Here is a 57,671-nt window from a genome sequence, read left to right on the forward strand (position 1 = left end):
CGGAATTGCCCCACCCACAAAAACAATCACATCGTATTTCGATTTTAAATTTCCAGCGTCAATATCCTGTGGATAAATCACCGTAGCGCTATAATGATATTGTTCCATTAAAAAGCGAAGCCAGCCCGAGGCCATAGAACCTCCATAAGTATCCCAAAGGGCAATTCTGGCTGTTGAAACTTTAATTTTGTTTTTCGGGGCAGATGCACTTTTCAGTTTGATGTTTGCTTTTTCCAATATTGATTTCCCTGCTGACGAAACATAAAAATCACCATTTTCAGTAGAGCGATAAACCTCAATTTTATGCTTTAACAAATCATTAACCGCAGTATATGAATCGTTTTGTGCGGCACTTAATGCATAGCCCGATCCATTTGGCAATTTATTTTCCGGTTTTAACAATTGTCCATAAGGATTTTTCTCAAATGGACCAGAAAAGTCATCTAAAATTCGATCGAACTTCACATCCATTAAATAAGCCAAAGTCCAGCCTGCGGCATCGTACGGTGGAATTGGTGCCCCACCTTCGTATTTAAAATCATTTGGGTGATCCTGTGGTTCAAACATATCCAAAACGTGGGGGCGGAAAGCCTGATCGGTTTTGACCACATAACTTCCGGCAGGGTAATTTTTTCCGGCAATGGTAAACGGAGCAGTTCCTTTTTGCACCACGATACCCGTTCTGATTAATGCATTTAAAAATTTTATGGCCGAGTTAAAATCAGGCTGATCGGCACTTAAAATATAGCCTCGCGGATCCCGGTTTACAGGCGCTTTCATCACCGTATCAAAAGCTTTAATACTGATCTGTCGTCTTGGTCCAAAATCGGCATCACCGCCCGCTATAGCCATGCTCTTTTCTCCTTTAGCTGCATTATTAATGGCTTCAATTTTCTTTGGAGAGAAAGACCAGGTATCTTTTTTACCACGTTCAATCGAATTTCTACCCATTTGGTAAATGTTGTACAACAACTCATCGCGGTAACGCTGTGCATAACCTAAAACCGCATAGTTTAAAGAAACGGAGTAATCAATCGAGTTTTTAAAATACCATTTCCTTGGGGTAATCGGGTTTGGAGAATCGCCACTTGGCAATAAACGCGAAGGAACCAAAGGAATTTCAGATGGGGTAGGATTACCGATAATCTCAGTCAATAAACCAATCATATTATGAAAATAGGTTGTGGTTCTTAACCCGCCGTTGTACCAGGTAGAATAAACCGATCCGCCACGCTGGGTATAACCTGGTTTATTTTCTACATTCATCCTGTTATGCATGGCCGCACCAACAGCGTCTAAACTGGTTAATATGGTGGGGTCGAACACATAATTAAATGGATCACGATAGGGCGGGCCAGCTACCACAGTTCCTGCCGGGCCGGCCTGATGGTGATTATACATAATCTGCGGAATCCACTCTACAAAAAGCTGTCGACCAATATTCTGTGTTTCTTTAAGATTTAACATAAAAAAATCGCGGTTATTATCATGCCCGGCATATTTTTCGTACAAAACGGGTAAACCAGAGGTTGATCTTTTTTTAGGGTCTTTTTCCCTCATGTACCAATTACTCACCAGCTCCTGTCCATCAGGATTGGCATGTGTAAACAAAATGATTACATTATCTAAAATGCGTAAGGTTTCAGCATCCGTTCTGGAAGCAAACTCATAAATGGTCTCGATCAACTGATGGGCACCAACCACTTCATTTGCGTGCAGACCTCCATCAATCCATACTACCGCTTTGCCTTCCTGTGCAAGCGCTTTTGCTTGTTCAGGCGTAATTTCAGCATGAGCAAGTTGTTGAGAAATTTCTTTATATCGGTCTAGTTTTTTCAGGTTCTCTGGTGAAGAAACAATCAGCATGTACTGACTTTTGCTTTCTTCAGTTTTACCGATATCAACTAGTTTAACACGGTTAGAACTTGCTGCCAGTTTTTTAAAATACGCTTCTGTTTGGGTGTAATTGGCCAGTTGGTAATCATCACCGATATCAAAACCGAAGTGAGATTTTGGTGTTGGTACCTCTTGTGCCAGCAAGCCATAACTATTTACCATTAAAAAAGCAAAGCAAAGCCCTTTAAAGTAATTTTTTATCATAATAAGGAGTTTAGTTGGTAATCAAATATAATAGACTACCGGCTTCAAAAACGGCATGCTGTAAATTTGTTACAAGTAATCGATGAGCTTGATACATAAACCACAGATAAAAATATTATTAACGGAAATTTGTCAGTACTTTTTACAGCACCTATATTTAGCCCATGACCTTAGACGAAAGAATAGAAAACTCTAAAACCAGTATTTTTAAAGCTGTTTTCCCAAATACAACCAACCATTACGATACCCTTTTTGGTGGTACTGCCATGCATTTAATGGACGAAGTTGCCTTTATTACCGCCACGCGTTTTAGCCGCCAAATTATGGTAACCGTAAGTAGCGACAGAATAGATTTTAAAAAACCAATCCCCGCAGGGACCATTGTAGAGCTGATCGGCAAAGTAAATCACGTTGGTAATACCAGTTTAAAGGTTAATGTAGAAATTTATATTGAGCAGATGTATGCCGAAGGAAGAGAATTGGCCGTACATGGCGATTTTACCTTTGTGGCCATCGATGAAAATAAAAAGCCGGTGCAGGTAATCAAATAATCTTATAAGATTTAGCCAAAAAGACATAAAAATCATCAACTTTGAATCTTTAAATTTGATTATGGAACATCAACATTCTGCAGAAGATTTAAAAAATATTGCAAGGCAATTGAGCTGCCCTGAAGGTGAACACGGCATTAAAACAGGGGAGATGATGCATGCTAGTAACATTGGGATGACCCGCTCGGCCATTGATGCCCTAAACCTTCAAAATCATGATAAGGTTTTAGAAATCGGCCATGGAAATGGTGCTCATATTGCCCAATTATTATCAAAAGCAGAAAACCTCATGTATTACGGCGCTGATATTTCGGAAACGATTATTGCCGAAGCCGAAAAAATCAATCAGTATTTTATTGATAAAGGCATTGTTCATTTCAAACTCACAGATGGCAATAACCTCCCATTTGATAACAACCGCTTCGATAAAATTTTTACGGTGAATACGATCTATTTTTGGACGGATCCAAGCGGATACCTTCAAGAAATCAGGCGTGCTTTAAAGCTGAATGGAACCCTTGTCCTATGTTTTGCAGATAAAACCTTTATGCAAAATCTCCCCTTTACGCCATATGGCTTTACCCTTTACGAGGTAGAAAAAGTAAAAGGCTTGTTAGCAGATGCAGGCTTTACGATTAAAAACATCATTAAAAAGCTAGAACAGGTACAAAGCAAAACAGGCGAACAAATGGAAAGGGAATATTATGTTGCGGTTGCTTCTATTTAATTTCTGTTATAAAACACTAAAATTCTTTGTGCCTTCGTGTCTTTGTGGTCAATATTTAATAAACTTCTAATACAAAATCAAATACAAGTACGCATAAACTACTGGTGCAGCCAATAACAAGCCATCAAAACGATCCAGTAAACCGCCGTGGCCGGGTAATAATCCACCGCTATCTTTTGTATCTAAACTGCGTTTAAGCATCGATTCTACCAGATCGCCCAGGGTACCGAAACTTGCAATTAACACTGCCATACCGGCCCAAACCCAAGCCGGGCTTTCGGTAAACAGAAAGGATAAACCAAAAGCCACCAAAACGCTGGTAAACATACCTCCGAAAAAGCCTTCCCAGCTTTTCTTTGGCGAATGGCGTTCAAACAATTTGCTTTTGCCATACTTTACACCAAAAAGATAAGCGCCGGTATCATTTGCCCAAAGCATCAACAAAAATGCCAGCGGAAAATGAAAATTATATTCATTCCAGTTTTTTAAAAATCCCAGGGCATGAAAAAAGCAAAAAGGAATGGTTACATAAACAAAGCCAACAAATGTGTAAGAGATATTGGCAAATGGAATTTTGTTTTTCTTATACAGTTCGGTAATAAAAACCGAAAAAATCAACGGGATACAAAGCAACAGGTATTTAACATCATATTTTAGGTAATGTAAACCTGCAGCCATCAAAAATATCAGAAAACCAGCTGCCAAGCCAATATTTCGGTGTGGCCTGATGCCTGAGTTTTTAATCAGTTTATAAAATTCGAATAAGGATAAAACACTTAGAATAAGATAGAAAATTGTAAAGGTATAACTCCCTAAAAAGATGGAGCCAAGCATTACAATGGTAAAAAAGAAAGCGGTTATTGCCCTGGTTTTCATTTAAGGTAAGAGGTAAAGGGTTTAAGGTTTATGGTCGTCATCACACTATTCAATTTCGTTTTCAACGATATATTCTATGGCTTTATCGAAATCGACCTTATTTACCAAAACATTTATTTCGCCAATATTATATGCCGAGAGCTGTTTATTTATCGTTACCGCCGGGATCCCAGCTTCTGTTAATCCCTGTTTTAATACCTCGGCCGCAAAGGCATCGCTGGTGGTATATACTTTAACCCAATTTTCGCTCACGTGTTGCGTTATCTTTAAAAAATTTAAACAAAGCTATGGTAATTATTGCACTAATTAAATAGCCATACCACGGAAAACCGATTGGTTCATCAGCTTTATAAAGAGGCAGGTGGTGTTTTTGCATATAAAACGCAGCACAAACCGCATAGGCGTTATTTATAAAATGTGCCAGCATGGCGTACCAGATACTTCCACTGTAATAATATAAATAACCAAAACCTGCACCCAAGAGCATCCGGGGTACAAAACCATAAAATTGAAGGTGAATGGCACTAAAAATAATCGCTGATATCCAAATGGCCAAATGCGGATTGTTAAAAGCCCTATTTAGCGATCGCTGAACACCACCACGGAACATTAATTCTTCGCCAATGGCAGGCAAAACTGCTATAACTATTAAATTTGCAACAAAATCAAGGTTACTACGAACAGTAATCAGTTTAATTGTAGCATCCATTGTAGCATCTTCTTTCTCTTTCATCCAACGCTCAATTCCTTTTAAAAAATCAGGCAAAACCATTTTTTGATTCCAAAGATTTACCCATTCCATAAAAGGCATGCTTACAATCATGATAAGTAAAGCCAAAAACAATAATAAGATACGTGGTTTTCCAAAACCATAAAATCTGTTTATTTTTTTACCTTCTGTTAGTGCAAGTGCTATTGCAGGAACAGCCATTAGTCCAATTGATGTTCCGAGTGCCTGGAAAATTTTAAACGCACTAATGTTTGCATCTGTTATCTTTCCGCTTACTACCTCCCCGGCTATATCTGATCCATAAAGAGCTCCAATTATCTCAGAAGCAAGTAAAATAAATATTATAGCACTAAGAATTGCGTAAAATAAAAGTAAAAGTAATTGCAAGAAAGGATTGATTTCCTCCTTGTTAGGTGTTACAAAATTCATTATTTGTACCTTTGTATGTTTTATTAATCGTTGAAGATAGAAAATGTCTGTTAAGATAGGAAATATAGATTTAGGTGAGTTCCCCTTATTGCTCGCTCCGATGGAGGATGTAAGCGATCCGCCATTCCGTTATGTATGCAAAAAAAACGGGGCAGACATGATGTATACCGAGTTTATTTCTTCGGAAGGCCTAATCCGTGATGCAGCAAAAAGCTTACAAAAGCTTGATATTTTCGAATATGAAAGACCTATTGGCATCCAGATTTTTGGTGGCGATATCGAACACATGCGCGAGGCTTCCGAAATTGCTTCGGCCGCCGGACCAGATTTAGTGGATATTAACTACGGCTGCCCGGTAAAAAATGTAGTTTGCAAAGGTGCTGGTTCCAGTTTGCTTCAGGACATCGATAAAATGGTAAAAATGACCGATGCTGTTGTTAAAGCTTCGCATTTACCGGTTACTGTAAAAACCCGCCTCGGCTGGGATGATAATACCAAAAACGTATACGAAGTGGCCGAACGACTTCAGGATGTAGGCATTCAGGCTTTAACCATTCATGGCAGAACAAGGGCACAATTATACAAAGGTGAAGCAGATTGGGCGCTCATTCGCGAAATTAAACGCAATCCCCGTATTAAAATTCCAATTTTTGGCAATGGTGATATAGATAGTCCCGAAAAAGCAGCCAACTGGCGTATGGAATATGAGGTAGATGGCATTATGATTGGTCGTGCTGCCATTGGTTATCCATGGATTTTCCGCGAGGTAAAACATTTTTTTAAAACAGGTGAGCACCTGGCTGGACCAACTATTGAAGAACGCATCGAAGTTTGCCGTACACATTTAGATAAATCGCTGGAATGGAAAGGTCCTAAAACCGGAATTTTCGAAATGCGCCGCCATTATGCCAACTATTTTAAAGGCCTGCCTGATTTTAAACCATACCGCATGCGCTTGGTGGCTGAACCTGATATCAACAACATTTACAGCATTTTAGAAGAAGTGGCAGAAAAATTTGCCAACTATGACGCCACAGGAGTAATGGCTTGATTTTTGAATGCTTTTTTCTTACATTCGTTATTATCATGGTTACAGCTATCACAGACGGGGTTAAAGTTTCAGTAGAAACCGTTTACCAGCCAGAATATTCAAATCCGGCCAATGAGCATTTTATGTTCGCTTATCGCGTAGAAATCTCTAATCTTTCTGATTATGCTGTACAGTTAATGCGCCGTCAGTGGTTAATTTTCGATTCGAATTCTAGCCGCAGGGAAGTAGAAGGAGAAGGCGTTGTTGGTTTACAGCCCATTATCCAACCCGGCGAAACACATGTATACGTTTCGGGTTGCAACCTTAAAACCGATATGGGCAGCATGAAGGGTACCTACCTGATGAGGCGCGACCTTGATGGTTCGGAATTCGATGTCGACATTCCTGAATTTCAGTTGGTTGCTCCTTATAAATTGAATTAATTCATAGTGCTACCCTGCCAAGGATCGTCATTTAGATTGAAGCGCAGCGAAATGGAGAAATCTAAAAGTTCAATTTGATTATTTATCTTAGTAAAGCAATTTCAGCATACCTTTTTAAAGTTAATCCTGCTTTATAGTCCCTCTTTCCAATCAGGCGCTGCCGCTGCAACCATGTTTAAACTGCAGTGCTGCTGCAACTATTAAAGATTTATAGCGCTGTGCCTTAAATATTCTTTCTGCTCCTTACAACCACAAATAGTAGAACAAACCGTGCCACCTAAACCCGATTGACGTGAAGCCCGATTTTCCATTGGCGTACAAAAAGCGGGGCCGAACCCTTCATACTACCACAAAAGCAGCTTTCCAAAAAAAGGAATAGTGCCATTTTAAATAGATATTGATACGTATGTAAAAATCTGGACAGGGGATTTTGTTAAACCAAAAACGGCCAGGATATCATCCCAGCCGCTCTGTATTTTTCATCATTAGATATTTTTAATCCCTGCTTCTTCCAAAAAGCATCGATGCATAGTAGAGTAAATTTGCCAATGCCCCAACAGCAGCTACCACGTAAGTCATTGCCGCCCACCAAAGCGCATCTTTAGCTTGTGCATTTTCTTCTCTGGTTTGCATTACGCCATTATTATTCTTTAACCAGGCCAGTGCCCGGTTACTGGCATCAAACTCTACCGGTAGCGTAATAATGCTAAATACGGTTACAAGCGCCAAACCCACTACGCCAATGGCCAAAACAATCGGTGTAACCGAAAAGGCCAGCAACATTACACCGAGTAGTAATACCCATTGTAAAAGGTTTGATGATATACTTACTACGGGCACCATGGTGCTCCTTAAATTAAGCCAGCTGTAAGATTTTGCATGTTGCACCGCGTGGCCACATTCATGCGCTGCTACTGCCGCTGCTGCAACACTCCGGCTGTAATATACATCAGTACTTAAATTAACGGTTTTATCTGTTGGATTGTAATGATCTGTTAATTGCCCTTCGGTACTCATCACCTTCACGTCGTATATCCCATTATCATGCAGCATTCTTTCTGCCACCTCTTTGCCCGATAAACCTGAGCTTAATTGCATTTCGGCATACATAGAAAACTTGTTTCTAAAACGCCACTGTACAAACATGCTCAACAATAATACCGGGATGATTAATATTAAATAAACTCCCATTTTCTTATGTATGTTTTTCATTGGGCATATATCAAAAAGCGTTCCCATATTATTTGCCTGTTAAAAAACAGTACATTTATACTATGCCAACAGCGCTTTCATACTGGGAAAAAGAATCATTTTTTTGTAATTATGATGTTATCATTATTGGTAGCGGTATTGTGGGTTTAAATGCTGCCATCCACCTTAAAAAATCAGTGCCATTATTAAAAATAGCGCTACTGGAAAGGGGGTTTTTACCAACAGGTGCTAGCACTAAAAATGCAGGTTTTGCCTGTTTCGGGAGCATTTCTGAACTGATTGAGCAAGAAGAAATGGTTGGTATCAACCGGCTTGCCACTATTATAGAAAAGCGCTGGAAAGGCCTGCTCAAATTACGCCATTTATTGGGCGATAAAACCATTGATTATCAATGTTTAGGTGGCTACGAATTATTTAAAAATAACGATACTTCTTTTGCAGATACAAGTGTATCCAAAATTGAACATTTTAATCAACTCATTACTGATATTGTTGGTGCAGGGGCTTTTAGTTTAAACCATAAAAAAATAGATGCCTTTGGTTTCGAAAGCGTAGGTACTTTAATCGAAAACAGGTACGAAGCGCAGATTGATAGTGGCAAAATGATGTTTGCTTTAATTCAATATGCACAGCAGCTCGGTATCAGCATTTTTAATAACTGTACAGTAGAACGGATTGAAGAAAATACTCAGGGTTCATGTTTAATTACCCAAAATGGAAACTTTTTCTGTAAACGACTTATTGTAACAACCAATGCTTTTATAAAAGATCTCTATCCGGATATTGATATCAATGCAGGTCGCGGTCAGGTTTTAATTACCAAACCCATTAAAGATTTAAAAGTGGCAGGTACTTTCCATTACGATAAGGGTTATTATTATTTTAGGAATATAAATGATAGAATTTTATTGGGCGGGGGAAGGAACATCGATTTTAAAGCTGAAGAAACCATAACCTTTGGTGTAACAGAAGCCGTTCAGCAAGCATTGGAAGATTTACTGAAAAACGTAATCTTACCAAAAACCAATTATGAAATAGATTACCGCTGGAGCGGAATTATGGCTTTTGGGAAAGTGCTAGAGCCATTAATAAAAGAAATCAGACCAAATGTATTTTGCGCAACAAGGTGTAATGGTATGGGCATTGCAATAGGTTCGCAAACGGGAGAAGATGTAGCGGAGCTATTGTTGAAGCGTTTGTAATTTTTAACTGAAAAGGACGAGGAGTGAGACGCGGAGGAATAAGATTTTGCTCTATTTTACAATTAAATACCTTCCAAAAACACCGTCATTTCGACTTGATCACTGTAGAATTTGCAGATTTTCCATTCCACTACCATTGATGTTATCACGTAACAAACTATTTATAAGTACTTTGTAAATAATATGCATTTCCGTCTAGCTAGGCCAAAGCACCACATCTCCGTTCTAATTAAATCCGGCCTGACAAATTTTTCGGGCTCTACTGATCCAGCCATCCTGCTGACTTTGAAAGAAAAATTTTCAGCCGGTGGTTTTTGTTTCTTTTTGGCAGCAAAAAGAAAGAGCCTTTCGGCGGCGGCAAGCCGAGGCAAGACTGTGCATGCGGCAAAATGCAATAAATTATTCCTCGAAATGATGGTAGGCGAGAAAAAAAGTCTTCAAGTACAAAGCAATCCCATTGCTAACGGGTAAGTAGCGATCGTTGTAAGATTGCTTCGTCGGCTGAAAAAGCCTCTTCGCAATGACGACTTTTTACTTAAACACCACCGTCTTATTCCCGCTTACAAAAACACGGTCTTCAAAAATGAGCTCTAAAGCTTCTAACAATACTTTTTTCTCTATTTCCTTTCCAGCCCTTACCATTTCTTTCACGCCGAAATTATGGTCTACATGATTGGTGTGCTGGGTAATAATTGGTCCTTCGTCCAGGTTATCGGTTACAAAATGGGCTGTTGCGCCAATGATTTTTACACCACGCTCAAAAGCTTGCCGGTAGGGGTTGGCGCCAATAAAAGCAGGTAAAAAGGAGTGATGGATATTGATGATTTTGCCGGCATAATCTTTTACAAAATCAGCTGATAAAATCCGCATAAACTTTGCCAAAACCAGATAATCGATATCAAATCGATTAATGATCTCTTTTATTTCGGCTTCAAATATGCTTTTATCTTTATTGGTATGATCAACATAGAAATAAGGAATGCCTAGTTTTTCAGTAAAATCCTTCAGGCTTTCATAATTACCAATTACACACTGAACATTAGCCCCTAAAGTTTTAAATTGGTTTTTAATCAGTATTTCGGCCAAACAATGGTACTCTTTGGTTACCAAAACAGCAATCTGTTTCTCCTGTTCCGTAATTAAATTTACTTCAGCGGCATTTGGCAGGTTTTCTAAAAGTTTTTCCTTCAGTTTATTCGTATCCTCCAGATTTCCGGTGCAGGCAATACGCGTAAAAAAGGCTTTATTGGCTTCATCTACAAACTCACGCATAGCAATGATATTGAGTTGATGTGCAGCCAGTACGCGGGTAATATTGGTAACTAAACCTACCTGATCGGGACAGGAAATAAGGACTGTTAATGCGTTCATTTAATAAATACTAATGTCCAATGATAGAAAAATTTTACGGTTTTATCGGGTTCAAATTGACTAATTTTTTTTGGTATATCTATTTTAAATCCTCATTTTTGCTAAAATTTTTATCATTATGGAGATCGTCGGCATTGCTTTACTAATTATTATTTTAATCGTTCTGGTTATTTTATTGCTAAAGAAACCCCAAGCTGCACTTTCTATAGTGTCGGTTGAAGATTTCGAAAAGATGAAAAGCGAAAATGATTCTTTAAAAATCAGTTTGGCCAAAGCTGATGAACGTGTTTCTAACCTGTCGGTAGAAAAAGAGCACATTACCATTCTCCTTAAACAGGAACAACAGCGATTAATTGATGAATTACAGGCCGAACGCGACCGGCTTGCAGATGCCAATCGCGAGTTGGAAAGTACCCGATCTTTTTACCTTGCTGAAAAGGAAAAATTAGCCGAACAGAAAATAAGTTATGAGCAATCTCAGCAAAAATTAAATAAGGATTTCGAATTAATTGCCAATAAAATACTGGAAGAAAAATCGACTAAGTTTATTGAGCAAAACCGCACCAATCTGGATATTATCCTAAATCCTTTAAAAGAAAACATCAAAGCTTTTGAAGATAAAGTAGAAAAGGTTTATAAAGCTGAATCGGATGAAAGAAACATTTTGAAAGGTGTAATTTCAGAGTTACAGATCCAGAGCAAGCTTATTCAAGAGGATGCCAATAATTTAACCAAAGCCTTAAAAGGTGACAGCAAAAAGCAAGGAAACTGGGGTGAAATCATTTTAGAAAAGGTATTGGAGCGATCAGGATTGGTTCGTGATCAGGAATACCGCATTCAGGCTTCGCATACATCAGCAGAAGGTAGTCGCTACCAACCCGACGTAGTGATCGACCTCCCGGATGATAAACACCTTGTGGTTGACGCTAAGGTTAGCTTAGTTGCTTATGAGCGATCTGTATCAGCTGATACAGATGAAGAGCGTGAGGGTTATGTAAAACAGCATTTAGCCTCAATCAAAAATCACATCCAGGAGTTGTCGTCAAAAAATTACCAGGATTTATACAAAATCAATTCTCCTGATTTTGTTTTATTATTTGTCCCGATAGAATCTTCTTTCAGCATCGCAGTTCAAAAAGATGCCGAACTTTTCAATTTCGCCTGGGATAGAAGGGTGGTCATCGTGAGTCCGTCTACTTTATTGGCTACTTTACGTACCATTGCCAGTATGTGGAAACAGGAACGCCAGAACCGTAACGTAATGGAAATTGCCAGATTAAGCGGTAGTATGTACGATAAATTTGTGGGGTTTGTAGCCGATATGGAAAATATTGGCAAATACATCAAAAACGGTCAGGATGCTTATGATAAAGCCATCAACAAATTATCAGTTGGTGCCGGAAACTTAACCAATACATCCGAAAAGATTAAAAAATTGGGTGCAAAAGCTACAAAACAGATCGATACCAAATATCTGGATATAAATGAAACGCAAGATTTATAGCCTTTCCTAAAATAGAAGGCGAAGCCTCTCGATTTTTAGAAAACCTATGCTCTTAAAAAAAACAACTCAAAACTTGCAAAGTTAGTTATTTTAATTAATTCCCTTGGAACGAATTTTTTATTATTTTTTGTTTTTCGAAGTAAAGTCTTGTTAACTGACGTTGTCGTGTAGTCCCAAGCGTTGGAGATCATCACTTTTTATATATCATAGGCCCTGAAGTGAATTCAGGGTGATAGTCGCAAAAAAAATCGTCATTTCGACCAAAGTGCAACGAAGTCGATAAATCTATATCAAGATAGATCTCTCCGCTTCACTGCGTTTCGGTCGAGATGACGACGTGTCGTTTTAACTAAAGTTTATTTATTAAAAGCATTCCAGCCCTGGGCCTTTAACTCATGTACTTTTTCTGATTTTGAAACCATTTTACAGCCCGAATTTTTATCGGTAACATGGCCGATTACAGTGATATCTACATCATGTTTCAGTTTTTTATAATCTTCCTGACTGATGGTAAACAACAATTCATAATCTTCGCCACCACTTAAAGCACAAACTGTTGGATCTAAACCTAACTCACGGGCAGTTTCATAAGTCATTGGATCTAAAGGAATTTTCTCTTCATAAATGGTTATTCCTTTATCTGATTGTTCTGCCAAATGCAAAATCTCCGAAGCTAAACCATCCGAAACATCGATCATAGAAGTTGGTTTAATACCCAGATCATCTAAAAGGGCTACAATATCCATTCTTGCTTCTGGCTTCAATTGCCTTTCGATGATGTAATCTTTTCCTTCCAGATCAGGCTGAATGTCAGGATTTTCAAGGTAGATTAATTTCTCTCTTTCTAAAATTTGCAAACCTAAATAGGCGCCACCCAAATCGCCAGAAACACAAAGTAGATCATGTTCCTGTGCACCGTTTCTGTACACCACTTTATCGGCATCGGCATAACCGATACTGGTAATACTGATCACCAAACCTTGCTTACTTGATGAAGTATCGCCCCCGATTAAATCGATGTTGTATTTGTTACAGGCCAGCTCAATTCCTTTATAAATTTCTTCAACAGCTTCCAACGGAAATTTACTTGATAAACCCAGTGAAACCGTAATCTGACTGGCTTTTCCATTCATGGCATAAATGTCACTCAGGTTTACCTGTACCGCTTTATAACCCAGGTGCATTAAAGGCACATAAGCCAAATCAAAGTGAATGCCTTCCAACAATAAATCGGTCGAAACCAGGATCTGTTTTCCTCTTGCATCCAAAACTGCTGCATCATCGCCAACCCCTTTTACCGAATAATCATTTTTAATTTTAAAATTGGTAGTCAGGTGTTTAATTAACCCGAACTCTCCTAATTCATTAATATCTGTACGCTCTTTATTTTCAAACATATGCAATAGTTAGGGGCGAAGCCCCGGATTTTATTTTTTAAATTAATTGTCATTCTGAGGAACGAAGAATCTTTAACATAATTAACACAGCATCTCATCTTCAGGATGACACAACCCTCAGGATGACAAATCTTTATTTTCCATCCAATTTTTACCTTCGGTAAACCTGGCAATCAACATGGCTGCAACATTATCTCCCGTTGCATTTAACAAAGTAGCCATCGGATCAACCAGGGTTCCAATAATCATAGCAGGTGGCAAAGCTTCCGGTGGCAACTGATAAGCCGAAATCATCAATAATTCGCCAATATAACCTCCATTTGGTATTCCACCTTCTACTATACTCACTAAAACGGTAATTCCCAAGGCTAAAATAATGGTATCCACATGTACCAAATCTTTACCAAAAATGGCAAAAACCACCGCAATTTTTATAATGGAACTGATGCTCGAGCCATCTTTATGCAATGTTGATCCCAAAGGAATGGTAACGTTGGTGATATAAGCCGGCACACCCATTTTTGTAGTTCCCTCTAAATTTGCAGGAATAGTGGCAATGCTGCTACAGGTTCCGATAGAAGTTAAAGAAGGTACAATATTATTTTTCCAGAATACTTTTATGGCTTTAAATCCACCCGCTACAAAAGCATATAAAGTAAAAAAAACAATAAAATAAAATGCGCCGACTCCATAATACAAACCTAAAGCTTTAGCGTAAGTACCAAAAAGCTGTGGACCAAAAACACCAACCTGATAGGCAAAATATGCACCCAAACCTATCGGACCGAGTTTCATAATCAAAATGATGAGTTTTTTCATCACTTCATTGCCCGAAACCAAGAATTTTTTAAATCCTTCTCCTTCTTTTTCGGCATACAGGGTAGAAAAACCAACTAAAACAGAGAAAATAATGAGTGCCAGCATGTTTTTCCTGCTCCCGATCTCAAAAAACTCACCAACCGTTAAAAGTTGCGTCATCTGTTCACCAAACGACTGTATTTTTTCAGGTTCTGAGGGTAAGGTTGCATTTCCTAATTGCTGATGGATCGGAAAAATCCAGGTGGCTGCCAAGGTTAAAATGGCAGAAATTAATACCGTAGAAAGGAAAACTAAAACCATTACGGTTAATAATCTTCCCAGTTTTTTACTCCGGTCTATATTTGCGATAGCCGATGAAACCGCAAAAAATACCAATGGAATAACGGCTGTAAACAACAGGTTTAAAAATATATCACCCAGTGGTTTTATACTTTCAACACTTTTCCCAAAAATTAAACCTACAATGCTCCCAACGGTTATACCCGCCAAAAGCCATAATAAGCCTGCGTAATTTTTAAGAATGTTGTTTTTTTCCATGTAATTATTTTTCTGTCATTGCGAGGCACGAAGCAATCCTACAACGATCGCAGATAGCGTGCGCTTTAAGATTGCTTCGTCGTTCCTCCTCGCAATGACGATTTATTTTCTATAACCCCAGCTCTGCCGAAATATCCAGCATTCGCTGAATTGGTTTAACCGCTTGCTCAATAATATGCTGAGGTACCGTAACTTCTGGCAAACCATTTTTAATGCATAAATATAGTTTTTCTAAAGTGTTTCTTTTCATGTACGGACAATCATTACAGGCACAACTGTTGTTCGGTGGTGCCGGAATAAATGTTTTCGTCGGATTTGCCTTTTCCATCTGGTGGATAATGCCACTTTCGGTAGCCACAATAAATTCTGTAGCCGGGTTGGTAATGGTATACTTTAACAAACCAGTAGTAGAACCAATATAATCAGCCATTTTTAAAACCACCTCTTCACATTCGGGGTGTGCAATAAATTTGGCATTTGGGTGGCGTTCTTTCAGTTTTGTAATTTTTTCCTGCGAAAAAATTTCGTGTACCATGCAGGCACCGTTCCACAATACCAAATCTCTACCTGTTTTTTTTGCAACGTAAGCGCCTAAGTTACGATCGGGGCCAAAAATTATTTTTTGATCTTTTGGTAAACTTTCCACAATCTGCACTGCGTTCGTACTCGTGCAAACAATATCACTTAAAGCTTTTAATTCGGCCGTGCAGTTTACGTAAGTGATTACCAGGTGATCTGGATATTTTTCCTTAAACTTTCTAAACAGGTGCGGAGGGCAACTATCTGCTAACGAGCAACCTGCTTTTACATCAGGCAATAATACCGTCTTATTAGGCGATAAAATCTTTGCTGTTTCGGCCATAAAATGCACACCGGCAAACACAATTACATCAGCATCCGTTTTTGCAGCTTCCTGCGATAATCCTAAACTATCACCAATATAATCCGCAATATCCTGTATATCAGGTTCTTGGTAATAGTGTGCAAGGATTATAGCATTCTTTTCCTTTTTTAATTTTTCAATCTCTGCAAAAAGATCGAGTGTAGGATCAATTTCTTCTTCTGCGAAACCTTTTTTGTTGATTTCTTCTAAGACATCTATGTTCATTTTAAAATTTTCCTTTTTTGAATTTTGACGTTGGCCAAAGATAAAGCTTTCCACGTCTCAATAATTAATAAGTTATTTTAAATAAATAAATCTTGTTTGTTTATTAGTGTGTTAATAATGTTGGCAAGTTCAGAAAATTCTTTCTTTTATATAAGTTGTTAATCGTTTACTAACATTTAGATTACATTTTTGTAATATCATGAGTTTGATTTTCAGGGTAATCGAAAATCGGTTTAATTTTTATCAATACTGGAATGTTAATTGTTTATAAGTGGGGGAAAAGTTAATTACTTGTATAAAGCTGGTTAAAAATTGCGCAAAAGATTGTGGCAAATTGTGTTTTTAGAGTAGCTTTAAACATTCAAATTTATTTGTTAGGATAATTTAGACATTGAGTTAACATTTATTAACTAGTTGTTAACATCGTGGATAAAGTAAATGTTTTTATTAATGAGAAAAGTAGATTTTCTGGTAATTGGTTCAGGTATAGCGGGTTTGAGTTTTGCGCTTAAGGCTGCAAAGTTTGGTAAGGTTTTAATTGTAACGAAGTCTAATGAAGACGAATCGAATACAAAATACGCCCAGGGCGGTGTTGCGGTTGTGGTGGATAAAGGTGATTCTTTTGAAAAACATATAGAAGATACACTGATTGCGGGCGATGGTTTATGCGACGAAAAAATTGTGGAAATCGTTGTAAAAGAGGGACCTCAGCGCATTCAGGAGATCATTGATTATGGTATAAATTTCGATAAAGACAACGCTGGTTTTTATGATTTAGCTAAGGAGGGCGGACACTCAGAACACCGCGTTTTACACTATAAAGATATCACCGGATATGAGATAGAAAGGGTGTTGCTAAATGAAATACATGAGAATAACAACATAGAGATATTAACACATTACTTCGCATTGGAGTTAATCACACAGCATCACTTAGGTGAATTTGTTGATAAGCGTACTGAAGATATTAACTGTTATGGGATATATGCCTTTAACACAGAGCTTAACGATGTGGAAAAGATTGTAGCAAATGTGACTGTGATGGCTTCGGGTGGTGCGGGACATGTGTATTCGGCGACAACAAATCCGGTTATTGCAACAGGCGATGGTATGGCAATGGTTTACCGGGCAAAAGGAAAAGTGAGGAATATGGAGTTTATTCAGTTCCATCCAACAGCTTTATACCATCCAGGAGAGTATCCGTCATTCTTGATTTCAGAAGCGGTGAGGGGTTTTGGAGGAGTTTTAAGACGCAAAAATGGTGAGGAGTTTATGCAGGAATATGATGAGCGAAAATCGCTTGCTCCACGTGATATTGTGGCCCGTGCGGTGGATAATGAAATGAAAAAATCTGGAGATGACTTTGTATATCTTGATATTACGATGCGTAAGAAAGCGGATATATTAAAACACTTTCCTAATATATATGCTAAATGTTTATCGATAGGGATTGATATGACGAAAGATTATATCCCGGTTACGCCTGCATCCCATTATATGTGTGGTGGCATCCTGGTTGATGAATATGGCCGTTCTTCTATTAAAAATTTATATGCCTGTGGAGAATGTTCTTCAACGGGTTTACATGGTGCTAACCGTTTGGCTTCCAATTCGTTACTTGAAGCTACTGTTTTTGCACACCGCATTTACCAGGATGCGATTGAAAATTTTAAAAGTAGTGTTATTCCAGATGAGATTCCTGAGTGGGATTCGAAAGGGGTTACCCAAAGCAACGAAGATGTATTGGTAACACATAACCTTCGGGAGCTGCAAAAAATTATGGGCGATTATGTAGGGATTGTCCGTTCTGATTTTCGTTTAGAAAGGGCGCATCGCCGTTTATTCTTAATTTATCAGGAAACAGAGGAATTTTATAAAAAGAATAAGGTTTCGGTTAAACTTTGCGAGTTGAGAAATGTAATTCAAACGGCTTACCTGGTGATTAAATCTGCCATGCAAAGAAAAGAGAGTAGGGGATTACATTTTACTACCGATTACCCCGAACATGCTAAACAATTAGTAGATACAGTTTTTTAACCCCTAAATCCCCTGAGGGGGACTTTAACACCATTATCCATCAACCATCTTAAATTATATTATGCCGTTAATATTGCCCGTAAAAGATAAATACCCTGAAATAGGAAAAGATAACTTTATTGCTGAAAATGCCACTATTGTTGGTGATGTGGTAATTGGTGATAACTGTTCAGTATGGTTTAATGCTGTGATAAGAGGCGATGTAAACGCCATTACGATTGGAAATGAATCAAATATCCAGGATGGAGCAGTAATTCATGCAACGTACTTAAAAGCCTCTACACACATCGGTAATAGGGTATCAGTAGGGCATAATGCCATTGTACATGGCTGTACCGTTCAGGATAACGTTTTAATTGGCATGGGGGCCATTGTAATGGACCATGCTGTTATAGAAGAGTATTGTATTATTGCGGCCGGTTCTGTGGTTTTGGAGAATACCATCTGTGAAACCGGGTATTTATATGCTGGTACCCCAGCAAAAAAAATAAAGCCCATTACTGAAGAGCAAAGGGCTTTATTAAATAAGTTACCTGATAATTATATCATGTATTCGGGTTGGTTTACGCAATAGTTTCCGTCATTTCGACTGAAGTAAAAAGGAATGGATAAATCTGTGCAAGTAGATCTCTCCGTTCCACTGTGTTCCAGTCGAGATGACTACTTTTTTTATTTAGGTGGTGCAGGTATCACCAATGGATCTTCCCGTTCCCAGTTTGGTTTTAAATCCATTAATGCTTTTAAATACCAAACTTTTTCGGGTTGGTAGCCACCTTTAACACTTCCTGTATCCCAAATTCCGTTTTTATTTTCATCGTAAACTACCCTGAGCATATATTTCCCGGCAGGATATTTTGAAAATGTAATCTTTGAATTTTTGCTTAACGGATATGATTTTATAATGTCTTTTTTCTCTGTTAAAAATTGTACCACATAACTTTTACTGGTATCTGGCACAGTTACATTCAATACTAGCGAAGTATAAGCATCCTGGTTCTCTAATGTAAATCTTTTAGGTATATCCTTATTTTTAGCGTTAAAGATGGCTGTAAATGCGCCTGCACCAAGTTTTAAATCGTAAGTTCTTTTAGTTTTCCAGGGATATTTAATGTAGTATTTTTGTTGATCTACACTGTCTTTTATGAGTTCAAAATTGGTTCGTTTTACGGAATCTTCCAATAATGTGATTTTAGATGCATCAGCGCCAGTCATTGGAAAAGGAAAGGTTAGGGTTAATTGCTGGAAAGGATTTAATTTACCTCCAGACAAGTTATCAGCTACGGTTACTTCGCGGGTATAGGTATCCTTTTTACCACGGGTGAAGTTTAATGTTTGCAGTACTTTACCTTGATCCTGGATGGCTACTTTAACCGAATCGAAACTTAAATCTTTTAACCATATTTTAGCTGTGTCATTATTTTTAGTAAAGTGAACATATTTACCAACGTCAACTGCAGGTGGATCAGTAACCGTTATTTTAGGGCTTTTAAGCTGCTGATTGAAGATAATGGATAAACTTCCATCATTGTTCAGTTTTCGGTCTACAACACGAAATTCCGGAGCCAGTTCCTTAAAAATTTGAAGGTTAACATTGTCGATGTTTTTATCAATTACCAAAGGCTCTTTAATAAAGCCTACTTCATCAGAAATCTGTTGGTATATTTTATCGCCGCCGCCGCTGCTTTCCTTAATAGCATAAACTTTATAAGTGCCTTTTCTAAGGTTATTTAATTTATAAGTTCCTGCACTATCGGTAGTAGTATATATCGATGGACGTCTCTTTCCAAAAATAGTATCGCGTTCTAAGGGGAGAATAAATACAGTTGCTTCTTTTTCCGGCTCATCACTTAACGAATTAATTACTTTACCGCTGATGGATAAAGAATCTATTTCCGGACCGGTAGAAAAAACATAAGATAGATTTTTAACCACGTTACCTTCGTTTACATCAGCAATGGATTTTCCAAAGTTTAAAGTATAAGTTGTATTTTTTTCCAAAGAATCCTGAAGTACAATTTCTAATCTTTTTGATCTCTTTTTTAAAACAGGAAGTTTTTCCTGATCCGGAGAAATTGAAAATTCTTTGAACTCATCTTTGATATTAAAATATTCGTCAAACTCGATAATAATTTTTTTAGCATTAAAATTACGCGTCTGATTTTTTGGCGTCATGCTTAAAATTTTTGGGGGCTTGGTATCTTTTGGCCCACCTTGTGGTGTTTGGATACTCGCACAACCAAAAAATAGGAGCAAGGCCATTACACCTGTTAAATTTTTAAGGTCAAAATATTGGTCTTTTAAATTTGGCATATTTTAAACGTTCTGACGAATTTTTATACTTTTTGGAACCGTAACATTAAAAAATATTATTTTATGTTTATATCGCTTTATTTTAAGTCTATTATATTTTATATAAGTAGTTGATTATCAATTACTTATTAATATAAACCATTAAAACTGATATATCAGAAGGTGATACACCCGAAATTCGGGATGCCTGACCTAAAGTACGTGGTTTGATCTTAAATAATTTCTCTCTTGCTTCTTTTGAAATGGAAACAATTTTATTATAGTCAAAATCTACTTTGATTTCTTTGTCTTCCATTTTTAGCATCTTGGCTACAATTTCATTTTCCTTCTCAAAATAACTTTCATATTTAATTTTGATTTCTGCCTGTTCGATTGTTTCGTTATCTAAATCTTTTGTAGCTTCTGCGAGAGGTTTACTTACTTTTATCAAATCTTGTAATCCAACGTGAGGCCTTCCTACCAAACTGTGTATTTTTACATTTTGGTTTAAAACACTCGATCCTAAACTTTCGAGCATCGGATTTGCATCACCCATTTCTATGCCCTGGTTTCTGGTGAACTTTACTAATGCATCTGCAGCTGCAATTTTTTTGTTTACTTTTTCTAATCGTTCATCAGAAATTAAACCGAGTTGATGGCCAATAGGAGAGAGGCGGATATCCGCATTGTCCTGTCTTAATAATAAGCGATGTTCAGCCCTTGAAGTGAACATGCGATAAGGCTCTTCTGTTCCTTTAGTTACTAAATCATCAATTAAAACACCAATATAACTTTCTGATCTTTTCATGATCAGTTCGTGTTTATCATGGATTTTTTGGTGTGCATTTATACCTGCCATGAAACCTTGACAAGCAGCTTCTTCGTAACCAGTCGTTCCATTAATTTGTCCTGCCAAAAATAAATTATTGATTAATTTAGTTTCTAAGGTTAAAGATAATTGGGTAGGTGGAAAGAAATCATATTCAATCGCATAACCCGGTCTGAACATTTTTGCCTGTTCAAAACCTGGTATTAATCTTAGTGCTTTAAATTGTACATCTTCCGGAAGTGAAGTTGAAAATCCGTTTACATAAATTTCGCAGGTATTCCATCCTTCGGGTTCAACAAAAATCTGGTGACGATCACGCTCTGCAAAACGGTTAATTTTATCTTCAATGGAAGGACAATACCTCGGACCTAAACCTTTAATACGACCTGTAAACATAGGCGATTTTTCAAAACCTTCTTTCAAGGTCTCGTGTACTTCGCTGTTTGTATAGGTGATCCAGCAACAACGTTGATCGGTGGTAACGGGAGTATCGGTGAAAGAAAATTTACTTCTATCCTCATCACCCCATTGCTCTTCCATTTTAGAATAATCCAAACTTCGGCCATCAACGCGTGGTGGAGTACCTGTTTTCATTCTGCCAGATTCCATTCCTAATTCTACCAATTGCTCGGTAATTCCTGTTGATGATCTTTCAGCTGTTCTACCTCCTCCGAATTTTTTTTCTCCGATATGAATAATACCATTTAAAAAGGTGCCATTGGTTAACACCACAGCTGTGCTTTCTATCTCTATACCTAAAGATGTTTTAACGCCGTATACGGTATTATCTTTCACCAGTAAACCTATAACGCTATCTTGCCAAATATCTACATTTGGTGTGTTCTCTAAAGCTAACCTCCATTCCTCTGCAAAGCGCATCCTGTCAATTTGCGCTCTTGGGCTCCACATTGCAGGGCCTTTTGATTTATTAAGCATTCTGAATTGAATGGTTGATTTATCTGATATAATACCAGAGTATCCACCTAGTGCATCAACCTCTCGAACAATCTGTCCTTTCGCTACGCCACCCATGGCAGGGTTACAACTCATTTGGGCAATGGTGCCCATATTCATTGTTATTAATAAAACAGATGAGCCTAAGTTAGCAGCGGCAGCAGCAGCTTCACAGCCTGCGTGACCAGCACCAACAACAATCAAATCGTATTTTGAAAACATTTTATTTTATATTTCTTTAATGTTCCACGTGGAACATTTGGTTTTTGTTTATTGATTATGCTGATTGAATTTAATCAATGTTAAAAAAAATTGTCGCTTATAAAGCCCACTTCGACTACGCTTATCTTGACATCTCTTTTTAAGAATTAATGATGTTCCACGTGAAACATAATATGAAATCTTTGAATTGCATCCTTTGTTATTCAGAAAGTTCCAGCCAACGCATGGTGTATTCATCCAGTTTAGCATGATGGTTTTCTATTTCATTTGAAATCTGCTGAATTTTAACATAGTCGGCTGCATCAATAGTGTTTAATGTTTTGGTCAGGTTAGCTATTTTAGCTTCTGTTTCTTCCATTCCTTTTTCGCTATCTTCTAATTCTTTTTGTTCTTTGAAGCTTAGCTTTTTTGCTGCTTTAACCGGTGTTTGTTCTATAACGGGAGCAGGAGCTTTCTTTGTTTCTACTTTGGCTTTTGGTTGATCTAAACTTAATCGATACTCAGAATAATTGCCATTATAAATTTTAACAACACCTTCGCCTTCCATAATAAATAGTTGATCACTCATTTTATCAAGCAGGTACCTATCGTGAGAAACCAGCATTAATATGCCGGGGAAGTTTTCTAAAAATTCTTCTAATACATTTAGAGTGTCTATATCCAAATCGTTTGTTGGCTCATCCAAAATTAAAAAATTTGGATTTTGCATCAACACTTTCATCAGGTTCAAACGTTTCTTTTCACCACCACTTAACTTCTCTACCATGCCATGTTGTTTTTTTGGTGGGAAGAGAAATAAGGTTAATAGGGCAGAGGCAGTAATTACAGAACCATCTGCCATTTTAATATATTCGGCATCCGATTTTACAATGTCTATTACCCTTTCTTTTGGATCGAAAGTTAAACCACCTTGTTTATAATATCCAAATACAGTAGTATCTCCGGTATCAACTTTGCCACTATCTGGTGTAATTTGACTCGTAATAATATTTAATAAGGTTGATTTTCCTGTTCCGTTTTTTCCGGCTAAACCAATTCTATCTCCTTTTTTAAAGGTATAGCTGAAATCGTTGATAATCGGACGCTCATCAAATGCTTTAGCAATGTGTTCTATCTCGATAATTTTACCGCCTTGGCGAGACATCTTCATTTGTAGGCTAATGCTCTGATTGTCAGCCTTTTTCTTTGTTTTTTCTTCTAAATCGTAAAAGGCATTGATTCTGGCGTTAGATTTAGTTCCACGAGCCTGTGGCATGCGTCTCATCCATTCCAATTCTTTCTTTAATAGCTGTTGGTTCTTGTGTTGAACCGTAGCGTCTAACGCTTCTCTTTCACTTTTCTTTTCCAGGTAATAAGCATAGTTTCCATTGTAATTGAAAATTTTGCCCCTATCCAGTTCCACTATAGTATTACACACATTATCTAAAAAGTACCTATCGTGGGTAACCAATAAAATGGTTTTTTGTCCAGTGGTCAATAATTTCTCCAGCCACTCGATGGTATCAATATCTAAATGGTTGGTAGGCTCATCAAGCACTAAAATTTCAGGATCTTCAATTAAAAGTTTAGCGAGGGCCAAACGTTTCTTTTGTCCGCCTGATAGGGTAGCTATTTTTTGTTGAAGATGAGTAATGCCCATTCTATTTAAAATGGTTTTAATCTCATGCTCATATTCCCATGCATTATGTTCGCTTAACTCTTCGTATAAACGGTTAAGCGTTTTCTCATCAGGATTGGGATCTTCAATTAATTCTTCATACTCCTTAATCAACTGTTGTTGTTTATTATCAAGAGAAAAGATGTGGTCACTAATCGAAAAACCTTCTGTAAATTGTGGTTCCTGGTCCAAAAAGCCAATTTTAACAGCTTTGTTTTTTACAATTTTACCTTCAAGCGGAGGGAACCTTTCTGCAAGTAATTTCAAAAGTGTACTCTTACCTGCACCATTAATCCCAACCAACGCTACGCGCTGACCAGAGTTAATACCCAAGGTTAAATTCTTAAATAGCCATTCGTCATGATAACCATGTCCTAAGCCTTCTGCCGCAATTAGTGTGCTCAATTTTTTTGTATTTCGGATTTATAAAGGAAAATTAGTGCAAAGGTAAGGATAAATTACTTGGAACGGGATATTCAAATTGTAAAGGACTTCTGTATCAGGTAAAAATGGCAGAAACTTGATGCTGTTGGTTCGGTTGTTCACTGGTTCATTTGTCATTAGTAAAGCTATTATAAAAACAAAACAGCGGTTGGACTCGCTCCACCGCTGCTTCAATCATTAACTAAAACTAAACTTTATCTTTTGTGATGTTTTAGAAAATAGATTCTAAAAGATCAACTTTAATATCATTATATCTGTTTGCATTGTACGTTGCAATGGGCGATGCGCTTATATTACTGTCTGTTGCAGTAAAATCATTTGTATTTACTTTCGCAACCGCACCTAAAACGGCTGAATAATTTTCGGTAGAACCGCTTAATACTAAACTGGAGGCACCATTAATGTTTGTATTTAAATTCACGGTATTTGCCTTGATATCAGCAGTTGCACCATCGTTTAAAATTACATCAAGGTTTAATAAGTTGAAGTTTCCGGCTGTTATAACACTAGAAATGTTTGATGCTTCGATAGCAGTAAGGTTATTTACATGTGCAATAATTGTTAGTGGCTTTTTGGTAAAAGAACTGATCCTTAATTCGCCATCTTGTTGTTGTACCAATGCATTTTTTGCGTAGTAGTTATCATAAACCTGAACACTTTCTTTAGCATCCTGAACTAAAATTACCTTCACGTTGCCACTTACTTTAATTTTAGTAATATTTTTAACTGAAGTAATATTGGTGTAATTGCTGTTATTTTCGTTTGCATTTGCTGCAACACTTGCACTACTTAAAACGATTGTTGCCAATGCTGCTGCGAATAGGGTTTTTATAGAAGTTTTCATTACTGTATATTTTAATTTTTTTAAATCCTTTTATTGTTTTTTCGAATATAAGACTGCAGCGTGCAGGAAAAGTTGCAGCGAGATTTGGCGTATTATACCAGCAGAGTGTAATTGTCGACGAACGCCGGTAACTTTTAGACGAACGCCAATTAAAAATGAAAGGTGTAGGGAGGTATTTTGCTTTTAATTAGAGAGTTATGGTAATGGTAATGTCATGAAAGGTATAAAATAGATCGTCATTCGAGCAGAACGCGATGCAGCCAAGAAATCTAACAAAATAGATCTCTCTCCCGAATATTCGGGACGTTCCAGGAGATGACGGACGGGCTTATGGAGAAATAAGATTCTTCACTGCGCTCAGAATGGTATTAGGGGATAGGGAGGTTAAGCTAATTCAAATTCACTTCTATACCCTAAATATTCATCTTCTTTTTGAGTCATGAGGGTTTTGGCTGCTTTACCTTTGTCTTTAAAACCCAATAGGTGCAGGGTTCCGTGGATCATGATGCGGCAAACTTCATCAAATTCGGAAGTTTTAAAGGTTTTGGCGTTTTCTTTTACGCGTTCTATGCTGATGAAAATATCACTCACAATCTGTTTTTCTTCTTCAGAATTATCGAAGGTGATGATATCCGTGTAAGTATCGTGGTTTAAGTATTGCTGATTGATCCCGAGGAGGTATTCGTCGCTGCAGAAAATAAAGTTGAGTTCATGCAGTTTATAACCTTCTTTTTCAATGGTAGCTTTAATCCACTTTTTAACTTTAAGTTTTTGTGGAAGGTTATAGCTAACAGATTCGGTGAAAAAGGATATTGCAGGCATATTTTTTGTTGTTTTTGCTGCAAATTTAAGAAATATAATTTTGTACTATTTACAATTGTGATCATGTCGAGCGAAGTGCAACCTGGTCGAGAAATCTATCTCTGGATAGATCTCTCCGTTCCGCTGTGCTTCAGTGGAGATGACGAATTTTTTTAAAATGGTTACCTGAATGGAGTTGATGGATCTTAATTCCGCTATCATTATAGATTTATATAAAAAGTCTGTCATAACGAGGTACGAAGCAATCTTAATGCACATGCTATTAGCGATCGTTGTAAGATTGCTTCGTTGTACCTCCTCAGCAATGACGAGTTATTACATTTGTTATCGCTCTATATTCAACGACTTTAAATACTCGGCAATTTTATTTTTATAGTAGTAATTTAAGCTCGGTGGCAATTTCTGCAGCATATCGTTACCATTCTGTTGCTCTTTTTTAAACTGATCGACCATTTTTTGATAAGATGGTGGAAATTCTTTTGCAGCTTTACTCTCCCGTTTAGAGTCCTCTTCCTGATCGCGTTCTGCTTTTTCAGCTTCTAATAGCTTGGTTAACAGTTCTTTCTGTCTGTTTAAGGTTTCCTGTTGTAAACGCTTGTTAACCAAATCGCTTTCCGTCTGTTTCATCTCTTTAATGGCTTCGTTCAGGTTGCCCATTTTTCCTGTACCATCTTTATTTTCTTCCCTGTTAATCTTTTCCAATGCCTGACGGATCATTTGCTGTTGCTGGGCCATTTTACCAAATTCCTGGCTCATTTGTCCTTTACCAACTGTACCTTGGTTACCACCTGATTTCTGCATCTGCTCCCTGGCTTTCTGCATGCTTTTATTCAGCTGATCTTGCATTTGCGAAAGTTGTTTCATTCCCTGCTTTTGTTTCTTTCCGCTACCACCTTTGCCATTTTTCTGCATATTTTGCAACTGGCTTAAAGCTTCGCTCAACATCAAAGTAAGGTTATTGATAGAGGTCATGGTAAACTGCTGGAAACGGTTGGCCTCTGGTGTTCTTCTATCACCCAAACTTTCTAAACTTTTATCGAGGTTAAAATTTATTTTATTCATCTCCTCGTTAACTGTCGATTCTATCTGTGGAACACGTTTGCTTAAGCTATACAAACTATCGGCAATGGTTTTAAGGTTATCTTTAATGCTGCGCTGTTTCTGAACGTTGCTGGTATAAGATGGATCCGCCGCTGCCATTTTCTTTAAAGCGAGCATTACCTTTTCCTGATCAAAAGAAGTGTTTAGTAGATTTTCGAGCAAACGTCGCAATTCTTTCGCATTCAGGTTATTTTCCATCTCTTCGCCCTGTTGCTGCATATCGCTCATTTTTTTAGATAATTTTTCCATCTGATCAGCTGCTTTTTGCTGCTTCTGACTGGCATTTTTGGAATCTTTTTTATCTAAAGCATCTTTACTGTCCTGTTGTTCCTTTTGTATATCCTGAACATCTTTTTCAGGATTTTCGAATGGATTTGGCCTTTCTAAAGATTTATTTTTTTCTTCCAGCTTTTTAAGGTCGTCTTTAAGGTCTTTCATCTCCTTATTCAGGGCATCCTGTTTTTGCTTTAAGGTTTCGTTATCCTGTTTTTTATCTTTCGTTTGTTCGGCCAGTTCTTTTTGTTCTTTAGCCAGCTCATTTAAACGGTCGATATCGGTTTGAAGGTTTTGTTCAAATTCAAGCTGTTTGTAGAGTTCTAAAATACGGTCTAGCTCATTTTTGAGGGTTTTATTATCCAATTGCATTTTTGAAAGCTCATTCTGTGTTTGATCTTTATTTTTCTCATTCATCAGGTTCTGCAGCTTTTGCAAAAGTTCTTTGGTTTTATCATCCAGCACATTATCAAACAGGTCTTTAATCTGTTTCTGTTTTTCTAAAAGCTCTTCGGTTTGTTTCTGGTCTTCCTGTTGCTGGATGTTTTTATCGTTCTGTTCCTTAATTTCTTTTACAGCTTCATCAAGCTGTTTTTGCTTGTCTAAAAGCGCTTCTATTTGTTTTTTATCTTCGAAAGAGATCTGTTTTTTATCGATCAGGCTTTCTGCAACTTTTTTACTTTCTTTTTCGATGGTATTGGCCAAACGGATAGCCGATTGTACTTTTTGTTTTAAGGCCTGGTTGCTGGCATTAATCTGCTCGGCAGTTTCTTTTTTGGTAGGCTGTTTAAAGGTTTTAATTTCCGAGCGGGTAACTTTTGCGCCGTTAACGCCGTCGTTATCGGCTACTTCGAAATAATATTCAATTTCTTGCCCTGGTTTGGCCGAAGCGGTTTTTAAATCCCAGAAATAGAAGAAAGTATGATCTGTCGCATTGCTTTTTATTGGAATATTCTTGGTCACTGTGCCAACAATACGGTTATTTTCTTTGATGTTATATTTGAAACTCAGTCGGCTAAAACCATAATCATCTGTAAGCTGACCGCTGAAATACAATGCTTTGTTACTTATCGAATCTGGTTTTTCTTCTACCGTAATTCCAGGCGCCTGATCTTTAACCACGGTGATCTGGTGTGATAAAGAATCGCGAAGTGTAACGTATTCATTTTTAGGGGTAATGCTGTATTTAACATTGTTTTTGATGGTGGCATTGAAAGTCGATTCATCGTCATCAACTTTTAAAACATACTCTTTACCATTCAGTATAAATAAAATCGAATTGCTTTTTCCGGTTTTTAAATTCCAGGTAACTTTTGTTCCTTCCGGTAGGAGCATGTCGCCAACGTTTGCAATCTGTTCCGGTTTTTTGCCTAAATAAGCTGGAAAATTTAAAGTTGCGGTTGCATTAAGCAATTCGGGACGCGGTTTAACAGTAAGCGTGAATACCGAAGAACTGAAACCACCTCCTTTAAAAACAAGTTTTTTATCGTTTTGGATATTTTTAATGCTGTAATTAAACTGGCTGATGTTCTCTTTTTGCAATTTGTAAGTGTTTTTTCCGTCTTCTACATAAATTTCGGCAGGAAGCTGATCGCCCGCTAATTTCAAGTTTATGGTTACATCATCACCCTGTGTTAGCGTTAAACTTTTATTTAAAACCGTAAAACTGAATGGAGCTTTGGGTGCAATGTATTCATCGTATTTGAAAAAACTATTTGTACCCTCGCGTAAAATGGCAGGAGCAATGATGGCAATGAGTAAAATGATAGAAAGTGGGATAAAAAGGTACTTTAAATACTTGCGGTTATCGTTAATGCTAACGGCCGTGTAAAAAGGAACGGGCTTAAGTTCTAATATTTTTTGATCGATGCTGGCAATAATGAGTTGATTGTTATGAGGCTGGTTTTCTGATAAACGGTGAAGCTGTAGGGTATTGAGCAATTTATCCTTAATATCGGAAAAGTGATTTCCGATGATAACCGATGCCTCGTCAAAAGAGAGGTGTTTGCCCAATTTTAACATCGAAAGAAGTGGTTTGATAATTAAAAAACCAATAAGCAAAACACCAATAAGCAAGTAGGCAAAAAAAACAACAGTTTTAAAGCCGGCAGTTGGATTGAGGTAATATAGACTTAAAAAAACAAGCAGATACAAGGCTAAGAGTATTGCCGCGGCATAAATACTGCCGCGCAAAATTTTATTGAGGTAAAATTTGCGGATAAACTCATCAATCTTTCGTAATAATTCACTGTAGTTATTGCTCACCATATCACCGTAAATGTAAAAATTGTTCCAATCAATTAAAAGAAACCACAGTAAGGTAACGTGTTTATTTCAAATAGTTTATCGTTTGGCTGATAATTGAGATTGGTTGGATAGGTTATTTTTATTGATTTGGAAACAGGAGGTAGTATTTCATGGCGGCTTCCTGTCCCGCTTTTTGCTGCAACAAAAGCTGAAAAAGCTTTTGGTTTCCGCGTCAATCGGGTTTATTTAACTAAGGCCCGGGAACAAACGTTAATAACTGCAGAGGCTTTGCGCTTCAAAAAAACAAATTTATTCCTTCGTAAAGCGATTTCATTGCCTTTGGATTATAGCTTGCTATTTTTGAAAACGATGGTTAGCGTTTCATGGGGTTAATTAAACAAGGGTAAATTAATAATCAACAAACCGAAGAAATGTAAAAAATCTGTGTTTCACTGTGTGCATTTGTGGCTAAAATTTATAACGATAAATTGGAGTTATTACTGAACGTTGTAATGACAAATTAATTTAAAAATCTTTATCTTGTTTTATTAATACAAAGGTTACATAGATTTTAAACGCGTGTTCCCATAAAAATCTACTTTTGAATTTTTGTATAACCATACCAAAACATGAAACGAATATTTATTTCTGCACTAATGTTGTTCCTTTTTACTGCTTCTTTTGCTCAAAAATTTAACTGGAACAAAAACCAGGTAATTGCACACCGGGGTGCCTGGAAGAAAAATAATTTTCCTCAAAATTCCATCGCTTCTTTAAATGAGGCTGTAAAACTGGGTTGTTATGGCTCGGAATTCGATGTGTGGATGACGGCTGATGGCGTTTTGGTGATTAACCATGATCCGGAATTTCAGGGATTGACCATCGAGAAAGTTAGCTATAATGAGCTATTAACCAAAACCATGACTAATGGCGAGAAAATCCCAACTTTAGAGGCCTATTTACTCGAAGGTAAAAAACAGAAAAGCACCAAACTGATTTTGGAGATAAAACCATCACTCATCAGCAAAGAACGCGGTATCGAAGTAACCAATAAATGTGTAGAAATGGTGCAGAAGCTAAAAGTTACCGATTGGGTAGAGTACATCAGTTTTGATTATGACTACTGTAAGCGCGTTTTAACTTTATTGCCAAAAGCAAAAGTTGCTTATTTGAAGGGCGAAATTAGTGCGGAACAAATGAAAGCGGATAAATTAACCGGTGCTGATTATCATTATAGCGTTTATCAGAAAGATAACTGGATCGAAAATGCACAAAAATTAGGTTTAACCGTAAATGCCTGGACGGTAAATACAATACCTGACATGCAATGGCTTTTAGCGCACAAAGTGGATTATATTACCACCAATGAGCCTGAATTGCTTTTCGAAGAAATTAAAAAAACACCCGTTGCACAGGGTTGGAAACTAAAATGGGCAGATGAATTTGATGATTCCGGATTACCACTAACCAAAAACTGGAGTTATGATGTAGGCGGCAAAGGTTGGGGAAATAACGAACTTCAGTATTATACTGATGCAGATAGTGCAAATGCCGTGGTAAAAAAAGGAAACCTGAACATTACTGCTATAAAGGTTGATATAGAAAATAACCATTATACTTCGGCACGGTTGGTAACTAAAAACAAGTTCGATTTTAAATATGGAAGAGTAGAGGTGCGTGCCATGTTACCAAAAGGCAGAGGCCTATGGCCGGCAATATGGGCTTTGCCAACCGATTGGAAATATGGCGGATGGCCAAAAAGCGGTGAAATTGACATCATGGAGCACGTAGGTTACGATCCGGATAGTGTACACGGCACGGTGCACACCGAAAAATTTAACCACGTGATAAAAACACAAGTGGGCAAGGCTTTAAAAGTAAATAATCCTTATACCGAATACCATGTGTATGCTGTAGAATGGTTTGCCGATCGCATCGACTTCTTTATCGACGATCAAAAATACCTCACTTTCAACAATACCAAAAAGGGATCGGGAGACTGGCCTTTCGATCAGAATTTTCATGTGATTCTAAATGTAGCCGTAGGTGGTGGCTGGGGTGGAAAAAAAGGTGTTGATGATGCTGTATTTCCAGCAACAATGAAGGTTGATTACGTGAGGGTGTTCCAGAAATAGAGGTTTATTCGTTCATTGGTCATTTGTTTATTGCTAACTACAAATTGCTTCATTGTTGGATTGTTTAGGTTAACTGGTTAATTGTTTAAATCGGTTAACTGTTTACTGCAAATTGCCCACTGAATTGTTCAATTGCTTCATTGTTAGGGTTAACTGTTGACTGCAAATTGTAAATTGATTTTCTATCGCTTACTCGACTATGGACTGCAGACTAAGGACTTTGGACTAAAAATCATAACTTGCGGTATCTAAGCTATATTGTATAATTTATGGACTCACGTAGAGAATTTTTAAAAAAAGCGGCATTATTTGCCGGTGCCACAGGCGTGGCCAACACTTTGCCCAGTTCGGTGTTAAAAGCCATGGCGATTAACCCAGAACCAGGTAGCACGTTTTATGATGCGGAACACATTGTTTTCTTGATGCAGGAAAACCGGTCGTTCGACCATATGTTCGGTAAAATGAAAGGCGTTCGCGGATTTAATGATCCACACCCGCACATCCAGCCTGATGGTAACAAAGTTTGGCTGCAAAAAGATGGGCAAGGTTACACTTATGCACCTTTTCATGTAGACATTAACAAAACAAAAATTACCTGGCAAGGTGGTTTACCACACTCGTGGAATGATCAGGTTGCGGCACGTAATGGCGGCCGTTACGATAAATGGCTCCCGGTTAAAACACCAATGACTTTGGCTTATTATGACCGGAATGATATTCCGTTCTATTACGCCATGGCTGATGCTTTTACGATATGCGACCAGCATTTTTGTTCTTCGTTGACAGGAACAACGCCAAATAGGTTATTCTTTTTCACTGGTACAATACGCGGAGAAAAAAGCGCTAACCGTGTAGCGGTGGTGAATAACGATCAGGCCGAATCACAAAATAATGTATTTGTAGATTGGCCAACTTTTCAGGAGACATTGGAAGATAACGGAATCGACTGGCGCATTTATCAAAACGAACTCTGGACTTCTAAACTTCCTGAAGGCGAAATCGATGATTGGTTGGGAAATTATGGTGATAATCCTGTTGAATACATCAGCAGGCACAATGTTAAATTATCTGCTTATTTTAGAAAAAATGGTGATAATACGGTTAAACCAGCATTAACAGCCAGGGAAGTTCAGGAGAAATATGATAAATTATCGCAAAAGGAGAAAAATCTGGTCGATAAGGCCTTTACCACTAATATTTCACAAAAAGATTACCTGGAATTAGAGCCTTTTACCTTTAAAAATGACCAGGGTCAGTCTGAAACGATCAATATTCCTAAAGGAGACATTTTTCACCAGTTCAGGAAAGATGTAGACAGCGGGAAATTGCCAGCAGTTTCGTGGTTGGTGGCGCCCCAGCGTTTTTCAGATCATACCAGTTCGCCTTTATATGGAACCTGGTACGTAAGTGAGGCTTTGGATATTTTAACTAAAAACCCTGAGGTTTGGAAAAAAACCATCTTTGTTTTAACATACGATGAAAATGACGGTTATTTTGATCATCAGCCACCTTTTGTAGTGCCAAATCCTGACGATCCAACCAGTGGAAAAGTATCTGCCGGAATTAATTATACTACAGATTTCGAAGGCAGAAAGGGGAGTCCGATTGGTTTAGGCTACCGTGTGCCTTTGGTTATTGCTTCGCCATGGAGCAAGGGTGGTTTTGTAAATTCACAGGTTTTTGATCATACTTCTTCACTCATGTTTATGGAAAAATGGTTAACAAAAAAAACAGGTAAAACTGTTAAAAGCAATAACATCAGCGATTGGCGCAGAAACATTTGCGGCGATTTAACCTCGGTATTCAGGCCGTACAATGGCGAAGAAATTAAATCTCCGCAACCATTAAAACGCGATGTGGTGGTAACCAATATCGGCAATGCAAAAAATAAACCTGCGCAGGTTGGTCCTACGGCTTTAAATAAAACAGAAATAGATAAAATCAATAAATTAGAAGCTTTTTCACGTGAAACATCGGTTCATGCACCCAAGCAGGAAAATGGAACCAAACATGCCTGTGCGCTCCCTTATCATTTAATGGTTAATGCGAATCTGGTAAATAATGAAATCGAACTTACTTTCCAATCGGCAAAAACCTTGTTCGGCAATGAAACGGAAAGCATTGGCGCTCCATTTAACATGAGTACAATAGCCAAATTTAAAGGTGTTGCAGGTAAAAACTGGGCTTACGCAGTAAAGGCTGGCGATATGATAAAAGATAATATCAGGATCGATGATTTTGACAACGAGATTTATGATTTAGCGATAAGCGGTCCCAACGGTTTTTACAGGCATTTTGCAGGGAGCAAAAAGAATCCTGCAATTGCAATAAAAGCCTATCCCGAGCAAAGTGGTTTGGTGAGTAAAAAACTTAACGGAAATTTAGTTTTTGCGATAGAGAATAAAAGTGCGGGTTTAATTAACCTGCAGGTAATCGATAACAAATATAAAAACGGCATTAAAATGATTAGTATAAAGCCAAAATCGAGCACTAATGTTGTACTTAATCTCAGTAAAAATGCCAATTGGTACGATTTCAGTATTGTACAAAGTGGTAACGGGATTTTTAAACAACGTTATGCGGGTAAGGTAGAAACCGGAGAAATTACCCAAACCGATCCTTATATGGGTAACGCCTAAAATATCCCCCTTTCTGGGGGATGGTATTTGAAAGAAATTATGCTTATTTTGTATTGTATGCGCAGTAAACTGTCTATAGTCAAGATAAATTTCATAATTTCTTTCATTTTGGTTTGTAGCCTTCGGCTATCGGCCCAAAGCTATAACTTTACCAATTACAGTTTAAAAGATGGCCTGCCGCAATCGCAGGTAATGGCCATTTATCAGGCAAAAGACAGAACGCTTTGGTTGGGTACATTTGGGGGTGTAAGTAATTTCGACGGGAAAATATTTACCTCTTACAGCAAAGCTGATGGAATGGCTTCAAATTCGATAAACTGTATTCTCGAAGATAACCAGGGACAGGTTTATTTTGGAACAGAGGCCGGAATCAACACTTTAAAAAAGGGAAAAATAAGCACCCTGTTTTCAGGAAAGAGTATTAATTCTTTGCTAAAAGACAAACAAGGAACCATTTGGGGAATAACTGAATGGAAACTTTTCAAAATTGAAAAAGGCAAACTCGTTTTTTATTCTATAGCGGGCTTACATGTTAATGCCATTAACGCCGATCAATACGGAAATCTTTACGCGGTTGTTGCAGAAAAAGGAATATATCAGCTTAAAAATAACAATTGGGTAATTTTTCAGGAACTGCCTCATGAAGTAAGTGCCTTATCCATTAGAAAAATCCTGTTTGACCGTAAATTAAAAAACAAAATTTACCTTTTAACCTATCGTAGCGGCATTTACGTAGTGGAGGATGGGATTACCAAACCGTTTTTTAAAAACCCGGCCATTGATACCTATTATGCTTTAGAACAGGATAATAAAGGCAATATGTGGGTCGGCTCTGAAAAAGGGGCATATCTTATTCGTAAAAATGGTTCGTTTATTTATTTTAATGCAGAAAACGGACTGAGCGATAACCAGGTAAATGAGATTTTTAGTGATACAGAAAATAACATCTGGATTTCCTGTTTCAGTGATGGGATTTATAAATATGAAGGTGATGCCTTTATTCGCTACAATAAATTTAAAGGTCAAAATATTGCTTACCCTATAAGTGGAATTGCGGCTGATAAAAATGATAACTTATGGTTTGGAACTTATAATAAGGGCATTTTTAGGTATGATGGTAAAAAAGTAGAAAATATTAATAATCCGATTTTTAAGGATAAAAAGATTTATTTCGTTTATGCCGATAGGGCAAAAAATATCTGGATATCTACTTATGGTAATGGCGTTTGGATGTATGATGGTCAAAAATTTTCACAGATATTAAAGCCTGAACGTTTTGATAATAGTTCTATTGCTGAGGATGCTGAAGGAGGAATCTGGATAAATGGATTAAAATCATCCACTTATCTAAAAGATGGGAAAATCGAAAAAATAAGTGGCTTTGATGGCTATTCATCCTGCATTTTTCCTTACCCGCTAAGTAAGGATAGTGTGTTGCTGGGTACTTCGAATGGTGTTACACTGATCAGGAATAAAAAAATAGACCGTACCTTCCAGATTAAGGCACTTAAAAATATATACATCTTAAGCATTATAAAACATGGAGATAACCTGGTTTTTGCTACGCTTGGCGACGGAATTGTAACCTGGAACCTCAAAACCAAAGCAATTAAACGTTATGTGGTAGCTAACGGATTAAATTCGAACGATATTTATAGCCTGGCAACCGATAATAAGGAAAATTTATGGGCAGGCACAGGTCGCGGAATTAATAAGTTAACCTTCAATAAAGCGGAACAACGATATGAAGTTTTTAGGGATCATGCCTTAATTGTAGAATGTAATCAAAATGCGATTATCAATTACAAAAACAATATTTTGGTGGGCACCATTAACGGAATCATCCAATGCAAAATTGTACCGCCAAGCCAGAACAAAAAAAGTCCCTTTATTCATATTCAGCATGTAAATGTTTTTCATAAAAACGACCGTTCGAAAGATCTTTCTATTGATTTAAATAGAAGGAGTGACATTTTTTACAAATTAAATTATAGTCAGAACCATATTTCTATTAGTTTCAAGGGTGTATATCTTACCAATCCCGAAAGTGTACTTTATCGCTATAAACTGGTTGGTACAGATAACGATTTTAGCAAACCTGTTCCCAATACAGAGATCGAATATTCTGCCATCAGGCCCGGCAGTTATACTTTTCAGGTATATGCCATCGCAAATGGACAGCAATCCAATATAGAACAGTTTAGCTTTACCATTGTACCACCTTATTACGATACGGTTTTGTTTAAGGTAATTGCATTTCTGGTGATGATTTTTTTAATCTGGTTCATTTTTTACCTCATTTTTAAAAACAGGGAACGAAAAAAATACCAGTTCGAAAAATTAAAGCAAAAGGAGCAGGAAAAAATCAGGAAACAAACGGCAGAAGATTTTCATGATGATATTGGCAATAAATTAACCAGGATAAATATTTTATCGGAGCTTTTGGATAAAAAGGTGGATGGGGCTGAACAGGATCAAAAAGAACTGATCAGGTTGATCAGGGAAAATGCAGGCCTGCTTTATACCGGAACAAAAGATATTCTATGGGCTCTGGATCCTCATAGTGATAACCTTTTTGAGATTTTAATACACATTAAAAATTTTGGGATTGATCTTTTTCAGAATACGGGGATCGATTTTAAAATGGAAGGGGTATTGGGTAAATATCAGAAACTGCATTTATCAATGGAATTTAACCGAAACCTGACACTCATTTTTAAAGAAATGCTGAATAATGTGTTAAAACATGCCCAGGCCACCCACGTATTAATTATGGTTATCGAAACCGATCATCATACCATCAACATCCTAACCACTGATGATGGTAAAGGTTTTGATCTCGAAACGGTTGAGAGAGGGAGGGGATTAAACAACATTCAAACCCGTTGCAAACGCATCAAATCTACCTTCCAGATTTCTTCGATAAAAGGAAAAGGCACCACCACAACAATTTCTACCCGGATTCCTGTCACAAAATAGCATAAAAGGCGTCTAAACATAAACACACCCTAAAAATGAACCAGCATGTACGAATCGTTTTAATAGAAGACGATGATATTTTAAGAATGGGCTACGAATCGTTATTAACTGATGTAGAAGATTTTGCCGTTGTAAATTCCTATGCATCGTATGATCTGGCCAGGAAATATTTAGAAGCCGATCAACCTGATGTAATCCTGCTTGATATTCAAATGCCGGGCACAAATGGCCTGCAGGCGTTGCCCTTTATTAAAAAAGCCTTACCACAAACCCATATTATCATTTTAACCGTTTTTGATTCGCCTGAATTGGTTTTCGAAGCTTTAACCATGGGGGCAGGAGGTTATTTAACCAAAAACTCCAGTGCTGCAAAAATTATAGATGCCGTAAGGGAAGTGAGTACCGGAGGTGGCGCCATGAGCACCAATGTGGCTAGAATTGTAATGCATTCTTTTCAAAAGAACTTAAATTCTCCATTAACTAAAAGAGAAACCGAGATATTGGATCGAATTGCCAACGGACAAACAAAACCCCAAATTGCCAATGATCTTTTTATCGATCAGGAAACGGTTAGAAGCCATGTCAAAAATATCTACATCAAACTCGATGTAAATTCTAAAGCCGAAGCCATTAAAACCGCAAAAGAAAAGCGGTTTATTTAAGCCATAACAATACCTGGTTAAAAAATAATGCTAAAATCACCCTTTTTGGGTGATCCTTCCTTTCCGATTCCAGTTTAATTTTACACCATACAATTAAATGGAATAAATGAACCAGTCTGCAAAATTATTTTACGTGCAAGTGAAGCAACTAAATGATGCAGACACCTTCTATACCAATTGTTTAGGTATGCTTACCGAAAAAACCATGATCGCTGATCAGGAAAAAGGAATATTGGTTAAAGCCGATGGCGAAACCAGTATTTTTCTTTCAGAACGGAAGCACCAAAACCAAACCAATAAAATTGTATTAAAAAGCGATGATTGTTTAGAAGATTATTGCAGGCTACGATCGAGGGGCGTTATTTTCAAAAAAACACCATCTTATTTAAGTGAGGGTTTGAGTGTAGAATTTTCTGATCCTTATGGTAATGATTTTATCATTTTGGAGCAACGTAACTATAATGAAGATTAGCATGAGGTACGTAAAAGAATTGAGCAACAGAAACAGAATTGTAAGTGAAAGTACCTGCGAAGCACTTTACGAACAACAGAATGATGCCTATACCATTAAGTTTGTTTTTAATGGTACTGAAGACTGCGAAATCAATAAACGTAAGTTCAGCATTTACCCTGATACGTTTGCGGTAATAAATGCCGGAACTGATTTTTGCAGTAAAATAGATTCGATAAACCCGGTAAATACATTTTCCGTTTCCTTCGGCGAAAATTTTATAAAAGATTTTCAGAATACTTTGTTCAGCAGTAACGAAAGTTTACTCGATGGAAAGAAAGCAAAAACAGCGCCTGCGTTTATAGAATCTTTATATCCTTTTACAGGCGATATGCGGTTTAATGTACAGCACCTTAAAAAACAGCTTGATAGAGGTTTAAAAGATGAGATGCTGATTAACGAATATATGCACCACTGCCTTTTAAACTATTATAAAATTTACAATAAGGAAGTGGTTCAAAAGCTTGATAAGCTGAGTTTTGTTAAAACCAAAACGCGCGAAGAAGTTTTAAAAAGATTAACACTGGCCAAAGAATACATTAGTAGTAATTACAACCAGAATATCACTTTAGAAAATATTGCAGAACAAGCCTGTTTATCAGTTAACCATTTGCTAAGAACTTTTAAAGAAGCCTACGAAATCAGTCCTTATCAGTTTTTAATGCAACTCAGGTTAAACCGGGCTAAAAGATTATTACAAACCACAAATTATTCTTTAAACGAAATTGTGGGTTTGGTGGGGTTTGAATGCCCAAGTTCATTTATCAGGTTATTTAAAAATACGTTCAACATTACGCCTTTAAAGTATAAAAAGAGTAAGTTGAATTAATATAAATAGTGATTTCTGCACATTTTGTACAGCAGGATGAAACTATTTTTGAAGCTCTTGCAGGACAATTTGTAGAAGTTTTTTCCTGTTTAGGTTAATAATGATTAAAAAAGCAAACTGCCAGGATTGGAGTTTGCTTTTTTGCGTTTTAGCCCTTCTTGGCCAAAACGGTGATTTTCGCATATTTTGAGATTTTGATAGCCCCTAAATTGCTCATTGATTTGATTTCATGCATCCCCGGCTGAAAACAAAAAAATTAACTAATTACTAACTATTTATTTCTCAACATGAAACAAAAATTACTATTGATTTTAATGGTGACGGTTTTGTCTTATTTCAACGCCCTGGCGCAGAATAAAACAATAACCGGAAAAGTGGTTGATGCAGACGATGGCTTGCCATTGCCTGGTGTATCAATAAAAATAAAGGGTACTACACAATTAACCCAAACCACAGGGCAGGGAACGTTTTCAATTTCCGCACCTGCAAATGCACAAACTTTGGTGTTAAGCTATGTAGGTTATACCGAGCAGGAGGTAAGAATTACCGGTGAAACATTAACTATACGCCTGGTTGCGTCTTCTAAAAACCTGCAGGATGTAATGATTATTGGTTACGGAACGGTAAAAAAGGAAAACTTTACCGGATCTGCCTCGGTAGTGAAAAGTGAAGTTTTGCAGGATCGTCCGGTTACTTCGTTTGAAAAAGCTTTACAAGGTGCTGCAGCAGGTGTACAGGTTACGAGTGTATCTGGTCAGCCAGGTGCAACCTCTACCGTGCGGATCCGTGGTGTTGGCTCTTTTACCGCTTCGAGCACGCCACTTTATGTGATAGATGGTATTGCCATTACTAACGGTGATTTAAGTAATGTAGCGCAAACATCAGATGTGCTTTCGTCAATCAATCCGAATGATATTGCTTCGTTAACGGTGTTAAAAGATGCAACAGCGGCGGCCATTTATGGCTCTAGGGCAGCAAATGGTGTGGTATTAATCACGACTAAACAAGGTAAAGCAGGCCAAACAAAATTAAACCTGAGTGCCTATACCGGTTACTCTTACCAGGCGGTAGATAAACCTGAGGTAATGGATGCCACCCAATATTATAAAACTTATTGGGATGTTTATTATGCACAACGACTGGCGGCAGGTTTAGCGCCAGATGCTGCAGCTACAGCGGCAAATGCATTAACCAATGGTAAACTGGTTGTAAATCCATACAATACTGTTAATCCTTACGCTGCAAACGGCGTTTTGGCAAATGGAGCTGCCTTACTTTATGATACTGATTGGCGTAAAGAGGTGCAACGCAGAGGGGTAACTAAAAATATCGATTTATCCGCGAGTGGTGGTAGCGAAAAAACTAAATTTTTTATCTCTGGTGGTTATTTTGAGCAAAACGGTATTGTGATCCGTTCAGATTTTAACCGTTATTCAAGCAAATTTAATATTAATACCGAAGTAACGGATTTCTTAAAAATAGGAATTAACAATAGCCTGGCCCGTACACAACAAAATACCCCTGCGGGTAGTACTGGTTCTGATAACCCGGTAAATTTTGCCGACCAAACTGCTAATATTTATCCGTTATATGTAAGAGATGCTAACGGGAATGTTGTATATGATGTTGCCGGAAATCCGGTTTATAACTATGTTAACCCGGTTACAACTGATTTTAATCCGGTGGGCTTATCAAAATTAAACGAATACAATACCATCACAAACAGGGTAATATCAAGCCCTTATGCCGAGGTTAAATTCTTAAAAGATTTTACCGCAAAAACCATGGTTGCTGTTGATTATATCAATAACCGCGAGCGTCAGTTTTATAATATGGAGCACGGCGATGGATTTAATGTTAAGGGTAGGGGGTATCGTTATTCAAAAGAAGATGTAACCGTAACTTTTCAAAATACTTTAACCTATAATAAATCTTTTAACTTACATAGTTTTAATGTATTGTTGGGTCAGGAAGCTTACCGTACCAAACAAGATTATACTTACGCACAGGCCACAGGTTTTCCTTTTCCGGGGACGAGTGAATTAATTGCCGCATCAACCCCTAATACCGTACAATCTTACTATACGCAAAAAAGATTATCGTCTTATTTCTCACGCTTAGAATATAACTACGATACCAAATACTATCTATCCGCAAGTTTGAGAAGAGATGGTTCTTCTGTTTTTGGAGCAGATCATAAATATGGTACATTTTATTCAGTAGGCGGTGCCTGGAGAATTGGACGGGAAGATTTCCTTAAAAATGTAACCTGGCTTGATGAATTAAAGTTGAGAGGAAGTTATGGTACTTCTGGTAATGACAGAATTGAAAGATATGCCTCACAGGGTTTATACGCATTAGGTAAAAACTACGATGGGCAATCGGGCATTAATTATTTTCAGTTACCAAACCCCGATTTACGTTGGGAAGAAAATTCGACACTCGATTTAGGCCTCGAATTTGCCCTTTTTAAAGGAAAATTAAGCGGAGAAGTTTCTTACTATAAACGGGGTTCAAAAGGATTATTATTTGGCCAGCCCGTTTCGCAGTTAACAGGTTTCCGTACGCTAACCACCAATTTAGCCTCGATGGATAATTATGGCGTAGAAGTGTTATTAAATGCAAATCCGGTTAAAACCAAAGATTTCGACTGGAACATTTCATTCAACATTACTTCGAACAAAAACAAGATCAAAAAAATGACCCAGGCTGAGGTTATTGATGCCGATGATGCGACCAAAAGATGGACTGTTGGAGGTAGCAGATATGACTGGTATTTACGCGAGTATGCAGGAGTAGACCAAGCGGATGGAAAACCGATGTGGTACATGGATGAAGTGGTTAACGGCCAGGCAACAGGCAATAGAATTACAACAAAAACCTGGTCTACAGCCACAAGATACAATAACTTCGGTTCAGCACTGCCTAAATTTACAGGAGGTTTTAACAACAACTTTAAGTATCAGCAATTCGATTTAAGTGTATATACTTATTTCTCAACCGGAGGAAAAATTTACGACACTCTTTATGGCAATTTAATGCACGGAGGCGCCAATGTTGGTAAACAGTTATCTGTTGATAATTTCAATAGCTGGCAAAAACCAGGTGATATAACCGATGTACCAAGATTTGTAATCGCTAATACTGATTTAGGAAATAATCAATCTACTCGTTTCCTGTATGATGGATCTTTTATGCGCGTAAAAAATATCACATTAGGCTATACCTTAAAGAAAAACTGGCTGGAAACCATTCATTTATCAACGCTTAGGCTTTATGTAACTGCAGAAAATCCATTTACCCTTGCGAAACATAAAGGCATGGATCCGGAGTCTGCACTGACAGGTTTAACCAATAATGATATTCCGAATGTTAAAACATTTACCCTGGGCCTTAACGTTGGATTTTAATTTAGAGAAAAATGAAAAATATAAAAATATATAAAACCACATTTTACATTGGTACCTTACTGTTATTGGTAAATCTTACCAGTTGTAAAAAAGATTTTCTGGAGGTAAGCCCTACCCAACAGATTAACTCGAAAGAAACGTTTTCATCGTTGGCCAAAATTCAGGCTGCCATGACTGGTATTTACGATTTAACTACTTTTTCGGGTTACACCAATAATATGATTTTAAGCGCTGATGTTAAAGGTAACGACGTGCTGATTGTAAGTGGTGCATCAAATTATAACCGTTTTGTAGCGCAATATCAGTTTATAGAAACCTCTAGCAATGGCGATGTTGGTAACTGGTGGGAATACAGTGGAAAAGTGATTGCTAATACGAATCAGTTTGTTGCCAATATTCCTACCGCACCGATAACCGACGCACAGAAAACCGAATTTTTGGCCGAAGCCAGGGCTTTGAGAGCTTACACTTATTTTTGGCTGATCCGTTGGTTTGCACAGCCATATAGTGTTAATCCTGATGCCTTAGGGGTGCCTATTGTTAAAGTACCGCTTGGCCCTAACGACCCTACACCGGGCAGGGATAAGGTAAAAGATGTGTATGCTTTCATTATTGACGACTTAAAATACGCCGAAACAAATTTACCGGCAAAAAATACCAATGTTTATAGAATGAGCACTGCTGCCATTCAGGGTACATTGGCAAGAGTATACCTGAATATGGGAAATTGGGCCGAAGCAAGCCGTTATGCTAAATTGGCACGCGCAGGAAAATCACTAAGTAGTGCAGCTGCATTATTAACTGGTTTTAATACGCCAACTACCGAATGGATTTATGGTATTAGTGTTCGTACCGATGACAATCAGGGTTTCTTAGCCGTTTCATCATTTTACGATCCTTACAATTCGGGCTACTCGAGTTTTAGGGTAACCGACGATTTTTTTAGCTCTTTCGCTGCAAATGACGAACGTAAAAAACAATTTTTGGTAAAAAACAGCGCAACAGCAGATCCAAGCACAGCGATATACAGAAAAAAGGGTGAAGGCTACTTAATCAATAAATTCGATTTTACAACTACTACAGCTAATAACCAGGTATTGATGCGTTCTGCTGAAATGTACCTGATAGAAGCGGAGGCGGAAGCAAGACTTAATAATGAACCAGCCGCAAAACAAGCATTATTGGCTGTACAGCAACGGGCAGGAGTGGCAACGGCAGTTTCTCCTAACACAGGTAATGCATTAATAGAAGAAATATTATTAGAGCGTAATAAAGAGCTTTATGGCGAAGGGCACAAATTTTTTGATCTTTTACGCACAAATAAAGGCGTAAACAGAACAGGCTCTACTGTACATTGGAAAATTGTAAACTTGCCATCCGGCGATAATAGATTGGTCTCTCCAATTCCGCAATCGGAATTAGATGCTAACCCGGTATTAAAACCGCAACAAAATCCTGGATACTAATCCTAAATAAAAACATCTACCTAGATCCCTTTTCAACTTGTTTGAAAGGGGATTTTTTGTTTTTTATCTCAATTTAGTTACCTCATCATTAAGGTGTTATCGGCATATTAATATTCTCCAGGCTACCCGATCTTTATAAAAAAACACCAAAAAATTATGAGACTAAAAGCTTTAGTGATTTTATTACTAGGTATTACAATCACCAATCATGTTCTGGCTACTGAGAAACCAACGGCAAGCCATAAATCAGTGATCAATTATTATATGGACAGCTATATGAACTCTGATTATAAGAAGTTGAAAGCTGTTTTAAGCGAGGATGCCGTTTTTACCTCAAACAGGGATGTAAGAGTGATTAAACATAAAGCAAGCGAGGTGTTGAGCCAGATGAAGAAAAATGAGGGTGTGGTGCAGCGGGATTGCAACATCAGCTCTAGCATTGTTTCCGAAAGCGACGCACTGGTAATTGCCCGTGTAGATATCAATTACGAATTATTTGATGGCGCGCAACAAAACTTTGTCATCATCGAAAAAAATAAAGATGACGAGTGGAAAATCAGCCAGGTGTATAAAGTATTTATTTCCAGCGAAAGTGAAGCCAGAAAACTGGTTTCAAATTCACGTTAAACAAGAAAATCCCGGTTTATGGCCGGGATTTTCTTGTTTTCTTTATTTCTATTCTTAAAAACTGATCGGTAATTCTACCAGCGTTTTGTCCCAGCCTATTACCAGGTTTGCCCCTTCATTAACCGGAGTAAAGGTTAACGAGAAATATTCGATCGGTTTGGCTAAAGTTTTCACCGGAACATTTACGCGTACAATATCTTTAGATGGGTTATAGGTAAAAGCACCCCATTTATCGGTTTCGCTGTTTACAATAATGGTCCAGGTATCTTTATTCGGGATGGCGAACAGGCTGTAAGTGCCCGCTTTAATTTTCTTGCCACCAATAATAACCTTTTTAAAAAAGTGCACTTCTGTACTTTCGTTGGCACCAAAACGCCAAACCGTTCCATACTGCTCTAAAACACCAAAAATGTCACGTCCTTTTTTCTGTGGACGGGAATAAACAATTTTTATAACCGGTTTAGTCAGGTCTCCTGCTTTTACCTTTGGGGCATTAAGCGGAAAATAAACAATATCTGCCGGACTTGGGTCTGCAACGGGAAATTTCACTTCTGCGGTACTGGCCTGTTGGGCCTTTGCGCTAAAGCATATAAGAGCGAAAACAACAATGAAGATATTTTTCATTTAGGTGTAGTTTGTTTTCTATAGCGACTAAGTCATCATCATATTACCCATGGGTAAGGCGCATAATGAACTTGTTTGCTTTGAAATTAAATTTAAAGTTTCCTTAACCGGAGACGTAAATATAAAAGGCTTAAGGACTAGTATTTTCTACCCTTTACAATTGCGTTTAAAAATAAACCTGCAGTTAACAAACCTAAAACGCCGCCTAGTAAAGCGAAAATATAGTTTTGTGTAATGATTGCTCCAGTAAAAACTCCGAAGAATAAACCTAAAGCATAATATAACCAGTTAAAATTATTGCTGCTGTTTTCTTGTACACTCATGTTTTTTGTTATTTGGAGGCAAAGTTAATATTTATTTTAAATTTTAATTTGCGAATTTCCCCAATTATCCAATTAATTATTAATTAAGGCCAATTTATAATCAATATACTCCATACAAATGGTTATCACCCTGATCCCGATTGCTTTCGGATTTAATTCAGGATCTATCCAATTAGGAAAGGGGCTGATCCGAATATTCGGGACAGTAGGACAACCGAGTTAGGTAAAAGGGCTGAAAAAATCGTCAGTTCTAAATTTATATTAAATATCAAAATCAATAAACAGGTGCCTTTTATCAAACGAATGTAAAAGATGTATTAAAACATTTGGAAATTAATCAAACGATTGATTAATTTTGTGGTGTCAAAAAGAAATGAAAACAGAAAAAGTAGATAAAAGATTAGCCATTCTTGAAGCAGCTGAAAAGTTGTTTTGCGAAACAGGGTATGAGGGCACTTCTACCCGGCAGATTGCAAAAGAATCTGGAGCGAACATGGCGATGATAAATTATTATTTCGGTTCGAAAGAAGGGGTTTTTGTAGAGATCATGAACGAGCGTATTGCAGGTTTCGCATCCCAACTAAAAATCATCAATGAGGATAAAATTTCGGCATTAGAAAAACTGCATAAAGTTATTGAAGGTTATGTAAACCGGATAATGAATAATACTGCGTTTCATAAAATGATGCACCGCGAATTATCTTTAACCCAAAGGCCAGAAATGTATGATAAGATTAAAGATGCCATGAGTCATAACATGCAATTAATCGATCGCATTATTACCGATGGTATTGAAGATGGAAGTTTTAACAAGGTAGATGTGCGGATGGTAATTGCAACCATTATGGGTACCGTTACCAATATTGTTATTGCTCCCCATAAAGTAATATCGTGCTCTAACTTCGACCTGAGTAATCCGAAAGACAAAAAAATTATTAAAGACAGGGCAGTTACCCACTTACAAGATCTAACAACAGTTTATTTAACAACAAAAAGATGATACCCAAATCGATTAGATTAATGCTTGCGGCATCATTAATTCCAGCAGCTTTATTTGCACAAAGCAGCAAGGAATTAAATATTAACCAGGCAATAGAACTTGGCATAGCCAATAGTAAAAACTTAAAACTCTCCCAAAACAAGATTGATCAGGCTGTTGCACAGCTGGCGGTTGTTAAAGATAATGCGTTACCAACCGGAAATGCAAGTTTTATGTATAACCACGCAGAAATTCCAACCACAACTTTTACTTTACCCGGTAGCGAATCTTCGTTACACCTTCCCAAAAGAGCTGATGCTTTTGTAGGTACAGCTGCGGTACAAGAATTGGTATATGGCGGTGGTAAATTAAAATATGCAAAAGAATCGACCAAATTACTGGCCGAAGTAGCACGTTTAGATGCCGATAAAAGCAAAGAAGAAATTACTTACGCCATCATCAATACTTATTATTCTTTATACAAGGTTTTGCAGAGCAGAAAAGTAGTTGATCAGAATTTAGAATCAATTGCGGCACAAATTAAACAGGCACAACGTTTTTTCGAGCAGGGCATTGTAACCAAAAATGATGTATTGCGTTTCCAATTGCAACAGGCAAATGTTACCCTAACGCAAATGGATATTGAGAGCAACCGCAAAGTAATTAACTATAACCTGGATATCCTTTTGGGTTTACCTGAAGATACCGAGGTTAAAATTACCGATCCAACAGCAGGCTTAAAAACACCGGGTTCATTAAACGAATATATCGGGCAGGCTTTAGCTAACCGTCAGGAATTAAAACAATTTGATGTACAGAACAGGGTTGCTGATTTTAACATCAAAACCGTTAAGGCAAATACCTTACCAACCGTTGGTGTGGGTGCAAACCTTTATTACATTAACCCAAGCGGCAACTTTATTCCTCCGGCAAACCAATATTTAATGCCTATTACATTAGGCGCAACGGTTTCATGGAATTTCGGAAACCTTTGGACAAACAAAAACAAAGTAAGCGAAGCAAAAATTCAGCAGAGCGAAATTACCATTCAGAAGGATATATTTTCTGATCAGGTAAAAACAGATATCAATAAAAACTTTCAAAGTTACCAGGTGGCGATGAACAAAATCCAGGTTTTGGAAACTTCAATTGCGCAGGCAACAGAGAATGATAAGTTACTGGCATCTAAATACAAAAATAACGTAGCTTCTGTTACCGATAGAATCGATGCAGAAACTTTATTATACCAGGCAAAAATAAACTTAGAAATAGCAAAGGCAGACGCAGGTTTGGCTTACTATACATTATTGAAATCAACAGGAAAAATAACGCAATAAATACAGCAATGACAACTGAAAAGAAAAAAAAGAACATAGTAGTACCCATCATTTTAGGTGTTTTACTAGTAATCGGTATAATCTTCGGAATTACCGAATGGAGTTATTATAGCAAACACGTAGATACGGATGATGCTCAGATTGATGGTGATATCAGTCCTGTTGTTGCACGTGTTGGCGGTTATGTTAAAGATATTAATTTCGAAGAAAATACGCATGTAACTGAAGGACAGATTTTAGTAAAGCTTGATGATAACGATTATAAAGTGAAGTTAGAGCAGGCACAATCAGGTCAAAAAGGTGCTAGTGCAGGGGTTGGTGTAGCTGAATCGCAAATTGCAGCTACCCAGGCTAATACTGGTACAGCAAAAGCAAACGTTGATGCAGCAAAATCAAATGTTGCGGCTGCAAATGTTAAAGTAAATTTAGCACAGAAAGATTACGACCGTTATGCAAACCTGGTAAAAGACGGATCGATAACCCAACAGGCTTTCGATCAGGCAAAAGCCAGTAAAGAATCTGCAGAAGCAGCAAAACAATCTGCTTTGGCAGCATATCAGGCAGCGCAAGACCAATATAATGCTGCAGTTAAACAGGTAGGTACCACACAATCGCAACTTGCAGTAAGCAGCAATGTAATCAGCCAACGCCAGAGTGATATCGATTTTGCTAAACTTCAGTTATCATATACCGATATTAAAGCCCCTGCAACTGGTATTGTTTCTAAAAAGAATGTTCAAAAAGGACAATTGGTTCAGGCTGGTCAGTCTTTATTCTCGGTAGTAAACGACGGAAGTATTTATGTAACCGCAAACTTTAAAGAAACCCAATTGGAAAAAATTAAAGAAGGTTCTAAAGTAGAGATCGAAGTCGACGCTTATCCGAACGAAAAAATTGAAGGTGAAGTGTATAATTTCTCTCCAATTACTGGTGCAAAAGGATCTTTATTACCTCCTGATAATGCTACTGGTAACTTCGTTAAAGTGGTACAACGTGTTCCGGTAAAAATCAAAATCCATCCATCAAAAGAACTGTTGGCTAAATTACGTCCAGGAATGAGCGTTAAAGCTTCAGTATCTACTAAATAATATTTAAAATGGCCGAAGTAGGTTTAAAAAAGTGGATTATTACGTTTACGGTAATCACAGCTTCTTTATTGGAGCTGATTGATACAACGATCGTAAACGTGGCAATTCCACAGATACAGGGAAACCTGGGCGCCACCCTGGAGGATGTGGCCTGGCTTTCTACCGGCTATGCGGTAGCAAACGTTATCGTGTTGCCAATGTCGGGCTGGTTGGGTAACCGGTTCGGCAGGAAAAATTATTTTCTTACCTCCATCATCGTTTTTACACTCGTTTCCTTTTTGTGCGGAAACGCCACTTCATTAAATGAGCTTATTTTATTTAGGATTATTCAGGGATTGGCCGGTGGTGGTTTAATATCAACAGCGCAAGCTATCCTGATCGAAACCTGGCCACGCGAAGATGTGGGCATTGCAACAGCCTTATTTGGTTTGGGTGCAGTAGTTGGCCCAACTGTTGGTCCAACCATTGGTGGGTATATCCTGGAAATCAGTTCGTGGCCATGGATCTTTTATGTGAATATTCCCGTCGGAATACTCGCGGCCTATTGTACGTACACTTTCGTTCGGGAAACCCCGAAATCAGGGCAGGGTCAACCTGTCGATTGGTGGGGTATCGCATTATTGGCTATTGCAATAGGTAGCTTACAAACATTATTAGAAAAAGGAGAGAGCGAAGATTGGTTCTCTACACCATATATTACTGCATTGGCCGTTGCTTCGGTATTTGGCTTACTGCTGTTTATTTGGCGGGAGATGACCACCGACCACCCGATTGTGAACTTTAAAATTATGCGGCACAGAAGTTTTTCTGTGGGCATGTTTACCTCATTTATTTTGGGTTTCGGTTTATATGGTTCGGTGTTCGTGTTTCCGGTTTTCTGTCAGAATCTGCTGGGATTTTCGCCTTTGCAAACCGGAGAAATCTTATTTCCGGGTGGTTTATGTACCATTGTAATGATGCCTTTTATCGGTATTATGCTTAAAAAAGGTGTTCCGGCTCAGATTATGGCTACTTTCGGGATGTTTGCCTTTTTCGTTTTCTGCTGGATGTTGAGTAATTCGACTTTACAATCAGGAACAGGCGATTTCTTCTGGCCATTGGTAATCAGAGGTGTGGGGATGGCGCTGTTATTTGTGCCTTTAACTACATTGGCTATTCAGGATTTGAAAGGAGCGGAAATTGGTCAGGGTTCAGGTTTAAACAACATGATGCGCCAGTTAGGCGGTTCATTTGGTATCGCAGCTTTAACTACTTTAATCCACATCCGTTCAGGTTTCCACAGAAGCGTTCTGTTATCAAATGTGAATGACTATAACCAGCCATTTGTAGATCGTTTTAACGGCTTAATTAAAGGCTTTATGGCAAAAGGACAAACTTTGTTCGATGCCAAAATTATGGCAGCAAAAGCAATGGAAGGAATTGTCACCAGGCAGACCATGTTGCTTACTTATGACGATGCTTATTGGGTAGCAGGATTGATTATGTTGTTCTCGATCCCGTTACTTTATCTTCAAAAGTTTAAGAAAAATGCAAACATTCCTACTGATGTGCATTAAAATTTGCAAAGAATTGGCCTAAATAATGGCAAAAAACAAAAACAGCCGGTGTATTTTATTACATCGGCTGTTTTAACCCAAAAAATTAACAATCAATGCAATGCCCTTAAACATTGCAAATGTTCTTACTTAACCACATAGTGGCCAAATAAGATTCTAAAATTAAAATTTATTCTACAATTTTCCAAATTGTAAGCCTTAGAATTTTAATACCTTATGCATTTTTTGTAGTATTACAGTATACAAAACTACTGCATAAGCTATGCCCAAACTTCGTTTAACAACGCAACGAGAATCTATTTTTAATAATGAGGTCATCTCAAAATTCGAACTATTTAACAGTTTATTTCTCACCTTGCCTTTTTACAAAATTAAAGATACCGGAACATTACTTCCCTTATTCTTTAAAAGCTGTGAAGAAGGCATTGCAAACGGAGAAAAACCTGCGCAGATTATCGAAGAATTTTTTGCCAAGTATACCAGCTATACTGAACGTAAAGATATTGTTGACCTGCTTTTCCGTTTTATCCAGTATATCGAGCGCCAGGTGGTGCTTTTTGATGCTGTTGAAGATGCTTCTTTTACCAAATTAAATACCACCGATGAGCAGAGTACACTCGCATTTATTTTAAAGAAAAATGCCGATAACAAGCCTGTGCTTACCAAAATTGAGAAACTGATTGATGAACTTTCACTTCGTTTGGTTTTAACCGCGCATCCAACCCAGTTTTATCCGGGTAGTGTGTTGGCCATTATTACCGATTTAACCAAAGCCATCAGGGATAATGATATTATCTCAATGAACTCGCTTTTACAGCAATTGGGTAAAACGCCATTTTTTAATAAAAAATCGCCAACTCCGGTTGATGAGGCGCTAAACCTTGCCTGGTTTCTCGAAAACACTTTTTATTTTGCTGCGGCTAATATCCAGGAAGAAATAGACCAGAACCTTGACGAGTATAACCTCGAAACCAAGAAAATTTTAGAACTGGGTTTCTGGCCAGGGGGCGATAGGGATGGAAACCCGAATATCCATGCCGATACCACTTTAGAAGTCTCTAAAATGTTGCGTCAGATCTTGTTCCGTTGTTATTACCGCGATTTTAGGGTAATTAAACGCCGAATTACTTTTAGGGGCGTTGAAGAGAATATCGCGAAATTGCACGATGTACTGTATCTAAATGCCTTCGATCAAACCTGCGAACTTCATGATATTTCTGATGAATTAAGGGATAACCTGAATAAAATTAAAGAAACCTTGTTGGCAGAACACGATGGTTTGTTTGTTGACCTGGTTAACGATTTGATCCGTAAGATCGATTTATACGGCAATTATTTTGCATCGCTGGATATCCGTCAGGATAGTCGTGTGCTAAGAAGTGTACATGCTTATTGCCGCGAAAATAAACCGATTTCATCTTTATATCCTAGTGATTACGACAAGTTATCAGAAGCTGAAAAATTAAAACTGATTTCGTTTAAAGAAGCCACAATTGTTTATGCAAGTGAAGCAGATGCTTTAACCACAGATACTATTGAAGTAATTAAAGAAATAAAAGGTATTCAAAAACGCAATGGCGAAAAAGCCTGTCACCGTTTTATTATCAGCAATTGCCAGCAGGCAAGCGATATTTTGCAGTTAATCGAGCTTTTTCTTTGGAATGGCTGGAGCAAAGATTCGCTGACCATTGATTTTGTGCCACTTTTTGAAACCGTTAACGATTTAAAAGGTGCCGCCGCGATTATGGAAACGCTTTACAGTAATCCGTTCTATAAAGCCCATTTAGCCAGCCGGGGCAACAAACAGGATATTATGCTCGGATATTCTGACAGTACCAAAGATGGTGGTTATTTAATGGCCAACTGGTCAATCTTTAATGGAAAAACATCCCTTTCGGAAGTATCGAAAAAACACAATATCCAATTGGCATTTTTCGATGGCAGGGGTGGTCCGCCGGCTCGTGGTGGAGGTAAAACACACCGTTTTTATGCTTCAATGGGGAAAGAGATTGCCAATAAAAATATTCAGTTAACCGTGCAGGGCCAAACCATTAGTTCACAGTATGGTTCGGTAGAAAGTGCCGAATTTAACATCGAACAGCTTATTAATGCGGGTATTTCATCAGGCTTAAAAGAAAAACACAACGTGCTGCTGGATCCGGAAAATAAAACCTTATTGGATGAAATGGCTGAAGATGGTTACAAAGCTTTTGTAGATTTGCGTGAGCATCCGTTATTTGTGAGTTATTTAGAGAAATTATCCCCTCTAAAATTACTTTCCCAGGCCAATATCAGTAGTCGCCCGGTAAAAAGAAACGGTGGTGGCGAAATGAAACTTGAAGATTTAAGGGCCATTAGTTTTGTTACCGCATGGAGTATGTTAAAGCAGAATGTGCCAGGTTTTTATGGAATGGGTACGGCGATGAAAAATCAGGAAAAAGCCGGTAACTGGGATAAAGTGGCGAAGGTTTACCAGGATTCTGATTACCTGAAAACCATTGTAGATAACTGTATGATGAGCATGAGCAAATCGGACTTTGTAATTACGGCACATTTAGCCAACGACAAAGAGTTTGGTGCATTTTGGACTCAACTACATGATGAATTCGAATTAACGAAGGAGATGCTTTTAAAACTCTCAGGACAGCCAACATTAATGGCCAATTATCCTGTAGATAAAAAGTCGATAGCTACCCGCGAAAAGATTATTTTACCGCTGGTATTGATCCAGCATTTTGCTTTGGAAAAATTGCAGCACGATCAGAATGAAAAAGACCAGCACGCTTTAGAAAAACTTGCTGTTAGAACGGTATTTGGTATTGTAAATGCGGGTAGGAATTTAGCTTAATACTTCAGGTTTAAATATATTCTAAGGTCTGTGTTCTCACAGACCTTTTTTTGCTCCTGTCATTCTGAGGCACGAAGAATCTCGTGTATAGTAGCGGTTATTGAAATTGACCACTTACTGTTGATGTTGTGGTTCTTCGATAGATTCTTCACTGCGTTCAGAATGACAGGTCATGCCATCTAAACCTGATTGGACGGATGCCGATTTTTTCTATCGGCAGGAGGGAAAGCAGGGCTGTAGCAACCGATGGAAAACGGAACCTTGATTTCCAAAAATCACCGCCTGATCTATTATAAAGTTCCTGTAGTTCTTCGGCTGCAGATTCTTCACTGCGTTCAGAATGACAAACCCAAAATACCTAAACCTGATTGGACGGATGCCGGTTTTTTCTATCGGCAGGAGGGAAAGCAGGGCTGGAGCAACCGATGGAAAGCAGAACTTCGCTTTCCAAAAAGATCTTTACTTTGAAAATTTAAGCTAAATGTTTAGGTTTTGATAATAAGAGTAAAGGTTGCTTCGTGGGATGAAAAGCCTACTCGTAATGACAAAGCGTTTATAAACAAAAATCCCCCGCTGATTTTTATCAACGAGGGATTTTATATCTTGAAAAGCTAGATTAAAGCTTAAGACGATTATCGATCGATCGAACCCATCACTTTTTGGCCGAAAGCATTTAATGCATCTTTTTCAGCAGCACCCTCACTTACCATCTGGTGTACTTCTAACGCACCACAGATATTGGTAATCATTTCGCCCGCCACATCAACCTCGTGCTCACTAACGCCTCTAAATTCGCAGAAAGCCTCTAAAACTTCTAAAGTAGTCTCCAGTTGTGCCGGAGTGGTGTTTTGAAATAATTGTCTTATAACCGGAATCTTCATTACTTTATCTTGTTAAATAGTTCTATTAAACCTTCTGCTTTGTTGGTTTGCACCTGATCTACCAAGCTACCGCCTTCAAAAGCTGCGAAAGTTGGTAAATTATCAACGTTTGCAAATTTGCGTGAGTTTGGAAGTTTTTCGGCATCAACAATCAAGAAAGCTACATCTTCATTTTCTGAAGCCAGTTTTTTAAACTTAGGTTTCATGATTCTGCAGTTACCGCACCACGATGCAGCATACTGAACCATTACCTTTGAGTTATCGGCTAAATATTGTTGAAGATTATCTTCTGTTAATTCTAAAAACATAACGTTTTGTTTAATTAGTTAGCGGCTAAATATTCAGCTACGCCAGTTCTGTTTGCGTTCATTGCTTCTTTTCCTTCTTCCCAGTTTGCAGGACAAACTTCGCCGTGTTTCTGAACGTGAGCATAAGCATCAATTAAACGTAAATATTCTTTAACATTTCTGCCTAGTGGCATATCGTTAACACTTTCGTGGAAAACTTTACCAGTTTCGTCAATCAAATAAGTAGCTCTGAAAGAAACATTTGAACCTGAGAAAGATTCGTTTCCTTCTTCATCGTAGTTAACTTCCTGATCTAAAATATCAAGGATACCAGATAATTGTCTGTGCGTATCAGCTAAAATCGGGTAAGTTACACCTTCAATACCACCATTATCTTTTGGTGTGTTTAACCATGCGAAATGAACTTCGTTGGTATCGCAAGATGCACCAATTACAATGGTATTTCTTTTTTCAAACTCAGGTAAAGCAGCTTGGAAAGCGTGTAATTCTGTAGGGCAAACGAAAGTAAAATCTTTTGGATACCAGAATAATAACACTTTACTATTTTTATTTACAGCTTCTTCAAATACATTGATTTTCAAGTCATCACCCATGTCTGACATTGCATCAATACTAACACTCGGAAATTTTTTACCTACTATTGCCATAATTTTTTGTCTTTATTTTTGTTGGCACAAAGGTAAGGCTAAAAGAGGAGTCAATCAACCCCGATTCATTAATAGTTAATTGTATTTATTGATAATGATATAGATGAAAACTATATTGTTTATATGAAATATAGCGGGGTTCTATTTCAGTTCTTTGCTGTTGTGCTTAGGCACGAAGCATCTGTTCCACAGGCTGCAGATGCTTTATTTAAAAAGGTCGTCATTGCGAGGCACGAAGCAATCTTAAAGCGCTCGCTGGTAGCGCTCGTTTTAAGATTGCTTTCTCGGCTGAAAAGCCTCTTCGCAATGACGACCTAATACAACAAAGGGCTATTTCTTTAACGTATTTTCATACAATTTAAATATCCTTTTATACTCATCTGTCCAGCTGCTTGGCTCAACAAAACCATGATCTTCTACCGGGTAAACGGCAAGCTCCCAGTTATTTTTTCCAAGCTCGATAAAACGTTGTGTAATGCGAACAATATCCTGAAAATGCACATTTACATCAACCATGCCATGTGCCATTAAAAGATTGCCTTTTAACTTATCGGCGAAGTAAATTGGTGAACTTCTTTTATAGGCAATTGGGTCGTTATAGGGTTCGTTTAAGATATTAGAAGTATAACCATGGTTATAGTGTGCCCAATCGGTAACCGAACGTAAAGCGGCGCCACTGGCAAATACATCGGATTCGTTAAACATGGCCATCAGCGTGATGAAACCACCATATGAGCCGCCGTATAAACCCACGTATTTTGGGTTAACGCCATATTTCTCTACCAAAAACTTAACGCCATCGGCCTGGTCCGTTAAATCTTTTCCTCCCATGTGGCGGTAAATGCCTGTACGGTGATCGCGGCCATAACCAGAACTTCCGGTATAGTCGATATCGATTACAGTATAGCCATTATCAGCCAGTAAATTATTGAACATGAATTCGCGGAAATAAGTGCTCCAGCCGAAATGCACATTTTGAAGATAGCCTGCGCCATGCACAAAAACTACAGCAGGATGATTTGGGTGAGGATTGTTGGATTTATAAACCCTCGCATACACATCTGCACCATATCGGTTTTTAAAGCTTACCATATCGGGCTGACGCCATTTGTAAGAATTAAATTCTGCTGAAGTAGATTGTGTAATTTTCTCTGCCTTTGCTCCGGCTTTATTTGGCTGAAGATATAACTCGCCTGGTTTATCCAGGTAAGAAAAATTGATGGCAACATATTTTTCGTCAGGGGAGAGGGTAATATCATTCAAACCTTTCATGGTGCTAATCTGAACAAGTTCACCACCGTTTACGCTGATTTTAAAAAGATTGGTTATTCCCGGATGCTCTTTATTGGTTTTAAGATAAAATGTATTTCTATCTTTCGATAACTGCACCGATTGTACTTCCCATTTGCCAGCAGTAAGTTGTTTTTTATCACCTGTATTTACATTTACCACATAAAGATGAGAATATCCGGTAGCTTCACTTTGATAATAAAAACGGTTATTATCAATCCATCCGGTGCTGCCCTGGTAAAAACCGCTGATGCCCGGCCCGCCAATCCAGGCCTCATCTCGCTGACGGTCGATCAAAGAAAATTTTCCCGTTAAAGCATCCAGTTTTAAAATCCAGCGGTCTTTATTATCGGTAGAAGTGGCTACAATAATGGCCAAACTTCCATTATCATTCCAAAGCGGACCAAATAAATTTACGGGGCGATCGGCATTTTTCTTTTTTAAGGTGTCCAGTTCTTTTGGATAATCTTTCAGGTAATCAGGAAGGTCTTTTATACCGGTGATGGTTGCAGTTTGGATCGCATAAATGGTATCGCGCTGCGTATCATAAATAAAACCCTGTGAGGTATTTTCATTTTCGCCAACTTTTGTCCGGCCAGGAATATCTTCGGTATAACCCGATGAAGTGATATAATTGGGCACAATGGTGTTGTGGTTATTCTGTGCCGGGGTAGTTAATTTATAGGTAACGAAACGCCCATCAGGACTGATGGTTACGCCATTTAGGAACTTATCGTCAGTATAAAGTTCTTTCAATGTTTTTAAATCAGCAGCCGG

46 protein-coding genes (2 of these 46 running past the window's edge) are annotated in these 57,671 nt (G+C 37.8%); 25 read left to right on the plus strand and 21 right to left on the minus strand.

The annotated features are described in order from the left end of the window. Positions 1-2,100, minus strand: partial view of a M14 family metallopeptidase gene (locus tag R2R28_RS20395; protein ID WP_316827507.1) — the 5' portion only. The gene continues 597 nt to the left of window position 1, outside the view; the window shows 2,100 of its 2,697 coding nt (coding positions 1-2,100); it begins with the start codon at positions 2,098-2,100; its stop codon lies beyond the left edge, outside the window. A 164-nt stretch (positions 2,101-2,264) separates the two neighbouring features. On the opposite strand from R2R28_RS20395, the gene R2R28_RS20400 reads away from it, so the two are divergent. Then, a complete protein-coding gene (locus R2R28_RS20400; protein ID WP_316827508.1) occupies positions 2,265-2,651 on the plus strand; it encodes an acyl-CoA thioesterase in 387 nt (128 codons plus the stop codon). Between the two features lie 61 nt (positions 2,652-2,712). Beyond that, positions 2,713-3,378 (plus strand): class I SAM-dependent methyltransferase, encoded by a 666-nt coding sequence (locus R2R28_RS20405; protein ID WP_316827509.1) that lies wholly within the window; start codon positions 2,713-2,715, stop codon positions 3,376-3,378. 66 nt (positions 3,379-3,444) lie between these two features. On the opposite strand, the gene R2R28_RS20410 is transcribed toward R2R28_RS20405, so the two are convergent. The 3 genes from R2R28_RS20410 to R2R28_RS20420 are packed head-to-tail and all read right to left on the minus strand — an operon-like array spanning position 3,445 to position 5,413. After that, entirely contained in the window at positions 3,445-4,254 is an 810-nt protein-coding gene (locus R2R28_RS20410; protein ID WP_316827510.1) for a phosphatidate cytidylyltransferase, read from the minus strand. 45 nt (positions 4,255-4,299) lie between these two features. Beyond that, a complete protein-coding gene (locus R2R28_RS20415) occupies positions 4,300-4,506 on the minus strand; it encodes a putative signal transducing protein (RefSeq protein WP_029274925.1) in 207 nt (68 codons plus the stop codon). Then, positions 4,487-5,413, minus strand: coding sequence for a CPBP family intramembrane glutamic endopeptidase (locus R2R28_RS20420; RefSeq protein ID WP_316827511.1), 927 nt, complete (start codon positions 5,411-5,413; stop codon positions 4,487-4,489). Before R2R28_RS20420 ends, R2R28_RS20415 begins: the two co-directional genes overlap by 20 nt. 43 nt (positions 5,414-5,456) lie before the next feature. On the opposite strand from R2R28_RS20420, the gene dusB reads away from it, so the two are divergent. Beyond that, a complete protein-coding gene (dusB, locus tag R2R28_RS20425; RefSeq protein WP_316827512.1) occupies positions 5,457-6,464 on the plus strand; it encodes a tRNA dihydrouridine synthase DusB in 1,008 nt (335 codons plus the stop codon). 35 nt (positions 6,465-6,499) lie between these two features. Beyond that, positions 6,500-6,886: a Co2+/Mg2+ efflux protein ApaG gene (gene apaG / locus R2R28_RS20430; protein WP_316827513.1), complete on the plus strand. Its 387-nt coding sequence runs from the start codon at positions 6,500-6,502 to the stop codon at positions 6,884-6,886. Between the two features lie 495 nt (positions 6,887-7,381). Here apaG and R2R28_RS20435 read toward each other — a convergent pair whose 3' ends face one another. After that, positions 7,382-8,077 carry a zinc metallopeptidase gene (locus R2R28_RS20435; protein ID WP_316827576.1) on the minus strand — a complete coding sequence of 232 codons (696 nt, stop codon included), beginning with the start codon at positions 8,075-8,077 and terminating at the stop codon, positions 7,382-7,384. An 83-nt stretch (positions 8,078-8,160) separates the two neighbouring features. Between R2R28_RS20435 and R2R28_RS20440 the strand changes: the two genes are divergently transcribed. After that, positions 8,161-9,300: an FAD-binding oxidoreductase gene (locus tag R2R28_RS20440; RefSeq protein ID WP_316827514.1), complete on the plus strand. Its 1,140-nt coding sequence runs from the start codon at positions 8,161-8,163 to the stop codon at positions 9,298-9,300. Positions 9,301-9,483: 183 nt separating this feature from the next. Continuing rightward, positions 9,484-9,771 (plus strand): hypothetical protein, encoded by a 288-nt coding sequence (locus tag R2R28_RS20445; protein WP_316827515.1) that lies wholly within the window; start codon positions 9,484-9,486, stop codon positions 9,769-9,771. A gap of 60 nt (positions 9,772-9,831) precedes the next feature. Here the strand turns inward: R2R28_RS20445 and purU are convergent, their stop codons facing one another. Then, positions 9,832-10,671 (minus strand): formyltetrahydrofolate deformylase, encoded by an 840-nt coding sequence (gene purU, locus R2R28_RS20450; protein ID WP_316827516.1) that lies wholly within the window; start codon positions 10,669-10,671, stop codon positions 9,832-9,834. 118 nt (positions 10,672-10,789) lie between these two features. Between purU and R2R28_RS20455 the strand changes: the two genes are divergently transcribed. Beyond that, positions 10,790-12,175, plus strand: a complete 1,386-nt coding sequence (locus R2R28_RS20455; RefSeq protein WP_316827517.1) for a DNA recombination protein RmuC — start codon at positions 10,790-10,792, stop codon at positions 12,173-12,175. Between the two features lie 356 nt (positions 12,176-12,531). On the opposite strand, the gene thiL is transcribed toward R2R28_RS20455, so the two are convergent. From thiL to nadA, 3 genes are all read right to left on the minus strand, one after another. Further along, entirely contained in the window at positions 12,532-13,572 is a 1,041-nt protein-coding gene (gene thiL / locus R2R28_RS20460; protein ID WP_316827518.1) for a thiamine-phosphate kinase, read from the minus strand. A 117-nt stretch (positions 13,573-13,689) separates the two neighbouring features. Further along, the gene (locus R2R28_RS20465; protein WP_316827519.1) at positions 13,690-14,928 is read right to left on the minus strand and encodes a dicarboxylate/amino acid:cation symporter; all 1,239 of its coding nucleotides are present in this window, start codon (positions 14,926-14,928) and stop codon (positions 13,690-13,692) included. A gap of 109 nt (positions 14,929-15,037) precedes the next feature. Next, positions 15,038-16,036, minus strand: a complete 999-nt coding sequence (gene nadA, locus R2R28_RS20470; protein WP_316827520.1) for a quinolinate synthase NadA — start codon at positions 16,034-16,036, stop codon at positions 15,038-15,040. A gap of 450 nt (positions 16,037-16,486) precedes the next feature. On the opposite strand from nadA, the gene nadB reads away from it, so the two are divergent. Further along, a complete protein-coding gene (gene nadB, locus R2R28_RS20475; protein ID WP_316827521.1) occupies positions 16,487-18,073 on the plus strand; it encodes an L-aspartate oxidase in 1,587 nt (528 codons plus the stop codon). Positions 18,074-18,134: 61 nt separating this feature from the next. After that, positions 18,135-18,647: a gamma carbonic anhydrase family protein gene (locus R2R28_RS20480; RefSeq protein ID WP_316827522.1), complete on the plus strand. Its 513-nt coding sequence runs from the start codon at positions 18,135-18,137 to the stop codon at positions 18,645-18,647. Positions 18,648-18,742: 95 nt separating this feature from the next. On the opposite strand, the gene R2R28_RS20485 is transcribed toward R2R28_RS20480, so the two are convergent. The 6 genes from R2R28_RS20485 to R2R28_RS20510 form a co-directional block, all read right to left on the minus strand. Next, positions 18,743-20,383, minus strand: a complete 1,641-nt coding sequence (locus R2R28_RS20485; RefSeq protein ID WP_316827523.1) for an Ig-like domain-containing protein — start codon at positions 20,381-20,383, stop codon at positions 18,743-18,745. Positions 20,384-20,504: 121 nt separating this feature from the next. Then, the gene (gene mnmG / locus R2R28_RS20490) at positions 20,505-22,367 is read right to left on the minus strand and encodes a tRNA uridine-5-carboxymethylaminomethyl(34) synthesis enzyme MnmG (protein WP_316827524.1); all 1,863 of its coding nucleotides are present in this window, start codon (positions 22,365-22,367) and stop codon (positions 20,505-20,507) included. 199 nt (positions 22,368-22,566) lie between these two features. After that, positions 22,567-24,429, minus strand: a complete 1,863-nt coding sequence (locus tag R2R28_RS20495) for an ABC-F family ATP-binding cassette domain-containing protein (protein ID WP_316827525.1) — start codon at positions 24,427-24,429, stop codon at positions 22,567-22,569. 250 nt (positions 24,430-24,679) lie between these two features. Continuing rightward, positions 24,680-25,312 carry a GIN domain-containing protein gene (locus tag R2R28_RS20500; RefSeq protein WP_316827526.1) on the minus strand — a complete coding sequence of 211 codons (633 nt, stop codon included), beginning with the start codon at positions 25,310-25,312 and terminating at the stop codon, positions 24,680-24,682. A 384-nt stretch (positions 25,313-25,696) separates the two neighbouring features. Then, the gene (ybeY, locus tag R2R28_RS20505; protein WP_316827527.1) at positions 25,697-26,134 is read right to left on the minus strand and encodes an rRNA maturation RNase YbeY; all 438 of its coding nucleotides are present in this window, start codon (positions 26,132-26,134) and stop codon (positions 25,697-25,699) included. 324 nt (positions 26,135-26,458) lie between these two features. Continuing rightward, a complete protein-coding gene (locus R2R28_RS20510; protein ID WP_316827528.1) occupies positions 26,459-29,776 on the minus strand; it encodes a DUF4175 family protein in 3,318 nt (1,105 codons plus the stop codon). A 126-nt stretch (positions 29,777-29,902) separates the two neighbouring features. On the opposite strand from R2R28_RS20510, the gene R2R28_RS20515 reads away from it, so the two are divergent. The 10 genes from R2R28_RS20515 (at position 29,903) to R2R28_RS20560 (ending at position 45,013) form a co-directional block, all read left to right on the plus strand. After that, positions 29,903-30,148, plus strand: coding sequence for a hypothetical protein (locus R2R28_RS20515; protein ID WP_316827529.1), 246 nt, complete (start codon positions 29,903-29,905; stop codon positions 30,146-30,148). A gap of 236 nt (positions 30,149-30,384) precedes the next feature. Next, on the plus strand, positions 30,385-31,890 hold the full coding sequence (locus R2R28_RS20520; protein ID WP_316827530.1) for a glycerophosphodiester phosphodiesterase family protein: 1,506 nt from the start codon (positions 30,385-30,387) through the stop codon (positions 31,888-31,890). A gap of 269 nt (positions 31,891-32,159) precedes the next feature. Next, positions 32,160-34,529: a phosphocholine-specific phospholipase C gene (locus R2R28_RS20525; protein ID WP_316827531.1), complete on the plus strand. Its 2,370-nt coding sequence runs from the start codon at positions 32,160-32,162 to the stop codon at positions 34,527-34,529. A gap of 108 nt (positions 34,530-34,637) precedes the next feature. Further along, entirely contained in the window at positions 34,638-37,508 is a 2,871-nt protein-coding gene (locus tag R2R28_RS20530) for a two-component regulator propeller domain-containing protein (protein WP_316827532.1), read from the plus strand. A gap of 35 nt (positions 37,509-37,543) precedes the next feature. Continuing rightward, positions 37,544-38,170: a response regulator transcription factor gene (locus tag R2R28_RS20535; RefSeq protein ID WP_316827533.1), complete on the plus strand. Its 627-nt coding sequence runs from the start codon at positions 37,544-37,546 to the stop codon at positions 38,168-38,170. Between the two features lie 106 nt (positions 38,171-38,276). Further along, positions 38,277-38,642 carry a VOC family protein gene (locus R2R28_RS20540; RefSeq protein ID WP_316827534.1) on the plus strand — a complete coding sequence of 122 codons (366 nt, stop codon included), beginning with the start codon at positions 38,277-38,279 and terminating at the stop codon, positions 38,640-38,642. 1 nt (position 38,643) lies between these two features. Next, positions 38,644-39,510, plus strand: coding sequence for an AraC family transcriptional regulator (locus R2R28_RS20545; RefSeq protein WP_316827535.1), 867 nt, complete (start codon positions 38,644-38,646; stop codon positions 39,508-39,510). A gap of 287 nt (positions 39,511-39,797) precedes the next feature. After that, a complete protein-coding gene (locus tag R2R28_RS20550; RefSeq protein WP_316827536.1) occupies positions 39,798-42,920 on the plus strand; it encodes a TonB-dependent receptor in 3,123 nt (1,040 codons plus the stop codon). Between the two features lie 11 nt (positions 42,921-42,931). Further along, positions 42,932-44,386: a RagB/SusD family nutrient uptake outer membrane protein gene (locus R2R28_RS20555; RefSeq protein ID WP_316827537.1), complete on the plus strand. Its 1,455-nt coding sequence runs from the start codon at positions 42,932-42,934 to the stop codon at positions 44,384-44,386. Between the two features lie 156 nt (positions 44,387-44,542). Next, on the plus strand, positions 44,543-45,013 hold the full coding sequence (locus R2R28_RS20560) for a nuclear transport factor 2 family protein (protein ID WP_316827538.1): 471 nt from the start codon (positions 44,543-44,545) through the stop codon (positions 45,011-45,013). A 54-nt stretch (positions 45,014-45,067) separates the two neighbouring features. Here R2R28_RS20560 and R2R28_RS20565 read toward each other — a convergent pair whose 3' ends face one another. Then, complete coding sequence (locus R2R28_RS20565) at positions 45,068-45,637, minus strand: DUF2911 domain-containing protein (protein ID WP_316827539.1); 570 nt, start codon at positions 45,635-45,637, stop codon at positions 45,068-45,070. Positions 45,638-45,774: 137 nt separating this feature from the next. Beyond that, complete coding sequence (locus R2R28_RS20570; RefSeq protein ID WP_316827540.1) at positions 45,775-45,960, minus strand: hypothetical protein; 186 nt, start codon at positions 45,958-45,960, stop codon at positions 45,775-45,777. A gap of 373 nt (positions 45,961-46,333) precedes the next feature. Between R2R28_RS20570 and R2R28_RS20575 the strand changes: the two genes are divergently transcribed. The 6 genes from R2R28_RS20575 (at position 46,334) to R2R28_RS20600 (ending at position 54,249) form a co-directional block, all read left to right on the plus strand. Further along, positions 46,334-46,960, plus strand: a complete 627-nt coding sequence (locus R2R28_RS20575) for a TetR/AcrR family transcriptional regulator (RefSeq protein WP_316827541.1) — start codon at positions 46,334-46,336, stop codon at positions 46,958-46,960. Further along, on the plus strand, positions 46,957-48,276 hold the full coding sequence (locus tag R2R28_RS20580) for a TolC family protein (RefSeq protein WP_316827542.1): 1,320 nt from the start codon (positions 46,957-46,959) through the stop codon (positions 48,274-48,276). The genes R2R28_RS20575 and R2R28_RS20580 overlap by 4 nt, the downstream gene beginning before the upstream one ends. 8 nt (positions 48,277-48,284) lie before the next feature. Next, positions 48,285-49,364, plus strand: a complete 1,080-nt coding sequence (locus R2R28_RS20585; protein ID WP_316827543.1) for an HlyD family secretion protein — start codon at positions 48,285-48,287, stop codon at positions 49,362-49,364. A gap of 8 nt (positions 49,365-49,372) precedes the next feature. Then, positions 49,373-50,920: a DHA2 family efflux MFS transporter permease subunit gene (locus tag R2R28_RS20590; RefSeq protein WP_316827544.1), complete on the plus strand. Its 1,548-nt coding sequence runs from the start codon at positions 49,373-49,375 to the stop codon at positions 50,918-50,920. 262 nt (positions 50,921-51,182) lie between these two features. Beyond that, positions 51,183-53,768 (plus strand): phosphoenolpyruvate carboxylase, encoded by a 2,586-nt coding sequence (locus R2R28_RS20595; RefSeq protein WP_316827545.1) that lies wholly within the window; start codon positions 51,183-51,185, stop codon positions 53,766-53,768. Between the two features lie 340 nt (positions 53,769-54,108). Beyond that, positions 54,109-54,249, plus strand: a complete 141-nt coding sequence (locus R2R28_RS20600) for a hypothetical protein (protein ID WP_316827546.1) — start codon at positions 54,109-54,111, stop codon at positions 54,247-54,249. A gap of 151 nt (positions 54,250-54,400) precedes the next feature. Here the strand turns inward: R2R28_RS20600 and R2R28_RS20605 are convergent, their stop codons facing one another. From R2R28_RS20605 to R2R28_RS20620, 4 genes are all read right to left on the minus strand, one after another. Further along, complete coding sequence (locus R2R28_RS20605) at positions 54,401-54,649, minus strand: DUF6952 family protein (RefSeq protein ID WP_010599336.1); 249 nt, start codon at positions 54,647-54,649, stop codon at positions 54,401-54,403. After that, positions 54,649-54,957 (minus strand): thioredoxin family protein, encoded by a 309-nt coding sequence (locus tag R2R28_RS20610; protein ID WP_025141703.1) that lies wholly within the window; start codon positions 54,955-54,957, stop codon positions 54,649-54,651. Before R2R28_RS20610 ends, R2R28_RS20605 begins: the two co-directional genes overlap by 1 nt. A gap of 14 nt (positions 54,958-54,971) precedes the next feature. Then, positions 54,972-55,604, minus strand: coding sequence for a peroxiredoxin (locus tag R2R28_RS20615; protein WP_025141704.1), 633 nt, complete (start codon positions 55,602-55,604; stop codon positions 54,972-54,974). A gap of 330 nt (positions 55,605-55,934) precedes the next feature. Further along, positions 55,935-57,671 carry the 3' portion of a S9 family peptidase gene (locus R2R28_RS20620; RefSeq protein WP_316827547.1) on the minus strand. The gene runs 648 nt beyond the window's last position, so 1,737 of the gene's 2,385 nt are visible here — the last part of the coding sequence; its start codon lies off the right edge, out of view; it ends in the stop codon at positions 55,935-55,937.

Origin of the sequence: Pedobacter miscanthi, assembly GCF_032678605.1 — a bacterium.
In the GTDB taxonomy this organism is placed as follows: domain Bacteria; phylum Bacteroidota; class Bacteroidia; order Sphingobacteriales; family Sphingobacteriaceae; genus Pedobacter; species Pedobacter miscanthi_A.

Coding starts and splice junctions, on each gene's coding strand:
- R2R28_RS20400 (WP_316827508.1), top strand. CDS start 2,265: ATGACCTTAGACGAAAGAATAGAAAACTCTAAAACCAGTATTTTTAAA.
- R2R28_RS20405 (WP_316827509.1), top strand. CDS start 2,713: ATGGAACATCAACATTCTGCAGAAGATTTAAAAAATATTGCAAGGCAA.
- R2R28_RS20410 (WP_316827510.1), bottom strand. CDS start 4,254: ATGAAAACCAGGGCAATAACCGCTTTCTTTTTTACCATTGTAATGCTT.
- R2R28_RS20420 (WP_316827511.1), bottom strand. CDS start 5,413: ATGAATTTTGTAACACCTAACAAGGAGGAAATCAATCCTTTCTTGCAA.
- dusB (WP_316827512.1), top strand. CDS start 5,457: ATGTCTGTTAAGATAGGAAATATAGATTTAGGTGAGTTCCCCTTATTG.
- apaG (WP_316827513.1), top strand. CDS start 6,500: ATGGTTACAGCTATCACAGACGGGGTTAAAGTTTCAGTAGAAACCGTT.
- R2R28_RS20435 (WP_316827576.1), bottom strand. CDS start 8,077: ATGGGAGTTTATTTAATATTAATCATCCCGGTATTATTGTTGAGCATG.
- R2R28_RS20440 (WP_316827514.1), top strand. CDS start 8,161: ATGCCAACAGCGCTTTCATACTGGGAAAAAGAATCATTTTTTTGTAAT.
- R2R28_RS20445 (WP_316827515.1), top strand. CDS start 9,484: ATGCATTTCCGTCTAGCTAGGCCAAAGCACCACATCTCCGTTCTAATT.
- purU (WP_316827516.1), bottom strand. CDS start 10,671: ATGAACGCATTAACAGTCCTTATTTCCTGTCCCGATCAGGTAGGTTTA.
- R2R28_RS20455 (WP_316827517.1), top strand. CDS start 10,790: ATGGAGATCGTCGGCATTGCTTTACTAATTATTATTTTAATCGTTCTG.
- thiL (WP_316827518.1), bottom strand. CDS start 13,572: ATGTTTGAAAATAAAGAGCGTACAGATATTAATGAATTAGGAGAGTTC.
- R2R28_RS20465 (WP_316827519.1), bottom strand. CDS start 14,928: ATGGAAAAAAACAACATTCTTAAAAATTACGCAGGCTTATTATGGCTT.
- nadA (WP_316827520.1), bottom strand. CDS start 16,036: ATGAACATAGATGTCTTAGAAGAAATCAACAAAAAAGGTTTCGCAGAA.
- nadB (WP_316827521.1), top strand. CDS start 16,487: ATGAGAAAAGTAGATTTTCTGGTAATTGGTTCAGGTATAGCGGGTTTG.
- R2R28_RS20480 (WP_316827522.1), top strand. CDS start 18,135: ATGCCGTTAATATTGCCCGTAAAAGATAAATACCCTGAAATAGGAAAA.
- R2R28_RS20485 (WP_316827523.1), bottom strand. CDS start 20,383: ATGCCAAATTTAAAAGACCAATATTTTGACCTTAAAAATTTAACAGGT.
- mnmG (WP_316827524.1), bottom strand. CDS start 22,367: ATGTTTTCAAAATACGATTTGATTGTTGTTGGTGCTGGTCACGCAGGC.
- R2R28_RS20500 (WP_316827526.1), bottom strand. CDS start 25,312: ATGAAAACTTCTATAAAAACCCTATTCGCAGCAGCATTGGCAACAATC.
- ybeY (WP_316827527.1), bottom strand. CDS start 26,134: ATGCCTGCAATATCCTTTTTCACCGAATCTGTTAGCTATAACCTTCCA.
- R2R28_RS20510 (WP_316827528.1), bottom strand. CDS start 29,776: ATGGTGAGCAATAACTACAGTGAATTATTACGAAAGATTGATGAGTTT.
- R2R28_RS20520 (WP_316827530.1), top strand. CDS start 30,385: ATGAAACGAATATTTATTTCTGCACTAATGTTGTTCCTTTTTACTGCT.
- R2R28_RS20525 (WP_316827531.1), top strand. CDS start 32,160: ATGGACTCACGTAGAGAATTTTTAAAAAAAGCGGCATTATTTGCCGGT.
- R2R28_RS20535 (WP_316827533.1), top strand. CDS start 37,544: ATGAACCAGCATGTACGAATCGTTTTAATAGAAGACGATGATATTTTA.
- R2R28_RS20540 (WP_316827534.1), top strand. CDS start 38,277: ATGAACCAGTCTGCAAAATTATTTTACGTGCAAGTGAAGCAACTAAAT.
- R2R28_RS20545 (WP_316827535.1), top strand. CDS start 38,644: ATGAGGTACGTAAAAGAATTGAGCAACAGAAACAGAATTGTAAGTGAA.
- R2R28_RS20550 (WP_316827536.1), top strand. CDS start 39,798: ATGAAACAAAAATTACTATTGATTTTAATGGTGACGGTTTTGTCTTAT.
- R2R28_RS20555 (WP_316827537.1), top strand. CDS start 42,932: ATGAAAAATATAAAAATATATAAAACCACATTTTACATTGGTACCTTA.
- R2R28_RS20560 (WP_316827538.1), top strand. CDS start 44,543: ATGAGACTAAAAGCTTTAGTGATTTTATTACTAGGTATTACAATCACC.
- R2R28_RS20565 (WP_316827539.1), bottom strand. CDS start 45,637: ATGAAAAATATCTTCATTGTTGTTTTCGCTCTTATATGCTTTAGCGCA.
- R2R28_RS20570 (WP_316827540.1), bottom strand. CDS start 45,960: ATGAGTGTACAAGAAAACAGCAGCAATAATTTTAACTGGTTATATTAT.
- R2R28_RS20575 (WP_316827541.1), top strand. CDS start 46,334: ATGAAAACAGAAAAAGTAGATAAAAGATTAGCCATTCTTGAAGCAGCT.
- R2R28_RS20580 (WP_316827542.1), top strand. CDS start 46,957: ATGATACCCAAATCGATTAGATTAATGCTTGCGGCATCATTAATTCCA.
- R2R28_RS20585 (WP_316827543.1), top strand. CDS start 48,285: ATGACAACTGAAAAGAAAAAAAAGAACATAGTAGTACCCATCATTTTA.
- R2R28_RS20590 (WP_316827544.1), top strand. CDS start 49,373: ATGGCCGAAGTAGGTTTAAAAAAGTGGATTATTACGTTTACGGTAATC.
- R2R28_RS20595 (WP_316827545.1), top strand. CDS start 51,183: ATGCCCAAACTTCGTTTAACAACGCAACGAGAATCTATTTTTAATAAT.
- R2R28_RS20600 (WP_316827546.1), top strand. CDS start 54,109: ATGACAAACCCAAAATACCTAAACCTGATTGGACGGATGCCGGTTTTT.
- R2R28_RS20605 (WP_010599336.1), bottom strand. CDS start 54,649: ATGAAGATTCCGGTTATAAGACAATTATTTCAAAACACCACTCCGGCA.
- R2R28_RS20610 (WP_025141703.1), bottom strand. CDS start 54,957: ATGTTTTTAGAATTAACAGAAGATAATCTTCAACAATATTTAGCCGAT.
- R2R28_RS20615 (WP_025141704.1), bottom strand. CDS start 55,604: ATGGCAATAGTAGGTAAAAAATTTCCGAGTGTTAGTATTGATGCAATG.